At 61.5% G+C, this 56,630-nt stretch carries 53 protein-coding genes (2 of these 53 cut by a window edge); 29 read left to right on the top strand and 24 right to left on the bottom strand.

Annotated elements, in window-relative coordinates; genetic code table 11:
- The 5 genes from ACSQ3I_RS19080 to ACSQ3I_RS19060 form a co-directional block, all read right to left on the bottom strand.
- Positions 1–93, bottom strand: the start of a protein-coding gene (locus ACSQ3I_RS19080; protein WP_436001567.1) for a glycine C-acetyltransferase. Its footprint begins 1,095 nt before the window's first position; the window shows 93 of its 1,188 coding nt (coding positions 1–93); the start codon lies at positions 91–93; its stop codon lies off the left edge, out of view.
- Positions 94–204: 111 nt separating this feature from the next.
- A complete protein-coding gene (locus ACSQ3I_RS19075; protein ID WP_436001566.1) occupies positions 205–2,136 on the bottom strand; it encodes an O-linked N-acetylglucosamine transferase family protein in 1,932 nt (643 codons plus the stop codon).
- Between the two features lie 118 nt (positions 2,137–2,254).
- The gene (recQ, locus tag ACSQ3I_RS19070) at positions 2,255–4,117 is read right to left on the bottom strand and encodes a DNA helicase RecQ (protein ID WP_436001565.1); all 1,863 of its coding nucleotides are present in this window, start codon (positions 4,115–4,117) and stop codon (positions 2,255–2,257) included.
- Positions 4,118–4,198: 81 nt separating this feature from the next.
- Positions 4,199–6,184 carry a DNA primase gene (gene dnaG, locus ACSQ3I_RS19065; RefSeq protein WP_436001564.1) on the bottom strand — a complete coding sequence of 662 codons (1,986 nt, stop codon included), beginning with the start codon at positions 6,182–6,184 and terminating at the stop codon, positions 4,199–4,201.
- 424 nt (positions 6,185–6,608) lie between these two features.
- Positions 6,609–7,058 (bottom strand): GatB/YqeY domain-containing protein, encoded by a 450-nt coding sequence (locus tag ACSQ3I_RS19060; RefSeq protein WP_436001563.1) that lies wholly within the window; start codon positions 7,056–7,058, stop codon positions 6,609–6,611.
- A gap of 318 nt (positions 7,059–7,376) precedes the next feature.
- Here ACSQ3I_RS19060 and carA point away from each other — a divergent pair, with 318 nt between their 5' ends.
- The gene (gene carA / locus ACSQ3I_RS19055; protein WP_436001562.1) at positions 7,377–8,582 is read left to right on the top strand and encodes a glutamine-hydrolyzing carbamoyl-phosphate synthase small subunit; all 1,206 of its coding nucleotides are present in this window, start codon (positions 7,377–7,379) and stop codon (positions 8,580–8,582) included.
- Positions 8,583–8,620: 38 nt separating this feature from the next.
- Here carA and ACSQ3I_RS19050 read toward each other — a convergent pair whose 3' ends face one another.
- The 3 genes from ACSQ3I_RS19050 to ACSQ3I_RS19040 form a co-directional block, all read right to left on the bottom strand.
- The gene (locus tag ACSQ3I_RS19050) at positions 8,621–10,024 is read right to left on the bottom strand and encodes an MATE family efflux transporter (protein ID WP_436001561.1); all 1,404 of its coding nucleotides are present in this window, start codon (positions 10,022–10,024) and stop codon (positions 8,621–8,623) included.
- Between the two features lie 140 nt (positions 10,025–10,164).
- A complete protein-coding gene (locus tag ACSQ3I_RS19045; protein WP_436001560.1) occupies positions 10,165–11,409 on the bottom strand; it encodes a TCR/Tet family MFS transporter in 1,245 nt (414 codons plus the stop codon).
- 274 nt (positions 11,410–11,683) lie between these two features.
- Positions 11,684–12,553 (bottom strand): LysR substrate-binding domain-containing protein, encoded by an 870-nt coding sequence (locus tag ACSQ3I_RS19040; protein WP_436001559.1) that lies wholly within the window; start codon positions 12,551–12,553, stop codon positions 11,684–11,686.
- Between the two features lie 155 nt (positions 12,554–12,708).
- Between ACSQ3I_RS19040 and ACSQ3I_RS19035 the strand changes: the two genes are divergently transcribed.
- Together ACSQ3I_RS19035 and ACSQ3I_RS19030 are read left to right on the top strand one after the other, a co-directional pair.
- Positions 12,709–13,671, top strand: a complete 963-nt coding sequence (locus ACSQ3I_RS19035) for a YeiH family protein (protein ID WP_436001558.1) — start codon at positions 12,709–12,711, stop codon at positions 13,669–13,671.
- 26 nt (positions 13,672–13,697) lie between these two features.
- The gene (locus tag ACSQ3I_RS19030) at positions 13,698–14,300 is read left to right on the top strand and encodes a thioredoxin domain-containing protein (RefSeq protein WP_436001557.1); all 603 of its coding nucleotides are present in this window, start codon (positions 13,698–13,700) and stop codon (positions 14,298–14,300) included.
- Between the two features lie 172 nt (positions 14,301–14,472).
- On the opposite strand, the gene ypfJ is transcribed toward ACSQ3I_RS19030, so the two are convergent.
- The gene (ypfJ, locus tag ACSQ3I_RS19025) at positions 14,473–15,375 is read right to left on the bottom strand and encodes a KPN_02809 family neutral zinc metallopeptidase (protein ID WP_436001556.1); all 903 of its coding nucleotides are present in this window, start codon (positions 15,373–15,375) and stop codon (positions 14,473–14,475) included.
- 99 nt (positions 15,376–15,474) lie between these two features.
- Complete coding sequence (locus tag ACSQ3I_RS19020; protein WP_436001555.1) at positions 15,475–16,578, bottom strand: phosphatase PAP2 family protein; 1,104 nt, start codon at positions 16,576–16,578, stop codon at positions 15,475–15,477.
- A 263-nt stretch (positions 16,579–16,841) separates the two neighbouring features.
- Between ACSQ3I_RS19020 and carB the strand changes: the two genes are divergently transcribed.
- Positions 16,842–20,327 (top strand): carbamoyl-phosphate synthase large subunit, encoded by a 3,486-nt coding sequence (gene carB / locus ACSQ3I_RS19015; protein WP_436001554.1) that lies wholly within the window; start codon positions 16,842–16,844, stop codon positions 20,325–20,327.
- Positions 20,328–20,556: 229 nt separating this feature from the next.
- Here carB and ACSQ3I_RS19010 read toward each other — a convergent pair whose 3' ends face one another.
- Both ACSQ3I_RS19010 and ACSQ3I_RS19005 read right to left on the bottom strand, forming a co-directional pair.
- Complete coding sequence (locus ACSQ3I_RS19010; RefSeq protein WP_436001582.1) at positions 20,557–22,035, bottom strand: UdgX family uracil-DNA binding protein; 1,479 nt, start codon at positions 22,033–22,035, stop codon at positions 20,557–20,559.
- Entirely contained in the window at positions 22,035–23,267 is a 1,233-nt protein-coding gene (locus tag ACSQ3I_RS19005) for a putative DNA modification/repair radical SAM protein (protein ID WP_436001581.1), read from the bottom strand. Before ACSQ3I_RS19005 ends, ACSQ3I_RS19010 begins: the two co-directional genes overlap by 1 nt.
- A 283-nt stretch (positions 23,268–23,550) precedes the next feature.
- Here ACSQ3I_RS19005 and ACSQ3I_RS19000 point away from each other — a divergent pair, with 283 nt between their 5' ends.
- The 3 genes from ACSQ3I_RS19000 to ACSQ3I_RS18990 all read left to right on the top strand — a co-directional run bounded on the left by ACSQ3I_RS19000 (position 23,551) and on the right by ACSQ3I_RS18990 (position 26,868).
- Positions 23,551–25,086: a caspase family protein gene (locus ACSQ3I_RS19000; protein WP_436001553.1), complete on the top strand. Its 1,536-nt coding sequence runs from the start codon at positions 23,551–23,553 to the stop codon at positions 25,084–25,086.
- A 206-nt stretch (positions 25,087–25,292) separates the two neighbouring features.
- Positions 25,293–25,769, top strand: coding sequence for a transcription elongation factor GreA (gene greA / locus ACSQ3I_RS18995; RefSeq protein WP_277916932.1), 477 nt, complete (start codon positions 25,293–25,295; stop codon positions 25,767–25,769).
- A gap of 37 nt (positions 25,770–25,806) precedes the next feature.
- Positions 25,807–26,868, top strand: a complete 1,062-nt coding sequence (locus ACSQ3I_RS18990; protein WP_436001552.1) for a glycosyltransferase family 4 protein — start codon at positions 25,807–25,809, stop codon at positions 26,866–26,868.
- A gap of 219 nt (positions 26,869–27,087) precedes the next feature.
- On the opposite strand, the gene ACSQ3I_RS18985 is transcribed toward ACSQ3I_RS18990, so the two are convergent.
- Positions 27,088–27,555, bottom strand: coding sequence for an Lrp/AsnC family transcriptional regulator (locus ACSQ3I_RS18985; RefSeq protein WP_436001551.1), 468 nt, complete (start codon positions 27,553–27,555; stop codon positions 27,088–27,090).
- 235 nt (positions 27,556–27,790) lie between these two features.
- Between ACSQ3I_RS18985 and trxB the strand changes: the two genes are divergently transcribed.
- From trxB to ACSQ3I_RS18960, 5 genes are all read left to right on the top strand, one after another.
- Positions 27,791–28,765, top strand: a complete 975-nt coding sequence (trxB, locus tag ACSQ3I_RS18980; protein WP_436001550.1) for a thioredoxin-disulfide reductase — start codon at positions 27,791–27,793, stop codon at positions 28,763–28,765.
- A gap of 23 nt (positions 28,766–28,788) precedes the next feature.
- Entirely contained in the window at positions 28,789–29,685 is an 897-nt protein-coding gene (locus ACSQ3I_RS18975; protein WP_436001549.1) for a LysR family transcriptional regulator VtlR, read from the top strand.
- A gap of 857 nt (positions 29,686–30,542) precedes the next feature.
- The gene (locus ACSQ3I_RS18970) at positions 30,543–30,836 is read left to right on the top strand and encodes an ArsR/SmtB family transcription factor (RefSeq protein WP_436001548.1); all 294 of its coding nucleotides are present in this window, start codon (positions 30,543–30,545) and stop codon (positions 30,834–30,836) included.
- A gap of 54 nt (positions 30,837–30,890) precedes the next feature.
- On the top strand, positions 30,891–32,003 hold the full coding sequence (locus ACSQ3I_RS18965) for an alkene reductase (protein WP_436001547.1): 1,113 nt from the start codon (positions 30,891–30,893) through the stop codon (positions 32,001–32,003).
- A 73-nt stretch (positions 32,004–32,076) separates the two neighbouring features.
- Positions 32,077–32,892, top strand: a complete 816-nt coding sequence (locus tag ACSQ3I_RS18960) for an aminoglycoside phosphotransferase family protein (protein WP_436001546.1) — start codon at positions 32,077–32,079, stop codon at positions 32,890–32,892.
- On the opposite strand, the gene ACSQ3I_RS18955 is transcribed toward ACSQ3I_RS18960, so the two are convergent.
- Positions 32,889–33,908 (bottom strand): NAD-dependent epimerase/dehydratase family protein, encoded by a 1,020-nt coding sequence (locus ACSQ3I_RS18955; RefSeq protein ID WP_436001545.1) that lies wholly within the window; start codon positions 33,906–33,908, stop codon positions 32,889–32,891. The genes ACSQ3I_RS18960 and ACSQ3I_RS18955 overlap by 4 nt on opposite strands.
- An 89-nt stretch (positions 33,909–33,997) precedes the next feature.
- Between ACSQ3I_RS18955 and ACSQ3I_RS18950 the strand changes: the two genes are divergently transcribed.
- Positions 33,998–34,912, top strand: a complete 915-nt coding sequence (locus tag ACSQ3I_RS18950) for a LysR family transcriptional regulator (RefSeq protein WP_436001544.1) — start codon at positions 33,998–34,000, stop codon at positions 34,910–34,912.
- Between the two features lie 12 nt (positions 34,913–34,924).
- Here the strand turns inward: ACSQ3I_RS18950 and ACSQ3I_RS18945 are convergent, their stop codons facing one another.
- Positions 34,925–35,185 carry a DUF2188 domain-containing protein gene (locus ACSQ3I_RS18945; RefSeq protein WP_436001543.1) on the bottom strand — a complete coding sequence of 87 codons (261 nt, stop codon included), beginning with the start codon at positions 35,183–35,185 and terminating at the stop codon, positions 34,925–34,927.
- Positions 35,186–35,401: 216 nt separating this feature from the next.
- Between ACSQ3I_RS18945 and ACSQ3I_RS18940 the strand changes: the two genes are divergently transcribed.
- Together ACSQ3I_RS18940 and ACSQ3I_RS18935 are read left to right on the top strand one after the other, a co-directional pair.
- The gene (locus ACSQ3I_RS18940) at positions 35,402–36,496 is read left to right on the top strand and encodes a calcium:proton antiporter (RefSeq protein ID WP_436001542.1); all 1,095 of its coding nucleotides are present in this window, start codon (positions 35,402–35,404) and stop codon (positions 36,494–36,496) included.
- 177 nt (positions 36,497–36,673) lie between these two features.
- On the top strand, positions 36,674–37,870 hold the full coding sequence (locus tag ACSQ3I_RS18935) for an OpgC family protein (RefSeq protein ID WP_436001541.1): 1,197 nt from the start codon (positions 36,674–36,676) through the stop codon (positions 37,868–37,870).
- A 62-nt stretch (positions 37,871–37,932) separates the two neighbouring features.
- On the opposite strand, the gene ACSQ3I_RS18930 is transcribed toward ACSQ3I_RS18935, so the two are convergent.
- On the bottom strand, positions 37,933–39,135 hold the full coding sequence (locus ACSQ3I_RS18930) for a pyridoxal phosphate-dependent aminotransferase (protein ID WP_436001540.1): 1,203 nt from the start codon (positions 39,133–39,135) through the stop codon (positions 37,933–37,935).
- Here ACSQ3I_RS18930 and ACSQ3I_RS18925 point away from each other — a divergent pair.
- From ACSQ3I_RS18925 to ACSQ3I_RS18895, 7 genes are all read left to right on the top strand, one after another.
- Positions 39,134–39,289: a hypothetical protein gene (locus ACSQ3I_RS18925; RefSeq protein ID WP_436001539.1), complete on the top strand. Its 156-nt coding sequence runs from the start codon at positions 39,134–39,136 to the stop codon at positions 39,287–39,289. The genes ACSQ3I_RS18930 and ACSQ3I_RS18925 overlap by 2 nt on opposite strands.
- Before the next feature lie 302 nt (positions 39,290–39,591).
- Positions 39,592–41,931 carry a marine proteobacterial sortase target protein gene (locus ACSQ3I_RS18920; protein ID WP_436001538.1) on the top strand — a complete coding sequence of 780 codons (2,340 nt, stop codon included), beginning with the start codon at positions 39,592–39,594 and terminating at the stop codon, positions 41,929–41,931.
- Complete coding sequence (locus ACSQ3I_RS18915) at positions 41,889–42,569, top strand: class GN sortase (protein WP_436001580.1); 681 nt, start codon at positions 41,889–41,891, stop codon at positions 42,567–42,569. The genes ACSQ3I_RS18920 and ACSQ3I_RS18915 overlap by 43 nt, the downstream gene beginning before the upstream one ends.
- A gap of 137 nt (positions 42,570–42,706) precedes the next feature.
- The gene (locus ACSQ3I_RS18910) at positions 42,707–43,312 is read left to right on the top strand and encodes a hypothetical protein (protein ID WP_436001537.1); all 606 of its coding nucleotides are present in this window, start codon (positions 42,707–42,709) and stop codon (positions 43,310–43,312) included.
- Between the two features lie 215 nt (positions 43,313–43,527).
- Positions 43,528–43,932 carry a hypothetical protein gene (locus ACSQ3I_RS18905; RefSeq protein WP_436001536.1) on the top strand — a complete coding sequence of 135 codons (405 nt, stop codon included), beginning with the start codon at positions 43,528–43,530 and terminating at the stop codon, positions 43,930–43,932.
- Between the two features lie 198 nt (positions 43,933–44,130).
- On the top strand, positions 44,131–44,346 hold the full coding sequence (locus ACSQ3I_RS18900; protein WP_003494703.1) for a cold-shock protein: 216 nt from the start codon (positions 44,131–44,133) through the stop codon (positions 44,344–44,346).
- A gap of 146 nt (positions 44,347–44,492) precedes the next feature.
- Positions 44,493–44,918 carry a BA14K family protein gene (locus ACSQ3I_RS18895; RefSeq protein ID WP_436001535.1) on the top strand — a complete coding sequence of 142 codons (426 nt, stop codon included), beginning with the start codon at positions 44,493–44,495 and terminating at the stop codon, positions 44,916–44,918.
- Between the two features lie 68 nt (positions 44,919–44,986).
- Here ACSQ3I_RS18895 and ACSQ3I_RS18890 read toward each other — a convergent pair whose 3' ends face one another.
- The 3 genes from ACSQ3I_RS18890 to ACSQ3I_RS18880 form a co-directional block, all read right to left on the bottom strand.
- Positions 44,987–45,628 (bottom strand): MBL fold metallo-hydrolase, encoded by a 642-nt coding sequence (locus ACSQ3I_RS18890; protein ID WP_436001579.1) that lies wholly within the window; start codon positions 45,626–45,628, stop codon positions 44,987–44,989.
- Between the two features lie 69 nt (positions 45,629–45,697).
- Complete coding sequence (locus ACSQ3I_RS18885) at positions 45,698–45,874, bottom strand: hypothetical protein (RefSeq protein WP_436001534.1); 177 nt, start codon at positions 45,872–45,874, stop codon at positions 45,698–45,700.
- 177 nt (positions 45,875–46,051) lie between these two features.
- A complete protein-coding gene (locus tag ACSQ3I_RS18880; protein WP_436001533.1) occupies positions 46,052–46,945 on the bottom strand; it encodes a branched-chain amino acid aminotransferase in 894 nt (297 codons plus the stop codon).
- A 270-nt stretch (positions 46,946–47,215) separates the two neighbouring features.
- Here ACSQ3I_RS18880 and ACSQ3I_RS18875 point away from each other — a divergent pair, with 270 nt between their 5' ends.
- From ACSQ3I_RS18875 to ACSQ3I_RS18865, 3 genes are read left to right on the top strand one after another with little or no spacing between them, the layout of a single operon-like run.
- Positions 47,216–47,713, top strand: a complete 498-nt coding sequence (locus ACSQ3I_RS18875) for a MarR family winged helix-turn-helix transcriptional regulator (protein WP_436001532.1) — start codon at positions 47,216–47,218, stop codon at positions 47,711–47,713.
- Between the two features lies 1 nt (position 47,714).
- Positions 47,715–48,416 (top strand): response regulator, encoded by a 702-nt coding sequence (locus ACSQ3I_RS18870; RefSeq protein ID WP_436001531.1) that lies wholly within the window; start codon positions 47,715–47,717, stop codon positions 48,414–48,416.
- 33 nt (positions 48,417–48,449) lie between these two features.
- Complete coding sequence (locus tag ACSQ3I_RS18865) at positions 48,450–49,829, top strand: ATP-binding protein (RefSeq protein ID WP_436001530.1); 1,380 nt, start codon at positions 48,450–48,452, stop codon at positions 49,827–49,829.
- A gap of 11 nt (positions 49,830–49,840) precedes the next feature.
- On the opposite strand, the gene otsB is transcribed toward ACSQ3I_RS18865, so the two are convergent.
- Entirely contained in the window at positions 49,841–50,638 is a 798-nt protein-coding gene (gene otsB, locus ACSQ3I_RS18860) for a trehalose-phosphatase (protein WP_436001529.1), read from the bottom strand.
- 161 nt (positions 50,639–50,799) lie between these two features.
- On the opposite strand from otsB, the gene ACSQ3I_RS18855 reads away from it, so the two are divergent.
- Positions 50,800–51,909, top strand: coding sequence for an ROK family protein (locus tag ACSQ3I_RS18855; RefSeq protein WP_436001527.1), 1,110 nt, complete (start codon positions 50,800–50,802; stop codon positions 51,907–51,909).
- An 80-nt stretch (positions 51,910–51,989) separates the two neighbouring features.
- Positions 51,990–52,571 carry a DUF1349 domain-containing protein gene (locus tag ACSQ3I_RS18850; RefSeq protein WP_436001525.1) on the top strand — a complete coding sequence of 194 codons (582 nt, stop codon included), beginning with the start codon at positions 51,990–51,992 and terminating at the stop codon, positions 52,569–52,571.
- A gap of 309 nt (positions 52,572–52,880) precedes the next feature.
- Here ACSQ3I_RS18850 and ACSQ3I_RS18845 read toward each other — a convergent pair whose 3' ends face one another.
- The 4 genes from ACSQ3I_RS18845 to ACSQ3I_RS18830 form a co-directional block, all read right to left on the bottom strand.
- A complete protein-coding gene (locus tag ACSQ3I_RS18845; protein WP_436001523.1) occupies positions 52,881–53,222 on the bottom strand; it encodes a tRNA-binding protein in 342 nt (113 codons plus the stop codon).
- A 10-nt stretch (positions 53,223–53,232) separates the two neighbouring features.
- A complete protein-coding gene (gene proC / locus ACSQ3I_RS18840) occupies positions 53,233–54,054 on the bottom strand; it encodes a pyrroline-5-carboxylate reductase (RefSeq protein WP_436001521.1) in 822 nt (273 codons plus the stop codon).
- Positions 54,055–54,056: 2 nt separating this feature from the next.
- Positions 54,057–54,557 carry a YbjN domain-containing protein gene (locus ACSQ3I_RS18835; RefSeq protein WP_436001519.1) on the bottom strand — a complete coding sequence of 167 codons (501 nt, stop codon included), beginning with the start codon at positions 54,555–54,557 and terminating at the stop codon, positions 54,057–54,059.
- Between the two features lie 409 nt (positions 54,558–54,966).
- Complete coding sequence (locus ACSQ3I_RS18830; protein ID WP_436001517.1) at positions 54,967–55,227, bottom strand: accessory factor UbiK family protein; 261 nt, start codon at positions 55,225–55,227, stop codon at positions 54,967–54,969.
- A gap of 200 nt (positions 55,228–55,427) precedes the next feature.
- Here ACSQ3I_RS18830 and lgt point away from each other — a divergent pair, with 200 nt between their 5' ends.
- On the top strand, positions 55,428–56,258 hold the full coding sequence (gene lgt / locus ACSQ3I_RS18825) for a prolipoprotein diacylglyceryl transferase (protein WP_436001515.1): 831 nt from the start codon (positions 55,428–55,430) through the stop codon (positions 56,256–56,258).
- A 13-nt stretch (positions 56,259–56,271) separates the two neighbouring features.
- On the top strand, positions 56,272–56,630 hold the 5' portion of the coding sequence (locus ACSQ3I_RS18820) for a class I SAM-dependent methyltransferase (protein WP_436001513.1). 742 nt of this gene lie beyond the right edge of the window; 359 of the gene's 1,101 nt are visible here — the first part of the coding sequence; its start codon is at positions 56,272–56,274; its stop codon lies off the right edge, out of view.

Raw genomic sequence — 56,630 nt, 5'->3', positions numbered from 1 at the left:
TTTCGAGGTGATGACGCGCTCCGACTTGTAGAGGCCGGTGTCCTTGAGGATGGCCAGCTCGGAGCGCAAATGGTCGAGGAAGGTCGTGGTCATGGAGATGTCGCTTTCGGCACGCAATGAAACACGCCGAAAGTCTACACCATCACACCGCCGGATGTCTTCATGCCCCAGCGGCAGAGCATGCCGCATCCGGGCCGAAGCGGATCAGCCCCTGGCGAGGAACGGCGCCGAACGGCCGGGCATGGCCGGCACGTCGAAATGATCCGGCGCCTGTCCGGCACGCGCCCGATCCGCCATCATGCCATAAGCGCTTTCCAGGTGACGGCAGAACCGTTCGGAATCGAAAAGCGGTGCAACGAAGCGGTTGGCGATCAGCTTCTCCCGCAAACCGGCGACCCGCTCCCGGTTCCGCCAGAGATCGACCGCCAGGGCGACGTACTGATCATCGGAATCGGCGACAAGCTCCGGCAATCCGATCGCCCGCAGCAGGCTTTCGGAAACCCGCGAGGCAAAATTGCTGCCCTTCACCGTCAGGACGGGAAGCCCCGCCCACAGCTTGTCGGAGGTCGTGGTGTGGCCGTTGCAAGGGAAGGTATCCAAGCCCACGTCCGCAGCCTGGAGTCTTGCGATGTGTTCCTCGTAACGCGCAGCGGTTGCGGTGACGAGGCGATCCTGACTGATACCGGCAGCATCGAAATACCGGCGTATGTTCATTTCGGTCGCAGCGGAATGGCACATGAACCACAAGACGGAACCGGGCGTCTCGTTGAGAACGCGCGCCCACAGAGCCGCAGTCCTGCGGCTGATCTTTCCCGGAGAGTTGAACGACGCAAAGACGAATGCATCTTCCGGCAAGTCGAGATCGGCCCGTTTTGCCGCCGGCGGCAAAGCACGCGTCAGCGGATCGTTTGGCTGATAACTCTCGGGGAGCCGGCAAAACTTCTCGTGGTAAAACGGCTTGGAACTGTCCGGCAGCACCGTGGCATCGCCGATGACGTAATCGAGATCGACATGCGCCACGCTGCCGGGAAAACCGAGCCACGTCACCTGGACGGGTGCAAGCCCCTTGTTGAGAAGCGTGATGCGGGAATTCGCGGTATGGCCTTTCAGATCGACCATGATATCGATGCCGCGGTTGCGAACAGCCTTGACGCATTCGGTGTCGTTCAACCGGTTCAAGTCGACGATTTCCCCCCAGGTCGCCCGGGCAGCCTGGATCTCCGGGGTCGAGATCAAACGCGGAGGCGTGTGACAAAACAGGGTGATCTCGAAGTTTTCCTTGTCGTGCTGACGCAGGACATCCGAAAAAAGCCTCATGGTCGCGTGTGTCGGGAACAAATCCCCCGACAGATAGCCGATGCGGATTTTCTTTTTCCACTTGTGAGGCCGTGACCGTCTTGCGGCGGTCGATTTGTTCGCCCCCAAAACGATGGTGTCCGAATTGCGCGCAAGAAGGTTGGATGCCTCGTCGCCGCACCAGCGAAGATTGTCGTGCGGCGTCTCATGAGCCAGCAAGTCGGCAGACATCCACTCCTTGAGGGGCAGGCGCTGCTCTTCCTCTTCAAAGACCTCGTAGTCGCAGAATTCGCTCGCAAGCGTCAGAACCGAGTTCCTGATGGCCGGATCATGCAGCCGATGCCTTCGCACCTTGCGCAACAGCGCAAGCGACCGCGGATCGTGGCGATCGACGTCGATCAGGTCCAAAGCCAGGTCGAGGTGCTTGATATCGTCGCTTTCCGCAAGCTTGTATTTCAGCTGGTCGACAAGCGCGTCTCTGGACGGACGAAGGAGCGTGACGATGATGAAGACCAGATCGTAAGCATCGCCCTTCAGCCGAAGACCCTTCATCGCATTCAGCAATGCCTTGTCGGAATCCTTGGCCTCAAAATAGGCAAGTGCGGCGTCCCGGTGATTTCGAAACGCCATGGCCTCGTCCAGACCGGCAGCGATTTCAAAGAATTCGGCAGCATCCCGCTTCAGACCGATCTGCAGCAATGTCCGTCCGAGCAAAGCCGCCGCAGGCTCATCGACATTTTCGCCAGCCAGGAGCCGTTGAAGATGGTTCAACGAACCATTGTAGTCGCCACCTTCAAACGCAAGGCGCGCAGCCTCGAAATGTGCAGATCGAGAAGTCATGGGACACCTTATGAGCAGCCATACATTAGATGGCCCATTTACGCGCTGAAATTGGTGTGAGCCTGACCTTTGCCGTCACCGCACGAAAGTCGTTTGAACCGACAGGAACGGCTTCCGATCAGCCGCGATGCTGCCGCAGAACGGAAAGGAAGGCATCGCCGAAGCGCTGCAATTTCGTCTGCCCGACGCCCTGGATGGCCAACATCTGCTGATGCGTTTCCGGCCGTTCGGTGGCAAAGGCGATCAGCGTCGTATCCGGGAAGACGACATAGGGCGGCACGCCGAGCTCGCGGGCGATCGAGGCGCGCTCGCTGCGCAGCGCCTCGAAAACGATTCCATCGGCACCGGAGAGCACCGAGCGGCGTTCCGAGCGCTCCACCTTCTTGCCACGCCGCTCCGAGGCCGGCCGGTCCTTGCGGAACAGCACCTGCCGCTCATGCTTGAACACCGCCCGCGCCTCCGGCTCCAGCTTCAGCGCACCGAAAGCGGAATGGTCAGTGCGAATCAGGCCCATAGCCAGAAGTTGCCGGAACACCGATTGCCAGGTGCGCGCCGGCAGGTCCTTGCCCGCCCCGAACACCGGCATCTCGACATGGCCGAATCGCTCGGTCTTCTCGTTGACGCTGCCCATCAGCACATCGATGACATGTGCCGCACCAAACCGTTCGCCGGTGCGGTAGATGGCGGCCAGCGCCTTGATCGCCTCTTCCGTGCCGTCCCAGGTCTCGACCGGCTTGAGGCAGGTGTCGCAATTGCCGCAACGGCCGGCATGCGCCTCGCCGAAATGCGCCAGGATCGCCTGTCGCCGGCAGGAAGCGGTCTCGCAGATCGCCAAGAGCGCGTTGAGCTTGCCGCGCTCGATGCGCTTGATGTCGTCGGCCGCCCCACCCTCGTCGATCATCCGCCGCCGCTGGATGACGTCGGCCATGCCGTAGGCCATCCAGACCTCGGACGGCAGACCGTCGCGTCCGGCGCGTCCCGTCTCCTGGTAATAGGCCTCGACCGATCCCGGCAGGTCGAGATGGGCGACATAACGCACGTTCGGTTTGTCGATGCCCATGCCGAAAGCGACCGTCGCCACCAGGCACAGTTCTTCCTCCTTGAGAAAGGCATCCTGGTTGGCGTCACGGACCGCACGGTCCATGCCGGCGTGATAGGCGAGCGCCCGTACGCCCTGCCCGTTCAGCCATTCGGCGGTCTCCTCGACCTTGGCGCGCGACAGGCAATAGACGATGCCGCTGTTGCCCTTGTGGCCCGAAAGGAACCGCAACAATTGCTGCCGTGGCTGGTCGCGTTCGACGATCTCGTAAGAAATATTCGGCCGGTCGAAGCTGGTGGTGAAGACCTCCGCCCCATCGAGCCCCAGCCGCTCGATGATGTCGTCGCGGGTATGCGGATCGGCGGTCGCCGTCAGCGCGATGCGCGGCACGCCGGGAAATTCTTCCGCCAGCCGGCCGAGATCACGATATTCCGGGCGGAAATCATGGCCCCACTGCGATACGCAGTGCGCTTCGTCGATAGCGAAAAGCGCGATGTCCGCCTTGCCGATCAGTTCGCGGAAACCATCGGTGACGATCCGCTCCGGCGTCACGTAAAGCAGGTCGAGGGTGCCCGAAGAGATGGCGTCGCGAACGGCGAAAAACTCGTCACGCGACAACGAGGAGTTCAGTGCGGCGGCCCGAACACCCAGCTGTTTCAAGGCCTCCACCTGGTCGCGCATCAAGGCAATCAACGGCGAGACGACGATGCCGACACCTTTGCGGCACAGCGCCGGCACCTGGAAACACAGGGATTTGCCGGCCCCTGTCGGAAACAGCGCCACGGCATCGCCGCCGGCGACGACATGCTCGACCACCTGCTGCTGCTTGCCGCGAAAGGCGGAATAGCCGTAGACCTGCTTCAGCACGTCGAGCGGCTTGTTCGACGCATCGAACAGCGCGTCCGAAAACCGTGGTTCGGTCTTGCTGGCCAGCCTCGTCATTGCGCCCCTTCCGTCATTGCGTAAACCGCGTCATCGTTACCTTGTGGACAACGAAAATCAAGTCCAAAACGTGAACAAATATCAACCTGCACTTGAACCAGCGCTGCCCTTGACCCGGCCGGAGAGCACACCAAAACCATCGATGATGGCATCCTGGTTTTCCATGCGCAGGATCTCCTGCTGGATTTCCTGCAATGCCCGCATCAGCGCATCGATGCCCTCGGCATCCTCGGCTTCGGCCGCAGCGGCGATCTCGCGTTCCAGCTCGATCTTCTGCCAGCGCAGCGCCTTGGCGCGCTTGTGCAACGCCAGCGCCTGGCGGAACATGTCGCCGGCATCCTCGTGCGCCGCCTGTTCCGTGGCCGTCCAGAGCCGGGCGTTGCGGATCTGCTGGTCGAGCAATTTCAGGAGGTTGGCAAAACCCTGCTCCTCCAGCTTTTCGATCAGCAGCTCGCGGGAAAGCCGGGTCCCGGCCGCAGCCGTTGCACCCAGAACCGCCGACCACAGGCTCTGCAGATCGCGGTTATCGTAGTCGATGACGGCGATCTCGTCGTATTCCTGCTGCAGCAGTTCCGGATGATTGACGATGGTCAGCGCCAGCGCGCTTTCACGCAAGGTCGGCTGGTCGTGGTGACCTTTCACCAGACCGGACCGGATCAGCCGGTCGGAAATCGAACCGGCACCGGCGGCACGCGGCCCCTGCGGCGCAAACCGGTCATTGCCACCGCCACGACGGTCGCGGCCGAAATCGCGCCGACCGCCACCCTGCTTGGCCTGCGGCTGGAAGAAGCCGTTCAGCCGCTCGCGGATATCCTGGCCGTAGTGACGGCGCACGCTCTCATCGGCGATGACGGCAACGATCTGCCGTAGACGGGCTTCCAGTTCAGCGCGTTTTTCCGGCGTGTCGAAACCGCCGCCACCGGCCTCGCGGCTCCAGAGCATCTCCGCGAGCGGCTTGGCCTGCGCCATGACCCGGTCAAACGGCGCCCTGCCCTCATGCTTGACGAGGTCGTCGGGGTCCTTGCCATCGGGAAGCAGAGCGAAACGCACCGAGCGGCCGGGCTTGAGCTGCGGCAGCGCCAGATCGACGGCGCGGTTGGCGGCGCGGATGCCGGCGCCGTCGCCGTCGAAGCAGAGCACTGGCTCCGGCGTCATTTTCCAGAGCAGGTCGAGCTGATTTTCGGTGAGCGCCGTGCCAAGCGGTGCCACGGCATTTTCGACGCCCGCTTGGTGCAGCGCGATCACGTCCATATAACCTTCGACGGCGATGATCGTCTCGGCGCCGTCAGCCCCTTGCGCCGCACGACGGGCGCGGGTGAAATTGTAGAGCACGCTGCCCTTGTGGAAGAGTTCGGTCTCGTTGGAATTCAGGTATTTCGCCGGCGCATCCGGTGACATGGCGCGGCCACCGAAGGCGATCACCTTTTCGCGCGACGAGAGAATCGGGAACATGATGCGGTCGCGGAACCGGTCGTAGGAGACCGGAACGTTTTCGTGGACGACGAGGCCGCATGCCTCCATTTGCTCCTTGAGCACACCCTTGGCCGCCAGGTGCTCCTTGAGCGCATTGCGGCTGTCCGGCGCAAATCCCAGCCGGAAGGTCTCGATGGTGCGCCCCGTCAGGCCGCGGTCGCGCAGATAGGCCCTCGCCCGCGCGCCGTTGGCGGTCTGCAGCTGGTCCTGGAAGAACTGCGTCGCCATCTCCATGACGTCGAGCAGCGTGGCGCGTTCCTTCTCGCGTTTTTCCGCCTGCACATCGGGCTGCGGCATCGGAATGCCGGCCATGTCGGCGATCTGCTGTACGGCTTCCGGAAAATTCAGGCCTTCGAGATCGGTGAGGAAACGGAAATGGTCGCCGGAAACGCCGCAACCGAAACAATGGTAGCGCCCTTTGCGGTCCTCGCAGTGGAAACTCGGCGATTTTTCGCCATGGAACGGGCAGCAGGCCCAATAGTCGCCCCGCGAGACGTTGGTCTTCTTGCGATCCCATGTCACGCGCCGGCCGATAACGGCTGAAATCGGCACGCGGTCGCGGATCTCGTCGAGAAAGGAGGGTGAAAAGCGCATTGTCCCGTTATAGGGCCTTCCGCCCGACGCTGCCATAGGCTGGGCGGACGAACGCCCGTAATTCACAGCACCCGTGCCGTCGCGGTGAAAAGCTTGCGTCAAAATCGCGCATGCCGAAGAGCCGTTTGCAGGGGAAAATTACAGATTTGTAATTTGTCACGTCAGGCCTGCAGCACTAAGGTTCCCATATCGATCGAGAGCAAACGGCCACGTATTGACCCCGCCTTTGCGTAGTCGCCCCTGATCTCGATACAGTTCCGGATGAGGACCCCCCACCCCCGCAATCCTCTCCGGCGCCTTTGCAGCTCTTGGTACAGCCTCCGCTGAACGTAACACAAAGAGCCGGGCAAAGCGCAGAAAGGCAGGAGCTCCAGCTCCTGCCTTTTCTGTTTTCAGCGTGGTCTGTTTTCAGCCGGGGTGCCGCTTACTTCAACAGGTCCTTGACGATGCCCGAAGCCTTGGCAAAATCCATCTGGCCGGCATAACGCTCCTTGAGGGCGGAGATCGTCTTGCCCATGTCGCGCAGGCCCTGCGCGCCCGTGTCGGAAATTGCCTGCGAGCAGGCATGCCGAACTTCGTCGTCGGAAAGCTGGGTCGGCATGAAGGCCTTGATCACCTCGATTTCGGCACGCTCCTGGGCAGCCAGTTCGGCGCGGGCGTTGTCGTCGTAGATCTTGGCCGATTCCTCGCGCTGCTTGATCATCTTGGCGAGGATCTGCATGATCTCGTCATCGGACACGGCGTCCTTGCCGGCGGTCCGGTGGGCGATATCGCGGTCCTTGATGGCAGCCTGGATCAGCCGCACGGTCGAGAGCCGGATGGTGTCCTTCGCCTTCAGGGCGTCTTTCAAAGCGTTGGCGAGTTGGTCGCGCATGTTCTTGTCTCCTGCGGAAAGCGTTGCCGGGCGATGATCGACGGCTTTTTGACGCATTTCGGAAAGGTGTCATAACCAAAGGCGGGACGGGCTTCAACGCCGATGCGGCGTCAACCGCCGCCCGGCCTTTAAATCCGCATAATTCACAGCCAAGCGATTGACCCATGGGTTCGCTTTGGCTATTGGTCGGCACCTGCACGAAAATCGACATCAGGGCCGTCAAACGCGATCTTTTCGCGCGCCCTTGTCTGCGACATATGTGGCCCGAAGGCGCCGGTCTTTCAAGATCCGACCTTCGCGTGGCCGGAAAGGACGAAGATGACCGCTACCGCTCCCTGGACAACAAGCAAGCCGACCGCCATGCTGGTGCTCGCCGACGGAACCGTAATCGAAGGGACCGGCATCGGCGCCACCGGCAAGGTCCAGGCGGAAGTCTGCTTCAACACGGCCCTGACCGGCTATGAAGAAATCCTCACCGATCCCTCCTATCTCGGTCAGATCGTCACCTTCACCTTCCCGCATATCGGCAATGTCGGCGCCAATGACGAAGACATCGAAGACCTGACGCCCGCCGCCCGCCACGGCGCCGTCGGCGTCATCTTCAAGGCCGATATCACCGATCCCTCGAACTACCGCGCTGCAAAGCACCTCGATGCCTGGCTCAAGGCCCGCGGCATCATCGGCCTCTGCGGCATCGACACCCGGGCGCTGACCGTCTGGATCCGCGAAAACGGCATGCCCAACGCCGTCATCGCCCACGATTCCTCGGGCGTCTTCGACATCGAGGCGCTGAAGGCGGAAGCCAAGGCCTGGAGCGGGCTGGAAGGCCTCGACCTCGCCAAGGTGGCGAGCTCGGGCCAGTCGTCGCAGTGGACGGAAAAGCCGTGGGTGTGGAACGAAGGCCATGGCACGCTCGACGCGGCGGACGCCAAGTACCACATCGTCGCCGTCGATTTCGGTGTGAAGCGCAACATTCTGCGGCTGTTCACCGGCCTCGACTGCAAGGTCACCATCGTTCCGGCAACCACCGGCACCGACGAAATCCTGGCGTTGAAGCCGGATGGCGTCTTCCTGTCGAACGGCCCGGGCGATCCGGCCGCGACCGGCGAATATGCCGTGCCGGTCATCCAGGACCTGATCAAGACCGAGATCCCGCTGTTCGGCATCTGCCTCGGCCACCAGATGCTCGGCCTCGCCGTCGGCGCAAAAACCTCGAAGATGCACCAGGGCCACCATGGCGCCAACCATCCGGTCAAGGATCACACCACGGGCAAGGTCGAGATCGTCTCGATGAACCACGGCTTTGCCGTTGATTCCGACTCGCTGCCGGATGGTGTCGAGGAAACCCATATCTCGCTGTTCGACGGCTCGAACTGCGGCCTGCGCCTGGTCGGCAAGCCGGTCTTCTCGGTGCAGCATCACCCGGAAGCCTCGCCCGGCCCGCAGGACAGCCACTATCTCTTCCGCCGCTTCGTCAACCTGGTGCGCGAGAAGAAGGGGGAGCCGGCACTCGCCGAGCGCTGATCGCCTTTAGTACCGATGATTTTAGGATGGCCCGCTTTTCAGCGGGCCATTTGCTTTTGGCGTTGCACCAGCAGATAGAACCGGCCGCACAAAAGCACCGAGGCGGCGCAGAGGCCGATCAGGAAACCGATCCAGATGCCGATGCCGCCCATGCCGAACGGAAAGGCCAGGGCCCAGGCAAGCAGGAAGCCGATCGGCCAATAGGAGATCAGCGCCAGGATCATCGGCACGCGGGCATCCTTGAGACCGCGCAACAGGCCGCTGGCAATCGCCTGCAGCCCGTCCATCAGCTGGAAGATGCCGGCGACGACGATGAACGGGCCGGCAAAACCCAAGACGGCGGCAGCATCGGCCGAATCGACGTCGATGAACCAGCTGCCGAAATAGGTCGGCCAGAAAAACAGCAGCAGGCCGCAAACGACGGCAACCAGCGTTGCAATCGCCATCACCGCAATCGAAGCCCGGATCAGCCCATCAAGATCGCCGCGTCCGTGGGCGATACCAACCCGTACCGTCGCCGCCTGCGACAGGCCGAGCGGCACCATGAAACTGATCGAGGCCAGCTGCAGGGCAATGCCGTGCGCGGCGAGTTCCAGTGTGCCGATCTGCCCCATGAGCAGCGAGGCGACGGTGAACAGGCTGACTTCGGCCAGAACGGTAATACCGATCGGCAGGCCGAGATGCACCACCTCGAAAAACGCCTTCCAGTCCGGCCGCCAGAAACGCACGAAGAGTTCGTATTTGCGCGTCTGCTCGATGCTCTCGATATAGGCTATGAGAAACAGCAGGCCGGCAAACTGCACGGCGACAGAGACGATAGCCGCGCCGGTCATGCCCAGCGCCGGCAGGCCGAAATGGCCGAGCACCAGCGCATAGGCAAAGATGGCATTGAGCACCAGCATGCCAATAGTGACGGAAAGGATGACGCTCGCCTTGCCGATGGCGCTGACCAGCGCCCGGAAGACATTGTAGAGCAGCGCAGGCAGGATACCGAACTCGGCGATCAGCACATAGTTGCCGGCCATGGCCGCGACATCCGGCTTCTGCCCGAAAGCAAGCAGGATCGCCTCGGCATTCCAGAAAAGCGGCTGCACCAGCACCCAATAGAGGATCGCCACCCACAGGCCCATGCGCAACGAGCGGCGCACCGAGGTCGCATCGCCGCGGCCATAGGCCTGCGCCACCATCGGCATGACAGCGATGGAAAAACCCGAGCCGAAGATCAGCACCGTGAACAGGAACTGGCCGGCCAGCACCATGGCCGCCAGCGTCTGCGCGCCGAGCTGTCCGAGGATCACCACGTCGGTGGTGTGGATACCGAGCTGGGCCAGCTGGGCACCGATCAGCGGCACGCCGAGCGTCAGCGTGGCGCGGATATGGCCGCGCCAGCTGTTATCGCCGCTGTCGGCAACGGTTGCCGGAATTTCAATCGTCGTCGACATCAGATGTATACCATTCTTGTTCTTGAGTGTCGGCAAGCCGCAATGCGCCATGGTCGGCCTTAGATGACGCGGGCGCGATGCGCCAGTCACATTCGGAGAATTGCCTTTTATTTCATCAATTCATCACAAAATATGATGAATCAATGAGCAACGACCGGATTGCCTGCCGCGCCCACGCCACGCACGCGCCCCACGAACGCGATCAGGGCCACGAACAGGAAGAAGGCGGCGACTGCATAAGGCATGCCCGCAAAGACGACAGGGGAAGAAGGCGCGGTGAAGGAACCAAAAAGCTGGGTGAAGATCACCGGACCGATGACCGTGGTGATGCTGTTGACGCTGGTCATGGCGCCTTGCAGTTCGCCTTGTGCCGAAGCCGGCACCTTGGCCGACGCGATGCTGCGCAAGGCCGGGTCGGCCACGGCTTCCACAGTCGTCAGCACGATCACCACATAAACCATCCACCCCTGCCAGGCGAGCGCGTAACCCGCCAGCGCCAGACAGCTGAACGACAAGCCGATGACCGTCACCCGCCAGTCGCCAAAACGCGTCACCAGCCGCGGCAACGCGAAAATCATCACCAGCGCCCCGAAAACCCCGAAGACGCCGAGCGACAGGCCGATCTGCCCTTCGCTCCAGCCGTAACGATAGGCGGAAACGAACGGCCAGACGGAGGGGTAGACCGCATGTGCCAGCCAGTAGAGAAAGGCGACGAAACCGACCCAGCCGATGCCGGGATAATTGCGCATCTGCTGCAGCGCGCCGAGCGGATTGGCCCGCAGCAGCTCGAACGGCCGCCGGTTTGCAGGCGAAAGCGTTTCCGGCAGCAGGAAATAGGCGACGGCAAAATTGGCAAAGGCGATCAGGGCGGCACCATAAAACGGCACCCGTGGCCCGAGTTCGCCGAGGATGCCGCCCAGCACCGGGCCGAGCACGAAACCCGAACCGAAAGCAATGCCGATCAGCCCGAAATTCTTGGAGCGATTCTCGTCGGTGCTGACATCGGCAATGAAGGCGGAACAGGTGGCGAAACTGGCGCCGCTGATGCCGGCCAGCACCCGCCCGACGAAGAGCATCCAGTAGCTGACGGCCAGCGCGCAGATGAGATTGTCGATGGCGAAGGTCAGCACCGAAGCAAGCAGGATCGGCCGCCGGCCGAAGCGATCGCTGAGATTGCCGATCAGCGGCGCAAACAAGAATTGCATGCCGGCATAGACGAGCAGCAACCAGCCACCATCGACCGCCGCCTCGCTCACCGTGCCGCCGGTCAGTTCCTCCAGATAGGCGGGCAGCACGGGGATGATGATGGCGATGCCGATGACATCGAGAAAGAGGATGACGAAGACCAGGAACAGTCCGCGACGGGCCAAGGCTGGATCGATCATGGTTTCTCCTCCCAGTTCACCACACGCAAAAATCAGCAGGCGAAGCTGAATACAGCAGAAACCATACGGAAACAATACGTGAACATCTCAATGTTTTTGATCCATGAATGATGAAACTTTGATGGATTGCGGAACATTCGGAGATCAGCGGTATGTTGTGGTTGTCCGCCGCTGCTCCGTCCTCAGGAAATCGACGAAAGCGCGCAACAGCGGCGGCACATGGCGATGCCGGCGTGTTACAGGTGAGCGGGAAGGCGATTACCGTCCCGCCCTATCACCGATGAACGTGGCAATAGGCTTCGAACTCGCGCGCGGGAGCGGTTCTGTGCCGCTCCTTGTGACGAAGCAAGGTAAAGCGGCGTGGCGAGAAATTGAAATCGAGGACCCGCAACTGACCGTTCTCCACGAACGGCGACACGATCGTCTCCGAAAGGGCAGTGACGCAACCACCCTGGCGTACGGCGGATAAAAGCGCTTCGTTCGACGGCAACACCATGCGCACGTCGAGGGTTTGCGGATCGAGCCCAAGTTCGCTAAGCGCGCCTTCCAAGACCGATCGGGTTCCAGACCCTCGCTCCCTCATGATCCATTTCAGCTTTCCGATTTCGTGGTCATGCTGGACAGGCTCGTCTGCCGACACGACCACCACAAGCTTGTCGCTCGCGATCGTGGATGCAGCCAGGCGCGGCTCATCCAGGTCACCCTCGATAAAGCCAAGCTCTGCTTCTCCATCGATGACCGCAGCGGCCACGGTCGCGGTGTTGCCGATGGTGAGATTGACCCGGATGCCGGGATAATCCTTGGAAAAGCCCAGCAGCCTCGCCGGAAGCCAGTAGTTCGCAATCGTCTGACTGGCATGAACGTCAAGGGTGCCGGTACGGAGGTTCCCCAGTTCGGCAAGCACCGCCTCGGTGACCTTCACGCGGGCCAATGTCTCCTTCGCTTCCTTGAGGAGCACCCTGCCCTCCCTGGTCAGCTGGATACCGCGTCCAACCCGATCAAAAAGCTTCACGGCGTAAAAATTCTCAAGCGCCTTGATCGATGCGCTCACCGCGGAAGGCGTCAGCCGAAGAGCGGTTGCAGCCTGTGTGAGGTGTTCGCGTTCGGCGGTCGCGACGAAAATTACCAGCTGTTCGAACGTCATGCCCAATCATTCATAAAACCAGAATGAAATGTCAAATATTATTCGATATATCAGAATGCTCCGGGAGAGTATTTTTTGAAATCATTTCTCACGGAGTAAAGATTTTGCATACGCGTCAAATCTTGAAAATTTTTCCCGGGTTCGCATTATCCCTCATGATCACGGCAACCGCTCAGATTCTCGTTTACGCCGAGACATCGGTCTTCGGCTACGAACTGATGGACGGACTTGTCTTCGCGATCGTTCTCGGAACCCTGTTCCATACGCTCGCCGGCCTGGCGCCGATTTTCAAGGCAGGGGTGGATTTCTCCGCCAAGATCATTCTGGAGGTCGCAATCGTGCTTCTGGGCGCCTCCGTCAGCATCGCGACGATCGCTGGCGCCGGAAGCCTGATGGTCGGCATCGTCATCTGCACGGTTATTCTATCGCTGCTTTCAAGCTACGGACTCTGTCGGCTGCTTGGCCTCCCGGACCGGCTGGCAACGCTCGTGGCCTGCGGTAACTCGATCTGCGGCAACTCGGCAATCGTCGCAGCAGCCCCGGTCATCGGCGCAAAGCAGGACGATGTGGCCGCATCCATTGCGTTCACGGCTGCGCTGGGAATCGTTGTCGTCCTGTTGCTGCCACCCCTGTTCCCTCTCTTGCATTTGAGTGAATGGCAATATGGCGTGGTCGCAGGGATGACGGTTTACGCGGTGCCGCAAGTGTTGGCCGTGACCGCGCCGGTGGGGACCGCCAGCGTTCAGATCGGCACGCTGGTGAAGTTGATGCGGGTTCTGATGCTCGGCCCTGTCGTTCTGCTGCTCCGCCTGAAGAACGGAAGTGGATCAGAAGAAGGAAACCGGGTGTCTCTCACACACCTTGTTCCATGGTTCATCGTCGGCTTCTTCCTGATGATGTGCCTTCGCAGCCTCGCCGTCATACCGGACAATCTCGTTGATGCAGCCAAGAGCGGCTCGACAATCTTGACAACGGTCTCGATGGCCGCCCTCGGCCTCTCGGTCAACATGCGCACGGTATTCGCGTCCGGAGGGCGGGTGCTCTTGGCCGGGGTCCTTTCCCTGGCTGCACTGGGGACGCTGAGTTTCTTCGGCCTCATGGTCCTTCAATTCCACTAACGTATCACAGCCAATCTGGAGCTTTCATGCGCATCCTGACCGTCCTGCTTTCGTCTATTCTCCTGTCTGTCGCCGCCGTATCGGCACATGCCGACAGCATCATGGCCCCCGAGGGTTATGAGGATCGCTTTCTCGGGAGTGCTGCCGCTCCGAAAACCCTTGTGGTGTACTCATCCCCGACATGCCCGCATTGTGTGGACTTCGAGAAAAAGGTTCTTCCCGACCTCGAGAAAAGGTACATCCAAAATGGCAAGTTGAAGGTCACCATCCGCCCTTTCGTCCGCAATGCCATCGACGCCGTCATATTCATGCTTGCGGAAAGCGCTGGAGACGCGGACCGAGACAGGGTGATCGCCGCGTTTACGTCGAGGCTCGATGATATTTTCAGCACGGAAGAGAAGGAAAGACTTCTGCGCGAGATCGCTTCTGCGAACGGGATCGACAACGACACATTCAATGCTGCCGTCAAGAATGAAGCCATCTACGACAAGCTGAACCGGGTTACATCGCAGGCCGTGGAAAGCTTCGGCGTGACAGGAACGCCCAGCTTTTTTCTAGACGGCCTACCACTTGAATATGACGGCACATTGAGTTCGTTTGCTGCCGTGGAACAGCAACCCATGCGTTGACGACACATGGGCTCCAATGCCTGCTTCGGGTCGATCACGGTCCCGCCAAGCGCAAGGAATGAAACAGTTGAGCCGTGCCCCGCCCTACCGATCCATCACATCGAGCAGCAGGCGGGGGCGGCACACCGGTTCAACGGGCTTGCCAAATCGGCAACAATCAGACGATGCCGCCTCAGACATCCCCGGCAAATGTGTTGCAGGTCTTCATGTCGCCGCTCTGGAAGCCGCGCTTGAACCATTTGACCCGCTGGGCGGAGGTGCCGTGGTTAAAACTGTCCGGCACGACGTAACCCTGGCTGCGCTTCTGCAGCGTATCGTCGCCGATCTGCTGGGCGGCATTGAGTGCCTCTTCCAGGTCGCCCGCTTCGAGAATGCCCTTCTGCTGGGTGAATTTGCCCCAGACGCCGGCAAAACAATCGGCCTGCAACTCGACACGCACCGACATCTTGTTGGCCTCGACTTCGGACATCGTCTGGCGCATCTGGTTGAACTTCGGCAGCACGCCGATCAGGTTCTGCACGTGATGGCCGACTTCGTGGGCGATCACGTAAGCCTCGGCAAAATCGCCTGACGCGCCGAACTGGCGGTCGAGCTGCTGGAAGAATTCGGTGTCGAGATAGACCTTGCGATCTCCGGGGCAATAGAAAGGCCCCGTCGCAGAGGACGCAAAACCGCAGGCGGAATTGGTCTGGCCGCTGAAGAGAACCAGCTTCGGCTGCTCGTAGGTTTCGCCGCTCGCCTTGAAGATGCCGGTCCAGGTGTCTTCCGTCTCGGCGAGCACGGTGCGGACAAAGGCGGTCATCTCGTCGTTCTGCGGCGTCGAGCGCTGCTGGGTGTTTTCCGTCTGGAAGTTACTGCCGCTGCCGTCGTCGAGCAGCGTCATCGGATTGATGCCGAGGAACCAGCAAACGACCAGGATGGCAACGATCGATCCGATGCCGAGTCCGCCGCCCGAACGGCCGCCGACGGGAATGCGCATGCCGCCGCGTCCGAACGGGTTGCCACCCGGCGAGTCAGGAGCCGACGTGCGCCGGTCCTCGATATTGTCCGATTGACGGCGACCCTTCCATTCCATGCTCTGTCTCCCGGCTCATGGCACTTCGAAATATGCCCCTTCAGCTATATATCCCCTGCAACCAGGAAATCCAGCGAAGCCTTGACGACAACGAGCCTGCTATGAGCGAAGCTCTGAGGAAACCAGCATGGCGCTGCGGCTGCTCGCCTGCCTGCCGCGCAACGCCTGCAGGGCGAAAAAGGCGGCCAGCACGACGACGATGGAAACATAACCGTCGATCGCATAGTGCCATCCGAGATAGACGGAACTGAGCTGCACGAAGAAGACATAGGCGAAAGCCGCCATGCCGAGCCGGCGGGAATATTGCGCAACGAACAGCGCATTCATCATGATCAGCCCGACATGCACGCTCGGGAAGGCGGAAATACCGCCGCCAAAACCGGTCAGGCCGCGTTCGTAGAGCGCCCAAAGATAATTCTGATAGCTGACGGCGGAATTCGGCCATTCGCTGCCGGCCAGAAACGCCATCTGCTCGGCGAAGCGTCCGTGATCGCCGGTTACCGCGCCATAAAAGGCCGGCCCCGCCGACAGGAACAGGCCGGCGAGAAGATTGCCGCAGACAACCCAGACGAACATGAACATCATCAGGTAACGTCTCCTGACGGCGTCGGCGCGGGGCGAGGTGACGACGAAATACAGGCTGCCGAAGCAGATGATGAACCACAGGACGTTGTAGTTGAACTCGACGATGGCCCGCACAGGGGCGAAAGCGGCGATAGCATAAAGCAGGCGCCAGGGATCCTGGCCAAAGTGCAGCCAGGCATCGATGTCGGCATGCAACGTATCGTAAGGAAAACCGCCGTTCAGGGCCGGCAGCGTGTTCTTCACCGAGGTGAACGTGCCCTGGAAGAGCATCAGCCCCACCATCATGACGCTGCCGCCGGCCAGCGCCGCCAGCCGCTTGACGGAATAGGTGCGGCTGAATGCCAGTTTACGACGACGGTCGAATCGCAGGAGCACGGCGGAAAAATCGAAGGCGATGGCGCCGAGCGGCATGAGGAACAGGAACATCCGCGCCCAATCCAGCACGTAGATCCCGTAGGACATCATCTTCTCGTTGCCGGTCGCCTGCAGCAGCAGAATGCCGACAGCCATATAGAGGATAATGACGAGATAGGCCCAGCGGTCGGAAAACACGCGCCCGCGTGTCGCAGCCCAGAGGGCCGAGAGGAATTCGCTTCGCTTCTTCGCCGTTCCGGGCATGCCGTGTCCGCCTTCGCGTTTCAGGGACGCACTGCCATGCATGGACGCCAGACAACACCAAGAAGATTAAAAATCCGCTATGCCGGAAAACCGGCGGAAAACCGCCGTTCATTTCTGTCGATTCCCGCATTTATGGGGTTCCGTTCGCGCAGACATTTGCCTATAAGCCGCTTCTAGCCTTTAGAGATGTTAAACGCGCGACCCGGCCGGTGATCCCAACACCGGGACCGGCTTTTCGCGCACGCGAATGAATGGATGACACGATGCCGAAGCGCCAAGATATCAAATCGATCCTTATCATCGGCGCCGGGCCGATCGTTATCGGCCAGGCATGCGAATTCGACTATTCCGGCACCCAGGCGTGCAAGGCGCTGAAGGAGGAAGGCTACCGCGTCATCCTCGTCAACTCCAACCCGGCAACGATCATGACCGACCCTGGTCTCGCCGACGCCACCTATGTCGAGCCGATCACCCCCGAAGTCGTCGCCAAGATCATCGCCAAGGAGCGCCCCGACGCGCTGCTGCCGACCATGGGCGGCCAGACGGCCCTCAACACCGCGCTGTCCCTGAAGCGCATGGGCGTGCTGGAGCGGTATAATGTCGAGATGATCGGCGCCAAGCCGGCCGCCATCGACATGGCGGAAGATCGCGCCCTGTTCCGCGAGGCCATGGCCCGCATCGGCCTCGAAACGCCGCGCTCGATGCTAGCGAACGCCACCGACATCAAGGACGCCGACCGCAAGACCCACGAAGCCGAACGTGCCAAGCTGAAGGCCCAGCTTTCCGGCGACGAACTGGACAAGGCGCTGGACGCGCTCGAAAACCAGTGGAACCTCGGCGAAACCGACCGCAAGCAGCGCTACATGAGCCATGCCATGGCAGTCGGCGCGCAGGCGCTCGACACCATCGGCCTGCCGGCGATCATCCGTCCGTCCTTCACGCTCGGCGGCACCGGTGGCGGCATCGCCTACAACCGCTCGGAATTCTTCGAGATCGTCAACAGCGGCCTCGACGCCTCGCCGACGACGGAAGTGCTGATCGAGGAATCGGTGCTCGGCTGGAAGGAATATGAAATGGAAGTCGTCCGCGACAAGGCGGACAACTGCATCATCATCTGCTCGATCGAGAACATCGATCCGATGGGCGTCCATACCGGCGATTCCATCACCGTCGCGCCGGCCCTGACGCTGACGGACAAGGAATACCAGATCATGCGCAACGCCTCGATTGCGGTGCTGCGCGAGATCGGCGTCGAGACCGGCGGTTCGAACGTACAGTTCGCCGTCAACCCGGCGAACGGCCGCCTCGTCGTCATCGAGATGAACCCGCGCGTCTCGCGCTCCTCGGCGCTGGCCTCGAAGGCCACCGGCTTCCCGATTGCCAAGGTCGCCGCCAAGCTCGCCATCGGCTACACGCTCGACGAGCTGGAAAACGACATCACCGGCGGCGCCACGCCCGCCTCCTTCGAGCCGTCCATCGACTATGTCGTCACCAAGATCCCGCGCTTCGCCTTCGAAAAGTTCCCGGGCGCCTCGCCGGTGCTGACCACGGCGATGAAGTCGGTCGGCGAAGTCATGGCCATCGGCCGCACCTTCGCGGAATCGCTGCAAAAGGCGCTGCGCGGCCTCGAAACCGGCCTCACCGGCCTCGACGAAATCGAGATCCCCGGCCTCGAAGCCGGCAGCGACAACCGCAACGCCATCCGCGCCGCCATCGGCACGCCGACGCCGGACCGCCTGCGCATGGTCGCCCAGGCGCTGCGTTTGGGCATGAGCGAAGCCGAAGTGCACGAAGGCTGCAAGATCGACCCGTGGTTCATCGCCCAGTTCAAGGCGATCGTCGATATGGAAGCGCGCATCCGCGAGCACGGCCTGCCGCAGGATGCCGATAACCTGCGCATGCTGAAGGCCATGGGCTTCTCCGACGCCCGCCTCGCCAGCCTGACGGCCAAGCGCCCGAAGGAAGTGGCTGAGCTGCGCAATCGCCTGAACGTCCGCCCGGTCTTCAAGCGCATCGACACCTGTGCCGCCGAATTCGCCTCGCCGACCGCCTACATGTATTCGACCTACGAGACGCCCTTCGTCGGCGCTGCCCGTTCGGAAGCTGAGGTTTCCGAACGCAAGAAGGTCGTCATCCTCGGCGGCGGCCCGAACCGTATCGGCCAGGGCATCGAGTTCGATTATTGCTGCTGCCATGCCGCCTTCGCATTGAAGGATGCCGGCTACGAAGCGATCATGATCAACTGCAACCCGGAAACCGTCTCGACCGACTACGACACGTCCGACCGCCTGTATTTCGAGCCGCTGACGGCCGAAGACGTGATCGAGATCCTGCGCGCCGAGCAGGAGAAGGGCGAACTGGTCGGCGTCATCGTCCAGTTCGGCGGCCAGACGCCGCTGAAGCTCGCCGAAGCGCTGGAAAAGAACGGTATCCCGATCCTCGGCACCGCGCCTGACATGATCGACCTGGCCGAAGACCGCGACCGCTTCCAGAAACTGCTGATGAAGCTCGATCTCGCCCAGCCGAACAACGGCATCGCCTATTCGGTCGAGCAGGCGCGCCTCGTCGCCGGCGAGATCGGCTTCCCGCTGGTGGTGCGCCCGTCCTACGTGCTCGGCGGCCGTGCCATGCAGATCATCCATTCGGAAAGCCAGCTGCAGAGCTACCTGCTCGACACCGTTCCGGGCCTGGTGCCGGAAGACATCAAGCAGCGCTACCCGAACGACAAGACCGGCCAGATCAACACGCTGCTCGGCAAGAACCCGCTGCTGTTCGACAGCTACCTGACCAACGCCATCGAGGTGGACGTCGATGCGCTGTGCGACGGCAAGGATGTGTTCGTCTCCGGCATCATGGAGCATATCGAAGAGGCCGGCATCCATTCCGGCGACTCGGCCTGCTCGCTGCCGGTGCGTTCGCTCTCCACCGAGATCGTCGACGAGCTGGAGCGCCAGACGACGGCACTCGCCAAGGCGCTCAATGTCGGCGGCCTGATGAACGTCCAGTACGCCATCAAGGACGGTGTTATCTACGTGCTGGAAGTCAACCCGCGTGCTTCGCGCACCGTGCCTTTCGTCGCCAAGACCATCGGTGCGCCGATCGCCAAGATCGCTGCCCGCGTCATGGCCGGCGAAAAGCTCGACCAGGCGATTGCCGCCTACGGCGAGAAGCCCAATCCGCGCGCCCTGAAGCACATTGCCGTCAAGGAAGCCGTCTTCCCCTTCGCCCGCTTCCCGGGCGTCGATATCCTGCTCGGACCGGAAATGCGTTCGACCGGCGAAGTCATCGGCCTCGATACCGATTTTGCGCTGGCCTTCGCCAAGTCACAGCTCGGCGCCGGCGTCGAGCTGCCGCGTGAAGGCACGGTGTTCGTCTCTGTACGCGATGAAGACAAGGAACGGGTGCTGCCGGCGATCCGGCTTTTGACCGAAATCGGCTTCAAGGTTCTGGCAACGGGCGGCACGGCCCGCTTCCTTGCCGAACAGGGCATTGCCGCCACCAAGGTCAACAAGGTTCTGGAGGGCCGTCCGCACATCGAGGACGCCATCCGCAACCGCCAGGTCCAGCTGGTCATCAACACCACCGACGGCACCAAGGCGATCTCGGACTCCAAGTCGCTGCGCCGCGCCACGCTGATGCAGAAGGTGCCCTATTACACGACGATGGCCGGCGCCGAGGCTGCCGCCCAGGCGATCAAGGCCTTGAAGGCCGGCAACCTGGAAGTCCGCCCGCTGCAGAGCTACTTCTGAGACAAGGGCAAACCTCGGTCCCGCCCCTGCGGACATCCCATCATGCCAGCGGCGCCCTCGGGCGCCGCTTCTCTTTTGAGCTCATGCTTCGTCCAGCAGACTGGCGACGAAAAGTGCGCCCAAGGTGGCGACCAGCATGAAATCGAACAGTCCGAAATACTGAATGATGCTCATGACCTACTCCTCCTTTCGGTGAAACCGGAAAAGAGGCCAAGGGTTCCGAAGAAATTTAGCCGGCGACCGATTTTTTCTCCTCCGAAGCCAGCCGGGCCATGAGATGTCGGACGGCGATCAGGTCCGCCACGAAACGCCGATTCTCCTCATGGCTCCTTTGCGCATCGGGAATGCGCAAGAGGTAGGACGGATGGACGGTGACGAACAAGGTCCTGCCACCCTCCAGCAGCATTGCCTTCCCTCTGATATCGCCGAGCTTTTCCTTGCCGTCGGTCAACGCCGCGTAAGCCGTGGCACCCAGTGCGACCACCAGCTTCGGCTTGATCAGATCGATCTCGCGGGCCAGCCACCAGCGGCATTTTTCCACCTCGCCCATATTCGGCTTCTGGTGGATGCGCCGCTTGCCGCGCGGCTCGTACTTGAAATGCTTGACGGCATTGGTGACGTAGAGCCGGCGCCGGTCGATACCCGCCTCGGTTACGGCCGCATCGAACACCTTGCCCGCCGGACCGACGAAGGGGCGTCCTGCAAGGTCTTCCTGATCACCCGGCTGCTCGCCGACAAACATCACCTCGGCATCGTCCGGCCCTTCGCCGAAAACCGTCTGCGTCGCCTTGCAATGGAGGAGACACCGGGTACAGCTTGCCGCCTCCGTGCGCAGCGCCTCGAGCGTGCCGGCGGGCGGCAGCGGTTCGGCGGGAACGGCTCGCGCTGCCGCCTGCAGGCGGTCGTGAAAGGCAAGCGGCTCGCTTGCCTGCCGCTTCGCCATGGCAATCACCCGCGCCTCCGCATCGGCGATCAGTCCGGGGATGAGGTCTGCCTCCGGCAGGTTCTTCCAGTATTTCTTCGGCATCTCGGCCTGCATCGCCTTCACCTTCAACCGTGCCGGATTGAAGATGTTGGCATAATAGATCCGCCAGAGTTCGTCGGCATCGTCGCTGATATCGGGCTTTTCCGCCGGTTCGTCGGAGAGCGTCAGATGAGTTCCGTCCCACGCGGCTGTGCCCCGCGGCGTGGCAATGACCCAGTCCATGTCGTTGAAACGGCGCTGGAAGAACGGTGCCGTGCGGGCGACGATATGATGATCCGGCTCGAACCATGCGACAAAGCTGCGTCGCGCCGTCACAGCCGATGCGATTTCGCGAAATCGCACGAAGGCCGTCATCTTGTGGCTATCGCGGCGCACCGATTTTTCCAGCAGCCGTGCCCAGGCCACCTCTTCGTCCGCCCGCACCTGCAGCAACGCCCGTTCCCGCGCCAGCCGCCAGAGAAGACGATAGAGAAGGTCGAAACGGGCCGGATCGGAATGACAGACGACTGCCGTCGCCAGGTCGATGAAGGCCGCCGGCACATGGATCGCAGCTCCTTCCGCCGGCGGCGGCAGCGGCGTTTCTTCCGATCCGAACAGCCCGGCATCCATCGACGCTTCCTGCCAGTCGATGGCCTGCGGCTCGATGCCGGCGAACAGGAACGCCCGCGCCCGGTTTCGCCACTCCGCGAAATCTCCCCTGCCCCTCACGATGGCGTGATGGATCATAACAACGACAATTGCTGCGGTTTCGGCTCGAACAGGCTTCGCAGGTCGGCGCGCTCGGCAAGTCGGCGCGGCGACCAGCCCTCGGCGGTGACGAACGGCTGCACCTTGCGGATCGAAACACCAAGATGTTTCAGATCCTCCAGCCGCAACCGGCGGTGAAGCCGGCTCGAAAGGATCGATTTTACCGCCTTCGTCCCCAAGCCCGGCACCCGCAGCAGCATCTCGCGATCCGCTCTGTTGATGTCGAGGGGAAAGTGCTGGCGGTTCGCAAGCGCCCAGGCAAGCTTCGGATCGAGATCGAGATCCAGCATGCCGCCCGGCCGACCTTCAACGATCTCCGGCACGCTGAAACCGTAGAACCGATACAGCCAGTCCGCCTGGTACAGCCGATGTTCGCGCATCAGCGGCGGCTTGATCAGCGGCAGGTTCTTCGACGAATCGGGGATCGGGCTGAAGGCGGAATAATAGACCCGTTTCAGATCGTAGCTGCCGTAGAGCCTGGCGCTGGTGCCGAGAATGGCGGCATCGTCCGCGCCGTCGGCGCCGACGATCATCTGCGTGCTTTGTCCGGCCGGAACGAAACGCTTACGTTTCTTCGTCTGCAGCGTCGGCTCGCCGGCGGCCTCGATCTTCAGACGCAGTTCGCCCATCGAACGGCGGATGTTGGCGGGCCGCTTTTCCGGCGCGAACCGGGTGATGCCGGTATCCGTCGGCAGCTCGATATTGATCGAGAGCCGGTCGGCATACAGCCCGGCTTCCTCGATCAGTTGCGCCGAGGCTTCCGGGATCGTCTTCAAATGAATGTAGCCACGAAAATTATGAACCGTCCGCAGTTCCCGCGCCACGCGCACCATCTGCTCCATCGTGTGGTCGGAAGAACGGATGATGCCGGACGAGAGAAACAGCCCCTCGATATAGTTGCGGCGGTAGAATTCCAGCGTCAGCCAAATAACCTCCTCCACCGAAAACCTTGCTCGCTCGACATTGCTGGACGAACGATTGATGCAGTAGGCGCAGTCATAGATGCAGAAATTGGTCAGCAGGATCTTGAGCAGCGAAATGCATCGTCCATCCGGAGCATAGGCATGGCAAATGCCCGCCCCTTCTGTCGATCCGAGCCCGCCGGACTGCGACGAGTCTCGCTTGGTCGTCCCGCTGGAAGCGCATGACGCATCGTATTTTGCGGCATCGGACAGCACCGCCAGACGTTCTTTCAGCGACTTCTTCATTAAAATGTTCACTATATGTTCCTTTCGTTTCCGTCAAGATCCCTTGGGCGTCAACCGAGAGGAATGAACCTGCATCGAACGAATATCTGCGCCTGCTCGCCCGTGTTTGACATCAAGCCGTTGCCGATTATCGAACTTCCTGTACGATCGATCGGCCAGAGCACGAACCACGAAGCCGGTTATCGATATGCATAGATTGCCTTCGTCTCATCTAGTCAGATTGGCCGCTCTGGTGTTTGCTTGGCTGCTTCTGTCACTTGGCGTCGCGCAGGCGCAAAAACGGGTGGCATTGGTCATTGGCAATTCGAACTACAATCAGGTCGCCCGTCTTCCCAATCCCGCCAATGATTCCCGCGCCATGGCCGATGCGCTTGTCCGGCTCGATTTTGTCGTGACGCTGCAGCAGGATCTTGGCAAGGCGGCAATGGAACAGACCCTTGCCGACTTCAGTGATGCGGCCCGCGAGGCCGATCTGGCGGTGGTCTATTATGCCGGTCACGGCATGGAAATGAACGGCAAGAATTACCTGATACCGACCGATGCCAAGTTGAAATCCGACAACCGCGTCCAGTTCGAAACCGTTTCCCTCGACCATGTCATGCTGGCAATCGAAGGCGCCAAGGCGTTGAAGCTGGTGCTTCTGGACGCCTGCCGCGACAATCCCTTCGCCAACAGCATGAAACCGACGAACGCCACCCGCTCCATCAGCCGGGGCCTGGCGAAGGTCGAGACCAATCCGGGCATGCTTGTGAGTTATGCCGCTGCCGCAGGCACGACCGCGCTCGATGGCGACGGCAAGCACAGCCCCTATACGGAAGCGTTGTTGGCCCATATTGAACAACCCGGCCTCGAGCTTAGCCTTTTGTTCCGCAAGGTGGCCGACGCGGTACAGGCCAAGACGGACGGAAAGCAAACGCCATTTGAATACGGACGGCTACCCGGCGTAAGTATTTATTTGAAGGAGCCGGTCTTGGTCGAAGAGAAACCGGTCGTCGCGCCGGTAACCGTCGTCAATGATCCCTGCCGGGACGCGGCTGCACATTGGGCCGCGATCGAAAACCAGAACAATCCAGCGCTTTTTGAAGACCATCTGCGTCAGTTTGGCTCCTGTGCCTTCGCGACAGTGGCGCAGGCCCGTCTTGACACACTCCGCCAACCGAAAGCCGAACCTGTCATCGAGACAAAGGTAGAAAGCTCGGTCGAAACACAGCCGGTAGAAATTGCCGCACTGGATCCGAAGGTCGAAGAGCCTGCCATCCTGGCACCCGACAACAACACCGCAAACGCAGCCGTTCCTGACGAGCAGCCAACGCAGGACAACCCGGCCGAGGACATGGTCGCCCTCACCCGCGGCCTGCAGGAGGAATTGCGCCGCGTCGGCTGCGCCTTCGGCAAGGCGGATGGCATCTGGGGTCCGCAATCGCAAAAGGCGCTGGAGCGCTTTGGCCGGGAAACAAAAAAATCGATCGATACAGAGACGCCCTCCCAGGCATCGCTTGACCTGCTCAAATCGACCACCGGCAAGGTTTGTGCGCCGGTCTGCAGCGTCCGGGAAGAGCTTCGCAATGGTGTCTGCGTTGCCAAAACCTGTGCTGCCGGCCAAATCCTGTCCAAGAAGGGGCAATGTATAGAGACGAAGGCAAAGCCGACGCAGACAACCAAGCGTCGTGTGGTGCGCGAGGATGCGGAAGTGTCCCAGGCGCGCCGGCGTCCTGTCGTCGTGGAAGAAAAGGTTCGTCCTGTTCGTCGTCACCGCGCTACCCCGAGCTTCAACGGCTCGCGTGACGACTGCATGACCGCCTTCATGTGCGACAATTGACCCTTCCGACAAGGGTCCGGAAACCGGCCTTCCGGCAGGTGTGGCGACGCACGTCCGGATGGGGCCGGCGAATTTTCTGGAAATCATGACAAGCGATCTGCTATAAGGGCGGCAATACGGATGATTGCACGGTTCCGAAGTCCCCTTCGGAACCTGTTTCTTTTTGTGTCGTCGGTTAGGCGACATGAGGTTCGAAGGACAGCGAAATGGTTGATAAGGTACCGATGACGCAAGGTGGGTTCGTCAAGCTGCAGGAAGAGCTGCGCTGGCGTCAGCAGGAAGAGCGCCCGCGAATCATCGAGGCAATCGCAGAAGCCCGCGCCCATGGCGACCTCTCCGAAAATGCCGAGTACCATGCTGCCAAGGAAGCCCAGAGCCACAACGAAGGCCGCGTCGGCGAACTGGAAGACCTGATCGCCCGCGCCGAAGTCATCGACCTCAGCAAGATGTCCGGCTCGACCATCAAGTTCGGCGCCACCGTCAAGCTGGTCGACGAAGACACGGAAGAGAAGAAGACCTATCAGATCGTCGGCGACCAGGAAGCCGACGTGAAGGCCGGCCGTATTTCCATTTCCTCGCCGATCGCCCGCGCGCTGATCGGCAAGGAAGTCGGCGATTCGATCGAAGTGAACGCCCCCGGCGGCTCCAAGGCCTACGAGATCCTCGCCATCTCCTGGGGCTGATCGCCCCGGCTTGCCCTGAACGCGACAGGAGCGGCGCGTGACCGATATCCGGAACATCGAGGTCATCGCGCCGAATTTCAAGCGGCGCCTGTCCGGCGTGACGTCGACGATCATCCAGCTGGTGCCGGTGCAGACCAAACTCGGCCAGAAGATCGCGACGCTGGGGCCGGGCCTGCCGGCCGCGCTGCCGCGTATCGGTTTTGCCGATCTTTTCCGGCTCTGGACACGGCCGCCCGGCCGCGCCCGCCGCGTCTGGCATGCCCGGCGCAACATCGAAATGCTGCCGGCCCTGTTCTTGCGCGACGTGCTGCGCATGCCGCTGAAGATCGTCTTCACCTCCGCCTCGCAGCGCCGCCACACCGGCTGGACGAAGTTCCTGATCGGCCGCATGGACGCCGTCATCGCCACCAGCGCCAAGACAGCCGCCTATCTGACGGTGGACAACACCACCATCCTGCACGGCATCGACACCAACCGCTTTTCGCCGCCCGCCGACAAGACGGCTGCCAAGGCCTCACTCGGCCTCGACGCGACGAAAAAGATTGCCGGCTGCTTTGGCCGGGTGCGGCGACAGAAGGGCACCGACCTCTTCGTCGATACGATGATTGCGCTCCTGCCCGAACGTCCCGACTGGATCGCCGTGATCGCCGGCCGCGCCACCGCCCAGCATGTCGCCTTCGAGACCGAATTGAAGGACCGCGTGACCAAGGCCGGCCTTGCCGAACGTATCCTTTTCGTCGGCGAGCACACCAACATCAACGACTGGTACCGCGCCCTCGACCTGTTCATCGCGCCGCAGCGCTGGGAAGGGTTCGGCCTGACGCCGCTGGAAGCCATGGCCTCCGCCGTGCCGGTCGTCGCCACCGATGTCGGCGCCTTCGGAGAACTGGTGGTGCGGGGCGACCGGGAAACCGGCACGATCATCGCCGCTGACGATCTTTCAGCGATGCGTGATGCAACAGCTGTCTTCATGGACGATGACCGTCGCCGCCTTGAGGCCGGAAAACACGGCCGTGATCACGTCTGCCGCAATTTCAGCATCGAGGGCGAAGCGACCGCCATCGGGCAAGTCTACGAACGGCTGCTTTCGGCGCGTTGACCGCTTCGGCTGGCGCAATTGCAGCCAATTGGGCCATCGGCGTAGATTACCCACATCCCTGCCACACCCGCGACGTCATCCTCGGGCCTGTCCCGAGGATCCAAGCACGTCAGGGAAATCCACTATCGTCGATGGCTTGGTACGCGGCGGCAGATTCTCGGGACAGGCCCGAGGATGACGAAAGAAGGCTCCTTGCAGCCCGTCACCTGCCCGACTCGCTCAGATCTCCACCAGCCCGATCTTCTTGACCTGACGGATCGTCAGCATGGTGCGCACCGTATCGACATGCTCGTTGGCCGTCAGCACCTCGATGACGAAGTCTTGGAACTGCGTCAGGTTTTCGGCAACACAATGCAGCAGGAAATCGCTGTCGCCGGAGACCATCCACGCCTGCCGCACCAGTGGCCAGCCGGTTGTCGCGGCAGCAAAGGCCTTCAGGTTGGCTTCCGACTGGTGCCGGAGGCCGACCATGCAGAAGGCCACCAGATCGAAGCCGAGCTTCGGCGCGTTGAGCATGGCGTGGTAGCCTTCGATGACACCCGCCTCCTCCAGTTTTCGCACCCGGCGCAGGCAGGGAGGGGCCGAGATGCCGACGCGGTCGGCAAGCTCGACATTGGTCATCCGACCGTCCCGCTGCAATTCCCGCAATATCTTGATATCGATGGCGTCGAGTTCTGCGCGCAGCACGGAAAAACCTTTCTCAGCATTCGCTGCCCTTCTACCGCAAGACACGAAATACGCAAGAATGTGTCTTTCGGGAGACTGAATATTACTGCCATGCCAATTGCCTTGTTGTTAACGCAGGGCTGCCCTTGAATATTTGCATGGAGCAATCATAAATGGGTCCCCATATAGGGGCGTCCCAACGCCCCAACGGGCGCGCGCCTCCCCCTGCGCCCGACGTCTTTTGAAAGGAATGCGCATGCAAGCCCGTCATACCAAGGTGCTGATCATCGGCTCCGGTCCCGCCGGTTATACGGCGGCGATCTATGCCGCGCGCGCAATGCTCAAGCCCGTCCTGATCGCCGGCATGGAACAGGGCGGCCAGCTGATGATCACCACCGACGTCGAAAATTATCCCGGTTATGCCGAACCCGTGCAAGGCCCGTGGATGATGGAACAGATGCTGAAACAGGCCGTGCATGTCGGCGCCGAGATCGTCAACGACCTCGTCACCAATGTTGACCTGTCGCGTCGCCCCTTCACGCTGCAGACCGATTCCGGCACGGTATGGACGGCCGAGACGCTGATCATCGCCACCGGCGCCAAGGCCAAGTGGCTGGGCATCGAAAGCGAGCAGCATTTCCAGGGTTTTGGTGTGTCCGCCTGCGCCACCTGCGACGGCTTCTTCTATCGCAACCGCGATGTGATCGTCGTCGGCGGCGGCAACTCTGCCGTCGAGGAAGCGCTCTACCTCTCCAACATCGCCCGCTCGGTGACGGTGGTGCATCGCCGTGACAGCTTCCGCGCCGAAAAGATCCTGCAGGAGCGGCTGTTCGCCAAGGAAAATGTCAAGATCCTCTGGAACACGGAAGTTGCCGAAATCACCGGCACGCCGGCCAAGCCGCCGATGCCGCCCTCCGTCAGCGGCGCCAGGCTGCGTGATGTGCGCACCGGTACGGTGACCGATACGCCGATCGACGGCGTCTTCGTCGCCATCGGCCATGCGCCGGCAACCGAACTGTTCAAGGACCAGCTGCGGCTGAAATCGAACGGCTATCTCTGGACGGCGCCGGACTCCACCGCCACCGATATCGCCGGCGTGTTCGCCGCCGGCGACGTGACGGACGACACATTCCGCCAGGCGATCACCGCCGCCGGCATGGGCTGCATGGCAGCGCTCGAGGCCGAACGTTATCTCGCCGGGGTCGGCACAGTCGCAATCGCAGCGGAGTAATAAGAAGCATGAGGGGAACAGGCATGCCGCTGGACTGGGACAAGCTGCGCATTTTCCATGCCGCAGCGGAAGCCGGCTCGTTCACCCATGCGGCCGACAAGCTGCATCTGTCGCAATCGGCCATCAGCCGCCAGGTCAGCGCGCTGGAGCAGGATGTCGGCGTCAAGCTGTTCCACCGCCATGCGCGCGGCCTGATCCTCACCGAACAGGGCGAACTCCTCTATCGGACCGCCCACGAGGTGCTGCTGAAGCTCGAAACGGTGAAGATGCAGCTCACCGAAACCACCGAAAAGCCGAGCGGTCGTCTGCGCGTCACGACGACCGTCGGCCTCGGCCAGGGCTGGCTCACCGACAAGATCCAGGAATTCCTGCAGCTCTATCCTGACGTGCAGATCCAGCTCATCCTCGACAACGAGGAGCTGGACGTCAACATGCGGCATGCCGACTGCGCCATCCGCCTGCGCCAGCCGCAGCAATCGGACCTGATCCAGCGCAAGCTGTTCACCGTGCACATGCACGTCTATGCCGCCCCCTCCTATCTGAACCGCTACGGCGAGCCGCAGACGGTGGAGGATCTCGACAACCACCGGATCATCTCTTTCGGAGAACCGGCGCCGAACTACCTGATGGACGTCAACTGGCTGGAAATCGCCGGCCGCTCCTCCGACAACAAGCGTGGTCCGCACCTGCAGATCAACAGCCAGACGTCGATCAAGCGCGCCTGCCTACTGGGAATCGGTCTCGCCTGCCTGCCGGATTACATCGTCGGCCGCGACCCGGGCCTGATCCAGCTCGCCATCAATGCCGACGTTCCGTCCTTCGACACCTATTTCTGCTATCCGGACGAAATGAAAAATGCCGCGAAGCTGAAAGCTTTCCGTGATTTCATCGTTGCCAAAGCACGCAACTGGAGCTTCTGATTGCGCTGCTTTTTTGTGCAGCGCATTGTTTAATTTTCTATAGATTTCATAGAGTTAACACGGCAAACATGGTTACGACGGGGCAGTTTTGCAACCTGCACCCTCTATCGATTCACACAATACCGCCAAAGAATTGCACGCTATGCATGTCAGCCATGCATAAATAAGCATTGTCCCATGCATAAAAAAACACCATATCGCACTCAGCTGATGCACATGGTGGCTTTTTCCTCCCAGTGCCACCGCAGCAGCTGTTCCCCTCTGGAGGTTTTATGACCTTCACACTTTGCAGGGCCCTGGTTTACTCCGGTGGCCCTCTTTTTTTGTCTTTTTACCAGCTGGTCAAAAATGCATAGCTGCAGTGCAATATTGCCCTATTGTGCCCTGCACAAAAAACCACCATATTGCACACAGCTGATGTACATGGCGGCTTTTTCCTCCCAGTGCCGCCGCAGCAGCTGTTCCCCTCTGGAGGTTTTATAACCTTCACACTTAAAAGGGCCCTGGATCTTTCCGGTGGCCCTCTTTTTTTGTTTATTGTTTTTTTACCATTTGATCAAAAATGCATAGCTGCAGTGCGTTTTCGCCCATTGTGCTTTGCACAAAAAACCACCATATTGCACACAGCTGATGCACATGGCGGCTTTTTCCTCCCAGTGCCGCCGCAGCAGCTGTTCCCCTCTGGAGGTTTATTGACCTTCACACTTATAAAGGGCCCTGGATCTTTCCGGTGGCCCTCTTTTTTTTCCGATATTATCCAAGCCAAAGCCAATTGCAAGATCACGGGAACGTGATTTGATACATCGAGAAAACTCGATACATATATCGACAAATCTCGATTTATCGATGTGAACCCCATGAACCCCGATGAGATCCTCAAGGCTATCGCCCACCCTGCCCGGTTGCAGATCCTGGTGTGGATGAAGGAACCGGAGCTTCATTTCTCCGAGCAGCTTCATCCGCTCGATCTTGGCGTCTGCGCCAGCCAGTTCGAACGATGCGGCCTGTCGCAGTCCACCGTCTCCACCCATCTTGCCACGCTGCAGCGTGCCGGCCTCGTCACCACGCAGCGTGTCGGTCAATGGATTTTCTATCGCCGCAACGAAGAAACCATCGCCGCCTTCCTCCACCATCTCAAGACCACCCTCTGATCCCACGCAAAGCCGTCTTGCTCCTCCCAAGCAGACCCAATGAAAGGTGCAACAATGCCTAGTCTTTTCGATCCCATCACGATCGGCGACATTTCGCTCGCCAATCGTATCGTCATGGCGCCGCTGACCCGCAACCGGTCGCCGAACGCCGTTCCTCGCCAACTCAATGCCGAATATTACCGTCAACGCGCTTCTGCCGGCCTGCTGATCACCGAGGGCACGCCGATCACCCAGCAGGGCCAGGGTTATGCCGACGTTCCCGGCCTCTATACGCCGGAAGCCCTGGAAGGCTGGAAAAAGGTCACCGATGCGGTTCATGCCGCCGGCGGCAAGATTGTCACGCAGATCTGGCATGTCGGCCGTGTCTCGCACGTCTCGTTGCAGCCGGGTGGCGCAGCGCCCGTCGCACCCTCGGCGATCACCGCCAAGACCAAGACCTACCTGATCGACGCCGACGGCAATGGCAGCTTTGCTGAAACCTCCACGCCGCGCGCGTTGGAAACGAGCGAGATCGCCGGCATTGTCGACGACTATCGCAAGGGCGCCCGCGCCGCCATCGACGCCGGCTTCGACGGCATCGAACTGCACGGCGCCAACGGGTACCTGATCGACCAGTTCCTTCGCTCCGGCACCAACCAGCGCACCGACGACTATGGCGGCTCGATTGAAAACCGCGCCCGCTTCCTGCTGGATGTCGTCGATGCCGTGTCCAAGGAAATCGGCGCCGGCCGGGTGGGCCTGCGCATTTCGCCGGTGACGCCGGCCAACGACGCCTTCGATCCGGAGCCGCAGGCCCTGTTCACCTACGCCGTCGAAAAACTTGCAGCGTATGGCCTCGCCTTCATCCACGTCATCGAAGGCGCCACCGGCGGTCCGCGTGATCACCAGCAGGGCGACACACCGTTCGACTACGTCGCGCTGCGAGCCGCCTACCAGAAGGCGGGCGGCAAGGCCGGCTGGATGGTCAACAACGGTTACGACCGCGATCTGGCCATCGATGCCATCGAGAGCGGCAAGGCCGACCTCGTCGCCTTCGGCCGGCTGTTCATCGCCAACCCGGACCTGCCGCGCCGGCTGAAGGAAAACACCGATCTCAACGCCCCGGATCGTGCAACCTTCTACGGCGGCGGAGAAAAGGGCTACACCGACTACGCAGCCCTGGCTTGATATTGCCAGGCCCTGTTCCCACGTTGAAGCTCCCGCCCATCCGGCGGGAGCTTTTTTTGTCAGGGAGCACCGCTTGAAGCCGGCAGATAACGACCTCTTCCTCCCCTATCTCGAAAAATGGTCGCTGGTACCGGATGGCGCTCGCATCGTCACGCCTTCCAGCCAACTGCTGCCGGTGACGTGGCACAACCGGCCGGCCATGCTGAAGATCGCCCACGATGCGGAAGAGCGCTTCGGTGGCCTGGTTATGAAATGGTGGCAGGGAGACGGTGCGGCAAAGGTCTACGAAGCCGACGAAGATGCCCTACTCATCGAGCGTGCCACCGGCAACCGCTCGGTGATGCGCATGGCACTCGGAGGCGAGGATGACGAGGCGACCCGCATCATGTGCCGCACCGTTGCCCGCCTGCATGCGCCACGCGCCGCGCCGATGCCTGACCTGCGGCCGCTTGAACACTGGTTCCAGGAACTCGATGCCGCAGCAAGCCGGCATGGCGGCATTCTGCTGCGTTCGGCCGAAACAGCGCGCTTGCTTCTCGCCGATCCGCGCGAAATCGGTCCGCTGCACGGCGATATCCACCACGACAACATCCTCGATTTCGAGGCGCGCGGCTGGCTGGCGATCGATCCCAAGCGGGTTTATGGCGAACGCTGCTTCGATTACGCCAACATGCTCTGCAATCCCGACCTGCCGACCGTCGCATCGCCGGGCCGGCTGCAGCGGCAACTGGCCGTCATCTGCGCCGAGACCGGCCGTGACGCAAAGCGTCTGCTGCAATGGACGCTTGCCTTTGCCGGCCTCTCGGCAGCCTGGTTCCTGAGCGACGGCATCGACCCCGGCAGCGACCGGCAGGTCGCCGAAATCGCTGCCGCCGAACTGGACGGTTAAACGAATGCCTGCAGGCCCCGGTCGGCGGCGCGCCCCGAAGCGATAGTCTGCGGCAAGCAGCCGAGGCTGCCCAGCGTCGCGGCGATAGCCTCGTCGATGGCGGTGCGCGGTTCTTCACCGATCGCCGCGACCAGTCGCGCATTGTCCATGCGCAGCGGCTGCTCCCACAGGTAACGCATCTCGCGCAGTTCCCGCATGAACGGCACGAAAGGTGCCGCGAACGGTAGCAGCCACCACGGGAAATGCCGGATTTTTGGCTGGCGGCCGGCGACCCGGCCGATGGCGGCGATCAACTCGGTACCATCGCGGTCCCAAAACCCCTGCATGTGATAGACGGCAAAGGCTGGCAGCGACGCGGCCCGTTCCACCAGACGGACCATGGTCTCGGCGGCATCGGGCAAATAGGCCCATTGATGGCCGACGCCAGCCCGGCCGGGATAGATGACCGATGTCACCGGCTTGCCGGGCTTGACCAGCCCTTGCGAAAACCAGTTGTTCGCAGCCCCCGGACCGAAGAAATCGCCGGCGCGCAGGATGATCACCGAAACCCCATTCGCTGACGCCGCCTTCAGGCGCCGTTCCATCTGCACGCGGATGGCACCCTTCCTCGTCTGCGGGTTTTGGGGACTGTCTTCGCGCAGATCCGGAAAGGCATCCGGCCCGAAATTGTAGATCGTGCCCGGCAGCAGGATGCGCGCACCGCTGTCGTATGCCGCCGCAATCGTGTTCTCCAGCATCGGCATGACCTGGGTTTCCCAATCCCGGTAACCCGGCGGATTGACGGCATGCACGATCAGGTCGGCACCGGCCGCTGCTGCTTTCACCGCCTCCGCGTCCAGCGCATCGCCCTGGATCCAGTTCGCCTGCGGAAGTTTTCGCCGTGCCGCGGCTGCATTGCGGCTCAACGCCTTGATCGTCCAGCCACGTTGCAGCAAGGCGCGGGCAACGGCGCCGCCAATGCCGCCCGTGGCGCCCAGGATAAGTGCCGTGCGGGATGTCGGGTTTTCGCTTGTCATGTTCATCTCCTTTTCGGTTGAAAGGAGTATCAGCCCATTTCAAAATAAACGAAATTGCCTTAATTCATGGACATGATATACAAAAATGTATGAATATGTCCGAACCGAGCTGGGATTTCTACCGCACCTTCCTCACCGTGCTGCAGACGGGATCGCTGTCAGCTGCGGCGCGGGAACTCGGCCTGACTCAGCCGACGGTCGGCCGGCATATCGATGCCCTTGAAGACCATTTTCGCGCGCCCCTGTTTGTTCGCTCGCAGCAGGGGCTGATGCCGACGGAATTTGCGGCCGACCTGCGTCCTTACGCGGAAACCCTGTTTTCCACGACATCGGCGTTATTACGCGCCGCATCCGGAGAACGCGGCCGGGTCGCCGGCACGGTGCGCATCAGCGCCAGCGACGTCATCGGCATTGAGGTGCTGCCGCCGATCCTGGCGCGGCTGCAGGACGACCATCCCGACCTGGTCATCGAATTATCGCTGTCGGACCGGGTGGAGGACCTGCTGCGCCGCGAGGCGGACGTCGCAGTGCGGATGACCGCACCGGCGCAGGAGGCCTTGCTGGTGCGCCATATCGGCAGCATCGATCTCGGCCTTTACGCCCATGAAACCTATCTCCGCCGCCATGGAAGGCCCGAAACCCTCGAGGCGCTGAAACAGCACCGGCTGATCGGCTTCGATCGGGAAAAGGCCTATATCCGTGCCATGCTTCGCCATCTGCCCATGCTTGCCGAGAACCGGTTTGCGATGCGCGCCGACAGCAACCTCGCCCAGATCGCCGCCATCCGCGCCGGCGGCGGCATCGGCGTCTGCCAGGTTCTGCTCGCAAGGCGGGATGCCGGCATGGTGCGCCTGTTCGAAAACGACATCGCGCTCGGGCTGGAAACCTACGTGACGATGCACGAGAATCTGAGGAACGCCGCACGCTACCGCGTGACCTTCGACGCGCTTGCAAAAGGACTCAGGGATTACATCGGCCGCGGACCAGCCGACCCCGAGGCATAGGCATCGCGCGGATTATTGCGGCGCGCCGACCCACTGGCTGTCGACGATCTCCGGCTCCGGCCGGTCGCTGCCATCGTCATATTCGCGGCGCCAGACGCCGTCCTTGTCCTGATAGCTGATCACCGATGCCTCGCCGGCCACCTGCTGTTCGGCGGCCACGATACGCACCGCCTCCAGTGCTTCGGCATGGGTCGGGAAGGCTTCGGAATAGACATCTCCCAGCCGGTAGGCCCAGCCGCCGTCATGCCGCACGACTTCATAGACAATCTTCATCCATCATCTCCTCGATCCGGAGCCATGGCGCGCACGGCCACCGCCCGTCCGCCATATCCTCCCAAAGATCGCGGGCATCCGGGTCTACCTGTTGTCGCGATGCGGCCACTATCTCATCAAAACAGCAAGACTGCAAACATCGGCCGAGACCACCGCTTGCTGCTTGCCGCCAATGCCTTAGATTGCTGCTGTCAGGAAGAAATCATCGGGGGCGGGATGTTCGATCAGTTGAAACAGGAACGCCTGCTGCTCGTTCCGATCGTCGCAGGCGCGATCGTCTTTGCGACCGAACACCAGTTGCTGGAGGCCGGAAAGCTTGTCTCGCTGATGGCCGCAGCAGCGCTTGTCGCCGCCATCGTCGTCGCCTCGATGCGAGTCGCCCATCATGCCGAAGTGCTTGCCGTCAAGGTCGGCGATCCCTACGGCACGATGATCCTGACGCTGTCGGCAGTGCTGGTGGAGGTGATCATCCTCGCCATCATGATGAGCAACGAAGGCTCGTCGCCGACCCTGGTGCGCGACACGATCTATTCCGCCGTGATGCTGGACATCAACGGCATCCTCGGCCTTGCCGCCCTGCTCGGCGGCATCCGCCACGGCGAGCAGCCTTACAACGACGACAGCGGCAAGACCTACGGCGTGATGATACTCACCGCCATGGGTATTTCCATGGTGGTGCCGGAGTTCGTTCCGCACGACAAATGGCCCTACTATTCCGTCTTCACCATCGGCGCGATGATCGCGCTCTACGCCCTGTTCCTGCGCATGCAGGTCGGCCAGCACAGCTATTTCTTCAGCTATACCTATCCCCGCACGGAGAAGCCGCTGGCGACGGACCACGCCGAGGAGGAAAACGGCTCGACCACGCTCGCCATCGCCGTCATCCTCGCCGGCGTCGTCATCATCGGTTTCCTGGCGGAAATGATGTCCGTGCTGCTGAACCACGGCATCGAGGGCACCGGCGCGCCCATCGCCATGATGGCCGTCATCGTCGCGGCGATTTCCGCCGCGCCCGAGATCATGACCGCGCTCAGGGCAGCCTTGCGCAACCGCATGCAGGCGGTGGTCAACATCGCCATGGGCGCCTCGCTCTCCACCGTCATCCTCACCGTACCGGTCATGGAAGCCATCGCGCTGTGGACCGGCCAGCCCTTCGTCATGGCGATGACGCCGGTGCAGACGGTGATGATCGCCATCACCCTGATCGCCGCCGCGATCAACCTCAACGACGGCGAAACCAACGCCATCGAGGGTATGACCCACTTCATCCTTTTCGCCACCTTCATCATGCTGACGGCGATCGGGTTGTGAGAAGCGAACTCAATCGCCTCAATCCAACCCTCACGCTCCTATACACCCCCTTCATCCGGCATTCATCCCGGAACTTTTACCCTCCCAGCTCATTTCGCTCGTGCGGTGCAAACATGAGTCGCCGCTTCTCGATGTCTCCGCCTTTTCGCAAGGTGGCAGGAACAAGGGATCAAGTCCTTGAAAAGATTTGATGTTATCGACGGCATGAGGGGGTACTTCCTCGTCTTCATGCTCATCAATCACCTCATCTTCGTCGGTGGTTACTGGCTGGTGGAGGTCAATCACCGGCAATTCGCCTTCGTCGAGGATGCGCAAGGGTTCGTCTTCCTCTCCGGCCTGCTGATCGGCATGGTCTATGCCCGCAAGATGGTGAAGCAGGGATATGCCGCCGGCCGCGACCTGATCTGGGCCCGTGCCTTCGAGCTTTATCGTTATGCCATGGGAACGGTGATCGTCATCCTGGCGGCGCAGATGATCCTGCCGAACGCCTACCGCATCTGGAACAACTGGCTGGCCTATTCGCATTTCGACGATCCGCTGCGGCTGTCGCTGATCGCGTCGTTCTTCTTCCAGCCGACCTTCATGGATATCCTGCCGCAATACATCGTCTACATGATCTTTGCGCCGGCTGCCGTCTGGTTCTGCCTCAAGGGCCGCTGGGGCAGCGTCGCAGTGGTCTCGCTGATTGTCTGGATCGCGGGACAGCTCGGGCTTCAGCGCCTTGTCACCGAACCGATTAACGCCTGGATGCTGAAGACTGATGGCGAGGCGATTCGCTCGAGCTTCAATCTGCTCGGCTGGCAGATCGTCTTCTTCGCCGGCCTGATCATCGGCGTACTGACCTCGACCGGCAAGGTGGACTGGACGAAGATCTTCCGGCCGGAGGACAGCTTCATCCCGCGCATGGCGCTGGCGCTGTGCCTGTTCTTCCTGCCGCTGCGCATCATGACGGCACACGACATGATGCCGCAATACATGCTCGACAAGTTCGCGACCATGGAGATCCGCGCCGATTTCGGACCGGTCTACCTTCTGAACTTTGCCGCCGTGGCACTCGGCCTCGCCTGGCTGCTGATCGCCGGACCAAAACATAGCAGTGCCGTCATCAGAGGTATTGCCAATCTCGTCACCCGGCTGTTCTCGATCCGGTACCTGCAGCTTCTCGGCCGGCATTCGCTGCATATCTACGTCTGGCACGTGCTGATCGTCTACATGGTCTATTATGTCGACGGGCGTACGACGGAACTGTCGCAACTCACCAAGACGATCATTGCCTTCGCCTGCCTCGGCCTGCTTTGCCTGCCGGCGGTCTGGCGCGAACGCGATCGGATTTTCAACCGGGACGTCCTGGCTGCGGAAAAACTCAAATCCTGAAAACGATGAAGGCGGCGCCGTTTGCGGCGCCGCCTTCATGAATGGCAGTCTGAAAGCGCTGCTTACTTGCAGGCGCCGCAGAAGCGCTGGATGCGCTTGCAGGCTTCTTCCAGCAGGGCTTCCGACGTTGCGTAGGAAATGCGGAAGTTCGGGCCGAGGCCGAAAGCCGAGCCATGAACGACGGCGACACCTTCCGATTCCAGCAGTTCGGAGACGAAATCTTCGTCGGTCTCGATGACCTTGCCCGACGGCGCCGTCTTGCCGATCAGGCCGGCGCAGGACGGATAGACGTAGAAAGCGCCTTCCGGCGACGGGCAAGTAATGCCCTTGGCCTGGTTCAGCATCGACACGACGAGGTCGCGGCGGCCTTCGAAGATCTTCTTGTTCGCGGGAATGAAGTCCTGCGGACCGTTGAGCGCCTCGACGGCCGCCCACTGGGCGATCGAGGTGGCACCGGAGGTCTGCTGGCCCTGGATCATGTCCATCGCCTTGATCAGCGGCAGCGGGCCGGCAGCATAACCGATACGCCAGCCGGTCATGGCATAGGCCTTCGAGACGCCGTTCATCGTCAGCGTGCGGTCATAGAGCGCCGGCTCGACTTCGACCGGGGTGACGAATTTGAAGTCACCATAGGTCAGGTGCTCGTACATGTCGTCCGTCAGGATCCAGACATGCGGATGCTTGAGCAGCACATCGGTCAGGGCCTTGAGTTCGGCATGGCTATAGGCGGCGCCCGACGGGTTGGACGGCGAGTTGAACACGAACCACTTGGTCTTCGGCGTGATCGCCTTGTCGAGATCGGCGGCCTGGAGCTTGAAATTGTTTTCCTGCGTCGCCGAAACGATCACCGGCGTACCGCCGCACAAGGACACCATTTCCGGGTAGGACACCCAGTAAGGTGCCGGGATAACGACTTCATCGCCCGGGTTCAGCGTCGCCATGAAGGCGTTGAAAAGAATCTGCTTTCCGCCCGTACCGACGATCGTCTGCTCCGGCGTGTAGTCCAGGCCGTTCTCGCGCTTGAACTTCGCGGCAATCGCCTTGCGCAGTTCGGGAATGCCGGCGACCGGCGTGTACTTTGTCTCGCCGCGATTGATCGCGTCGATGGCGGCCTGCTTGATATTGTCGGGCGTATCGAAATCCGGCTCGCCGGCGCCGAGACCGATCACGTCGCGGCCCTTGGCTTTCAGCTCGCGCGCTTTCTGCGAAACGGCGATGGTGGCAGAGGGCTTTACACGGGAAAGGGCGTCGGCAAGGAAGGCCATGATGATCGATCCTGATCTGTTGAAAACAGCCGGCGCCCGGGCATTTCCGGGCCAAAGGCCGGCGACATGCTCTATGTCGAATGTCGCCCGGGGTTTCAAGCAGAAACGCGTTACCGATGCATGTTTTCTCGTGATGGAAACCATCACTTTGTGAAATGAACCGCATCCGCAGACAGCTCGCCTGCCTCGCCCAGCTGGCAAAAGGCGCACAAACACAACCAAAAGACACACCTCGCCCTTCATCATCCGATGACGAAGCAAGCTGAAATCCCTAGAGAATATAGACAATGACGATCTGGTGTAGCGTTTTATTCGCAGAATTCTCATCCGCCGCTGCAATCTTCGATTGCCATCAATTCGTCATGAGAAATGCGCCGCCCCGCCGCAATTCCGTCCATAGCCCGCCGGCTTTCAGGCCTCATCTGATGCGGTGAAGACTGAACTTGGGGGTTTGAGATGTTCACGGACAATGAGAGTGCGGCGCGGCGTCTCCGCGCACAGCGCGGCAGCAGCGCCCTATGGATCGCGATGACCGCGCTTCTCGCCACATTCGCGGCGACGGGAAGCCTGTTGAGCACGACACAGGTCGCTCGAGCGGAAACCGTTGTGCCGGCAACGGCGGAACTTTCGGGACTGGTGCGGCCCAACGACATGAATTCGGGCGCCCTGCTCTTCCCGTCGAAGGAACTCGGATACTTCGTCGAGGCGCCGCGACTGAAGACCGACGTGCAGATCGACGTTTCCGGCCCGATCGCCCGCGTCAAGGTCACCCAGCGCTTTCAGAATCCGAGCAAGGGCTGGGTGGAAGGCACCTACGTCTTCCCGCTCACCGACGATTCCGCCGTCGACGAGTTGCGCATGCAGATCGGCGACCGCTTCATCGAAGGGCAGATCAAGCCGCGCGAGGAAGCCCGGCAGATCTACGAGGACGCCAAGGCGGACGGCAAGAAGGCGGCCCTGCTGGAACAGCAGCGGCCGAACATTTTTACCAACCAGGTCGCCAATATCGGCCCCGGTGAAACGATTGTGATCCAGATCGAATACCAGCAGGCGGTCCGCCAGTCGGGCGGCGAGTTCTCGCTGCGTTTCCCGATGGTGGTGGCGCCGCGCTACAATCCCGCACCCATCGTCCAGTCGGTCGAATTCAACGGTGGAACCGGCTTTGCGGTCACGCAAGATCCCGTCGAAAACCGCGACAAGATCGAACCGCCGGTGCTCGATCCGGAAAAGAATGCCAAGATCAACCCGGTATCGCTGACCGTCAACCTGAAGGCCGGCTTCCCGCTCGGTGAGGTCAAGTCGCCCTTCCACGAGATCACCCTGACCGAACCGGACACGCAGTCGCGGCTGATCGCCTTGAAAGCGTCGGCCGTGCCGGCAGACCGCGATTTCGAGCTGACCTGGAAAGCCGCCGCCGGCAAGACGCCGACCGCCGGCCTCTTTCGCGAGACGGTCGCCGGGCGCGACTATCTGATGGCCTTCGTCACGCCGCCCGCCACGCAGCAGGACAACGCCACGCCCGCCAAGCGCGAGGTGGTCTTCGTCATCGACAATTCCGGCTCGATGTCCGGTCCGTCGATCGAGCAGGCGCGCGATAGCCTGGCGCTGGCGATCTCCAACCTGAAGGCCGGTGACCGGTTCAACGTCATCCGTTTCGATGACACGATGACCGATTATTTCCAGGGCCTCGTCCCCGCCTCTGCCGACAACCGCGAACGGGCCATCGCCTATGTCCGCGGCCTCACGGCCGATGGCGGCACCGAGATGCTGCCGGCGCTGCAGGCGGCCCTGCGAAACCAGGGGCCAGTGGCGCAAGGCGCATTGCGCCAGGTGGTGTTCCTGACCGACGGCGCCATCGGCAACGAGGGCCAGCTCTTCAGCGAGATCGACGGCAACCGCGGCGATGCCCGCGTCTTCACCGTCGGCATCGGCTCGGCCCCGAACACGCATTTCATGAGCAAGGCCGCCGAATTCGGCCGCGGCACTTTCACCCATATCGGCTCGGAGGACCAGGTCGCCGCCCGAATGGGCGAACTCTTCGGCAAGCTGGAACATCCGGCCATGACCGATATCGCCGCCACCTTCGACCAGGCCAAGGCGGAAAACATCACGCCGAACCCGATGCCCGACCTCTATGCCGGTGAGCCGGTGGTGCTGACCGCCGAACTGCCGGCGGGCGGCACATCCGGCAAACTCCTGATCACCGGCCGCACCGGCGACCAGCCGTGGCGCGTCGAGATGAGCATCGACCAGGCGGCTGCCGGCAAGGGCATCGCCAAGCTGTGGGCGCGGCGCAAGATCGACGACCTGGAAGCCAGCGGCTACCGCATCAACGATCCGCAGGCCATCGACCGGCAGATCGAGACGGTGGCGATGACCCACCACCTCGTCTCGCGCGTCACCAGCCTCGTCGCCGTCGACGTCACGGCCACGCGCCCGAAAAACGAGCCGCTGACGGATACGGACATGCCGGTGAACTTGCCGGAAGGCTGGGACTTCGAGAAGGTCTACGGCGAACAGAAGCCGCTCCTGCCCTCGCCGACCGGTGACAAGGATGCCTCCCTGCCTGCCGGTACCCTGCAGCAGGTGGCAATGGAGACGGCCGAGATGATGGCCGCCGCCCCGACGGCAAAAACCGCAAGCCTGCTCGCCAAGCGTAGCGCCGGCGTCAACCTGCCGCAGACGGCAACACCCGCAGACCGCCATATCCTGATCGGCCTGCTGCTTCTGCTGACGGCGCTGGCCGCAGCGTTCTGGCTCCGCCTGCGCCGCGTCCGCCTCTTCGCGCGGAGCTGATGATGGCCCTGCCGCAAACAGCACGGCGCCCCATGTTTTTGGGGCGCCTCGACCGGTTCGAAACGCTGGTTGCCGCGACCGCCGCGGCCATCGGCATGTGCGGCCTGCTTTTTATCGGGCACGGTTTTTACATCAAGGCCAAGGCGCAGCTGGCGCAGGTACTGCTGGCCCGCAGTTTTGCCGCGGAATTGGCCGGGGAAGGTCCGAGCCGGCCATGGCCCTGGGCGGACTTCACCACGGCGGCGAGGATCAGCGCCCCGCGCATCGGCCAGTCGGCCATCGTGCTCGCCGGCGCCAATGGCGAAACCCTGGCTTTCGGCCCTGCCTGGCTTGCCACCACGCCCAAACCCGGGGATGAAGGCACCGCCGTCATTGCAGCGCATCGCGATACGCATTTCAGCTGGCTGAAGGATGTCAGGCCCGGCGACCGTATCGAGGTCGAACGGGCCGACGGCAGGACGATGAGCTTTATCGCCGGCCAGGGCCGCGTCAGCCGCTGGGACGAAAACGGCATCGACATCGCCGCACAAGGCCGCCATCTTGTTCTGGCGACCTGCTGGCCCTTCGATGCGACGGAACGTGGCCCCCTGCGCTACATTCTGGATGCGCAGCTGGTCGAGCCCTCACCGGCAAGTTGAATTTCGAGAAAATGAAGTATTCATTCGACGCTATTTTATACAATTTTGAGGCATGTAATAACACGCGGCCACATTGTCAATTTTTGACGAGACCGATATCATTAATAAATCACTAACATTAAGATATTGGAAAACAAATGTATTTCGCCCCGATGTACAAATACGGAAACGCCAACGACAAAATTGGAATTACTGGAATCATCGGCTGCATGGGCCTGATCTATGTTGGCCACAACGGAATGTATGCAATTCATATTCCTGATATCGGTCGCGCCAAGGATGAACTCGCCAGCGATCTTTTCATCGCCCACATCAAGAACAACGAGGTCTCCGTCGGCGGCAAGCACGGACACCTGCTGACCTTTGCGAATGGAACGAACCGCACATGGACCGGCGCGACCTATATGAGCGCCGAGGAGATTTCCAAGCGGGTAAAAAAAGGGCTGAAATCGCCTTCGACGACGCTCTACCGCATCATGAAAGGCCTCGGCCCGAACTCTGGCGGGTCGATGGCCAAATCCGTCGTCATACTTCTGAATCGTGTGCATTCGTCAAAATCGAACCCTTCCGGAAGCGATCTTTTTTACAAGGCAAATGACGACATCACCTGGGTTTCCTATCCGAAAAAGGCATCCGGGACATATGCAGGTGTACCGATCGGCACAGATTCCCAAGTACCGAGCGAGTTGATCGCCGGCTGGACCCGAATGACCGACCAGAATTGCAAGCTCGTCCAGATCTAGGTTCCGACATCGATGCATGAGCCGGTTGCCGCCTGTGACAACCGGCGTTCCTTGCCGACCCCGTGCAAAACCGGGCGCGGCAGGCGCGGACCCGCCGGCACATCCAGAACCGCAGCCAGGCGCCTGCACCATCCTTCCCCGCTCGAGCAATTTCTGCAATTTAGAGATTGCGAAAACGGGCCAAGATCGGCTAAGCCATACGTTGGGTTAATAAAATGCCAACAGGTCTTGCTGAGCAGGCACGCATCAATCCCTCCGATAGCCTGAAAACGCCGGCAAACGGCGAAGCATCTATGCCAGACATGCTACAAGCACAGCTTTTCGATCGTGCCGGTGAAAAGACCGAACTTTTTTTAAACTTTTGTGCCGATACTATAAAATGCAGTCCGCGCCTCAAAATGACCCACGAGTGCCGTAATATTGTGCAAAAAACATCGTTTGCGATGGATTTTGCAAGCCGGAGCCATCCTCACGGCTCCCCGGAGACAGATTCACGAAGTCCAGACCGGTTTCGCGCGGCATGGCCGTACGCGGCTTTAGAAAAGTTTTGCTTGCCAATTTTAAATAAACACAGCACTCTCATTGTGTTCGGGCATTTTGCGAACACGGGAAGACCTTAAAAATGAATGCGCGCCGGAGACGCAAGAAGTTCCGGGCGATTGGAAGAAAGACCATCCGTTATGGAGTGTCGTTTCGCTGATTGCGGTAACACGGGACCCTTTCCTCAAAATTCGAGAACTGCCTGCCCCCCGCCCGCCAGGGCAAGATAGTGTAATGCTGCCCGGTCTGACACGGGCGGAGAGAAAAGGACCTGACGCATGGCCGAGACTGGCACTGTAAAATTCTTCAACACCGACAAAGGCTTCGGCTTCATCAAGCCGGACAATGGCGGCGCGGATATCTTCGTACACATTTCTGCCGTGCAGGCTTCCGGCCTCTCGGGACTTTCGGAAAACCAGAAGGTAAGCTTCGACACGGAACCGGATCGTCGCGGCAAGGGCCCGAAGGCCGTCAATCTGCAGATCGCCGGCTAAGCCTTTTCGGCTTTGTGCTTCGAGTTGGAGCCCGGCAGTCATGCCGGGTTTTGTCGTTCAGACACCATTCAGCATAAGGTCGATAGTGTGCCTTCATCAGATGAAACGAACATTGACGTTCGGGTTCTGGGTCGAGGACACCACCGATGAACACGATTTTGAAAACTCTTGTTCTGTGCGTCGCCGTCGCAGCGACGACATTGACTGCCATTGCGCCTGCATCCGCAGGCGACCGCCACTGGCGCCGCCATCATAACGACCGGGACGCGGTTGCGCTCGGCGTCGCTGGCCTGGCTGCCGGCGCACTCATCGGTTCCGCCCTTGCGAACCAGCCGCGTTATGTCGAGGAAGAGCCGGTTTACGTCGATCCCGACTATGTCGAGCCGGTGCCGGTCTATCGCTCGCGCCGCGTCTATGTCGAAGATCCGGGTTATGTCGAGCCGTCGCGCGAGCTTCGCCCGTGGTCGGGCGCATGGCGCCGTTATTGCTCGCAGCGTTACCGCAGCTTCGATCCGTCGACCGGCACCTATGTCGGTTACGACGGCCAGGAACACTTCTGCACCGCCGGTTGACGGCGGGACAATCCGATCCTTGAAAATGCGCCGGTCTTGCCCGGCGCATTTTTCGTTTGGGACGCCTGTCAGATGCCCTTGAGGAACGGGTTGGTCCGCCGCTCCTCGCCGATCTGTCCGCCCGGGCCATGACCGCAGATGAAACCGACGGTATCGCCGAGCGGCAGGACCTTGTCGCGGATCGAATCGAGAAGCTGTTGGTGATCGCCGCCGGGAAGATCGGTGCGGCCGATGGAGCCGCGGAACAGCACGTCGCCGAGATGGGCGAAACCCTGCTCGCGGTGGAAATAGATGACATGGCCCGGCGCATGACCCGGGCAATGGTAGACCTCGAAACTGTGATCGCCGAAAGAAACGCGGTCGCCATCCTTCAACCACTGGTCGGGCACGAGGTTGCGCACAACCATCGGCACATTGAACATCTTCGATTGTTTCTCGAGGCCCTGCAGCAGCGGCAGGTCGTCCTCATGCGGCCCGATGACCTGGATGCCGAGGGCTTCGCGCAGTTCGTCGGCTCCACCTGCGTGATCGATGTGACCGTGAGTCAGCCAGATCGCCTTGATGTCGAAGCCGTTGTCGCGGATGACCTGCAGGATGGTGTCGACGTCGCCGCCCGGATCTACCACCACCCCTTCCTTGGTCTCCATGTCGTAGAGAATGGTGCAGTTCTGCTGGAAAGGGGTCACCGGAATGATACCGGCCTGGAGCATGCCCATGAGCGCCTCGCTTCGACGTGTTCGATGCATGGCGGTATAGACAGAAAAGGCAGTGGGATCAGCTTAATTCTTGCTGAGCGCGGCAACCTGCATGTCGGCAACGGCGGGAGGAGCCAGATTGACCGAAGTAACGAGGATTGCGGCCGCCAGAAGCTTGGCAGTGACGACGGCAATCACAACGGGGCGCAGCTGCTTGCGGACCTGCGATTCGGCGTGGATGGCGGGCGAAATTGTGGTCATCGGTCTCTCCGGTCTCGTTCGTGGCGTCCGGCACGATCTCGACAATCGCCCTCGCCTTGCTTGAGCCGGACAATGCCGGATCGGCTGCCGCTCCGCTGTTTCGCGGGATACAGCCCTCTCAACGCAAAAAGGGCGGCCGTTGCCGACCGCCCCCTTAATCGAATGTGCCCGAACCGCTTATTCCGCGGCGGCTGCTTCCGCCGGATACACTTCGCGCATGTAATCGTTCATCAGCGTTTCGCTGATCGTCGCCGGCGTGAACTTGTAGGGGCCGATTTCCGAAACCGGCGTCACTTCCGCCGCAGAGCCGGTCAGGAAGCATTCGCTGAAGGTGGAGAGTTCTTCCGGCCAGATCGCCCGCTCGACGATTTCATAACCGCGGCGCTTGGCAAGCTCGATGACCGTCTGGCGGGTAATACCGTTCAGGAAGCAATCCGGCAGCGGCGTGTGGATGACGCCGTCCTTGACGAAGAAAATGTTAGCGCCGGTCGCCTCGGCCACCTGGCCGCGATAATCCAGCATCATCGCATCGGCGTAACCCTTGGCTTCCGCAGCATGCTTGGAAATCGTGCAGATCATGTAGAGGCCGGCAGCCTTGGAAGCGGACGGCGCCGTCTTCGGATCGGGACGGCGATATTCGGCGATGTCGAGGCGGATGCCCTTGAGCTTTTCGGCCGGATTGAAGTAGCTGCCCCACTGCCAGATGGCGATGGCGACGTTGATGCGGTTGTTCTGGGCCGAAACGCCCATCATCTCGCTGCCGCGCCAGGCGATCGGCCGGACATAGGCATCGGCAAAACCCTGGCGCTTCAGGAGCTCGATGGTCGCCGCATCCAGTTCCTCGACGCTGTAGGGGATCTTGAAGCCGAGGATTTCGGCGGAGCGGTGCAGGCGCTGATTGTGTTCGGTCAGCTTGAAGACCCGGCCGCCATAAGCGCGCTCGCCCTCGAAGACGCCGCTGGCATAATGCAGGCCGTGCGTCAGCACGTGGATCTTCGCTTCCTTCCACGGCACGAACTCGCCGTTGAACCAGATGTATCCGTCGAGTTGGTCAAAAGGAACTGCTGCCATCTTCTCTTCCTCCGGCGCCCGTACGCCATGCTTTTAAAAGTTGATTATCCCCACCCTTACAGTCTATCGAAAGCGCAAAGGGGTTGAAACTTATCCTTGATTTTTGTTGGAGTTTCAGGGGTCAGCGCTTAGGTTGAACAATCTAGCAGACGACCGAAGGATCTCCGTTCGGGGGCGGAAATTACCAGCGACGAAAATTTATGTCAACAAGGCTGACATATCTTGGCGATTCTTTCGTCGCAGACGGGTTACAGGAAAGGAAGTGCCGAGGTGTCACGACAGTCGCATGCAAAGGCTGCCAAACCGGAACCGCTGGAGACGGCGCTCGGCAATACGGAGACAATCGATTTCGAGATCATCGAGCTGTTGTTCTTCTCCTACCGCGACTTCGTGTCCGATCCGGATGCCATCCTTGCCAGCAGCGGTTTTGGGCGGGCGCATCACCGCGTCGTGCATTTCGTCAACCGCGAGCCGGGCATGACGGTGGCCGACCTTCTGGATACGCTCAACATCACCAAGCAGAGCCTGGCACGCGTACTGAAGCAATTGATCGATTCCGGCTATATTCGCCAGGTGGCCGGCCCGGAAGACAGGCGGCAGCGTAAGCTTTACCCGACACAGGCCGGGCGCGACCTGGCGCTGGCGCTGGCCGAGCCGCAATCCCGCCGTATCGCGCGGGCATTCGAGAAGGTGCCGCCGGAAATGCGCCCCGGCGTAAAACTGTTCCTCGATGGCATGCGCGACCGCAAGACATCGGAAGCTGGATGAGATGACGACAAAGACGCCCCTTTCCGACGATGCCGCCCACCTTCTGGTCGTGGACGACGACACGCGCATCCGCGCCCTGCTCAACCGCTACCTGGTGGAACAGGGCTTCCGCATCACCGTCGCCGCCGATGCGGCGGAGGCGCGGCGCAAGCTCAACGGCCTGGATTTCGATCTCATCATTCTCGACGTGATGATGCCGGGCGAATCCGGCCTGTCCTTGACCCAGAGCCTCACCGCCATCAAGAAGGTGCCGATCATCCTGCTGACGGCGCTCGCCGAATCCTCCGCGCGCATCGCCGGTCTTGAGGCCGGCGCCGACGACTACCTGCCGAAGCCTTTCGATCCGCGCGAACTGGTGCTGCGCATCAACAACATCCTGCGCCGCAACGTGCCGAGCGGCGCGCCGAAGATCGAGCAGGTGATGTTCGGCCCCTATACCTTCTCCATCTCGCGCAAGGAGCTGAAGAAGGCATCGGAAATCATCCGGCTGACCGATCGCGAGCAGGAGATCATGTTGCTCTTTGCGCTGCGCGCCGGCGACACCATTCCGCGCCACGAACTCGTCGGCAGCGATGCCGAGGTGGGCGAGCGCACCATCGACGTCCAGATCAATCGCCTGCGGCGCAAGATCGAGGACGACCCGGCCAATCCGGTCTGGCTGCAGACCGTCCGCGGCATCGGCTACCGGCTGAGCATCGATTAGCCCGATAGCCGATCAACTTGAGGGGCACGCCCGATGGCAAGCTTCGACACTCTAAGGCGCGATCAGGAACGCGGCACGTCCACGGGATTACGCTCTATGGGGCGCTGGCTGCGTCGGCAGCTGCCAACCGGCCTTTACGCCCGGTCACTGCTGATCATCCTCATTCCGATCATCCTGCTGCAGACAGTCATCGCCTTCGTGTTCATGGAACGCCACTGGCAGATGGTGACGCAACGGCTTTCGACCGCCGTCACCCGCGACGTCGCCGCCATCATCGACCTGATCGAGCTGCACCCGCAGAACCAGGATGTTTCCGACATCATCCGCATCGCCCGCGAACGGCTGAACCTGACGGTATCCATCGAGGAAGGCGGGCAACTGCCGCCGCCGCGGCCAAAACCGTTCTTCTCGATCCTCGACGAAATTCTCTCCGACGAAATCAACAAGCAGATCCACCTGCCCTATTGGATCGACACGCTCGGCGATTCCCGTCTCGTCGAAATCCGCATCCAGCTCGACAACAAGGTGCTGCGCGTCTTTGCCCGCCGAAGCCAGACCTATGCCTCGAACACGCACATCTTCCTGCTCTGGATGGTCGGCGCGTCGCTGGTCCTGATCGTTATTTCGATCCTGTTCCTGCGCGGCCAGATCCGGCCCATCCTGGCGCTGGCGAAAGCGGCGGAAAGTTTCGGCAAGGGGCAGAAGTCGCCCGACTTCTCACCGCGCGGCGCCGACGAAATCCGCCGTGCCGGCCTCGCCTTCATCCTGATGCGCGAGCGCATCGAGCGGCAGATCGAGCAGCGCACCGCCATGCTGACGGGGGTCAGCCACGACCTGCGCACCATCCTCACCCGCTTCAAGCTGCAACTGGCGCTCGCCGGCGACAATCCGGACCTGCAGGGCATGGGCGAGGATGTCGAGGATATGCAGACGATGCTGGAAGGCTACATGGCCTTCGCCAAGGGCGAGACGGAAGAGACCGTCGGCCAGCTGAAGCTGAGCGCCCTCTTCGACAAGCTGCAGGTGGACGCCGAGCTGCACGGCAAGACGATGACCTACCGCATCGAAGGCGACGACGAGGTTTCCGTGCGGCCGAATGCCTTCACCCGCCTGCTGACCAATCTCGCGACCAACAGCCGGCGGTACGCCAACACGCTCGACATCGAAGCCCGCCACGGCGTGAAATGGCTGACCATCACCTTCGACGACGACGGGCCGGGCATTCCGGAAAACGCCCGCGACGACGTGTTCAAACCGTTCTTCCGTCTGGATGAAGCACGCAACCTCGACGCGTCGGGCACTGGCCTCGGCCTTGCCATCGCCCGTGACATCGCCCGCAGCCACGGCGGCAACGTCACGCTGGGTGATAGCCCGAAGGGCGGCCTGCGGGCCGTGGTGCGCATTCCGGCGTGATTGCAGGCCGGTCAGGCAGCAATCATTGCCAAAGCAGATCGGATGTAGGTGGGGGAAACGGCGCGGCTCTGCGCGCATGTGGTCGCCGCGGCAAAACCGACGCGGATGGAATGGCCGCCACGCGCATTGGCGACGGCAAACATCGATTCGTCCGTCAGGTCGTCGCCGATGGCGAGCGGCAGGCGGTCGGTAAACGGCGGCTCCTGCATGAAACGTTCCACCGCGTCGCCCTTGCTGGCGCGGGCGGGGCGGATTTCGAAGACCATCTTGCCAAGCTGCAGCGCCCATCCCGGCCCCGCCTCCTGCACATAATGGCGCATGCGCCGCTCCAGCAGCGCCTCGTATTGCGGCGCCAGTCGATAGTGCGCGGCCACCGCCGCGCCCTTGTCCTCGATCAGCACGCCCGGCAGGTTTTCGGCCTCGCGAACGAGCGCCGCCTTGACCGCCTCGAATTCCGGCGTCGGCGTCGCAAAAATCATCCGGCCGTCGGCGGCCCGCATTTCCGCGCCATGCAGGCCGGCCAGGGGAAAATGGTGCGGCCGGAACAGGGCGTCGGCATAAGGCAATGCCCGCCCGGTCACCAAAGCCATGGCCCCACCCATCCTGTCGGAAATCTGGTGGAGATGATCGGGCAGCGTTTCCGGCACGACGATCTCGTCCGGCGTCAGCGCCAGGTCGAGAAGCGTGCCGTCAATATCGAGAAACAGCGCCCACTGGTCGGGACGCGCGCCGATCCGCTCGAAAACCGCGTCGGTGATGCGGTCGGTGTCGGTGGGGATTGTAGGTTCGGTCAACTGTTCTTCGCTCATGCAAAACGAGGTAGGTCAGCCCGGCGCGAAGGCAAGTTTTTCGAGACGATAACGCCCCGCGACCGAAAAGCCGATGATGGTAACTCATATTCTCCCTGCGCCGGAACCTCCCTCCCTTCTCCGCGTTTTCGCCGACATGCATGACGGCAGAAGGAACCTCGATGGCCAAAACCAAAGCACGAAAGACGCAGGATATCGCCGCCCCGATCATCCATGGCGCCGAAGACCTGCCTTCGGTGATCGTCGATAACTACAACATCGAGCTGCGCGACAAGGACGGCTTCATCGGCGACCGGGCGCGAAAATCCGCCTTCCTGGAAAAGCTCGACGAATGGCGCAAACGCGTCAGCAAGGGCGGCGACGATCCGCTCGGCGACAAGCCGACGAAAGAACTGTCGAAGAAGAAGATCGATGCACTGCTGCACGGCGAAGACAAGGAAGCCGCGGCACTCATCATCGGCGCAATCGATGATTTTGCCGGAGAGTTGACCCATGTCCTCTCCCGCTACCTGAAGCAGGAAAACTGGAAACAGACGGAGCGGGTTGTCGTCGGCGGCGGTTTTCGGGAAAGCGCAGTGGGCGAACTGGCCATCGCCCGGGCCATGGTTCTCCTCAAGGCGGAGGGTTGCAAGATCGAGGTCGTGCCGATCCAGCATCACCCCGACGATGCCGGCCTGATCGGCGCTGCCCACCTGATGCCAGCCTGGATGCTGAAAGGCCATGAAGCGATCCTCGCCGTCGATATCGGCGGCACCAACATCCGCGCCGGAGTCGTCGAGCTGCGCATGAAGGAGGCGCCGGATCTTTCCAAGGCACGCGTCTGGAAATCGACCCTCTGGCGGCATGCCGACGATGCGCCCCGGCGCGGCGCCACCATCGAGCAGCTCGTCGACATGCTCAAGGATCTGATCGGAAAGGCCGAAAAGGCCAATCTCATCCCGGCGCCGCTGATCGGCATCGCCTGCCCCGGCATCATCGAGGCGGACGGATCGATCGACCGGGGCGGCCAGAACCTTCCCGGCGGCAACTGGGAAAGCGAGCGGTTTAACCTGCCGGAAGAGCTGACAAAGGCGATACCGGAGATCTGCGACCACCCGACCTTCGTCATCGTCCACAACGACGCGGTCGTCCAGGGTCTGTCGCAGATCCCGTTCATGCAGGATGTGAGCGGCTGGGGCGTGTTGACCATCGGCACCGGGCTCGGCAACGCCCATTTCACCAACCGCAATGCGCCGGAAAAGCCGAAATCGAAAAGCGAAGCAAAATCCTGACACCACGACAGGCGCCTGTTTACGCCTGCCCGGAAAAGGGTAAAAAGACGAAAGCGAAACCGTTTTCCGGGAGGGCGTCGATGTCGGTGGATTTCAAGACGATGAACTGGCTCAACCCACCGCCTTCCAGCGAAGAGCGCGACGGCCGGCTGGTCGTCCGCTCGGGTCATCACACCGATTTCTGGCAGAACACCTATTACGGCTTCGAGCACGACAACGGCCATTTCCTGCATGGCTGGCGCAAATCGGATTTCACCATGGAAGCGACGTTTTCCGGGCGCTACGAACATCTTTACGATCAGGCCGGCCTGATGGTGCGCCACGATGCCAAACACTGGATGAAATGCGGCATCGAATATACCGATGGTCACAGGCATTTCAGCACGGTCGTCACCAACCAGCATTCCGACTGGTCCGCCTTCCGTCTCGACGGTGATTTCGATGCCATCTCGGTGCGTGTCACCCGCATGTTCGATGCGCTGTTCATCCAGTACCGCACCGATCGCATGGACGACTGGCGCATGGCCCGCCTCGCCTACTTTCCGCCGAATTTTCCGGAACTGGCCGTCGGGTTGGTGTTCTGTTCACCGCAGCGGGAAGGGTTCGAGGCGGAGTTCCACGACCTGTCGATCGGCGATCCGGTGACGCGGGATATTCACTGATAGCGGTGCGAGTGTGGCTTGCCCCTCACCCTAACCCTCTCCCCGCAGGCGGGGAGAGGGGACTTGCCCCGCTCGACGTTGAGTGTGGCGGAGACAGTGCGGCATAACACCTTCTCTCCCGCGGGGAGAAGGTGGCCCGAAGGGTCGGATGAGGGGGCGCCTGCCGCTTGCGGGGAGATGGGAACGTGCCTCGCGCAGCGTTGAGCGTGGCAAAAACGGCGCGGCATACCCCTTCTCCCCGTCAAAACGGGGAGAAGGTCCCGGCAGGGGGATGAGGGGCAAAACCGCTTACGCCACCCCGCAAATGGCTTAAAGCAGCTTCTTGCCGTTCGGCACCATCTTGTCGACCGCGGCGAGAACGATGGCTCCCGCCTCGTCCTCGAAACCGAGGGTCAGCACCTCGGAACGCATCGGCCCGATCTGGCGCGGCGGGAAATTGACGACGCCGAGGACCTGGCGTCCGACAAGCTCTTCCGGCTTGTAGTGCACGGTGATCTGCGCCGAGGATTTCTTGACGCCGATCTCCGGCCCAAAATCGATCAGCATCTTGATCGCCGGCTTGCGCGCTTCCGGAAAGGGTTCGGCCTCTACGATGGTGCCGACACGAATATCGACGCGCTCGAAGTCGCCATAGGTAATTTCTTCGGCCATGAAAGGGTCCTCAGCCAGCCAGTTCCTGCGCCCGTTTGCGGGCAGCCTCGACCGCCTTGTCGAACAGCGGCTGCATGCCGTCTTCCGCCATCAGCACGGAGAGTGCTGCAGCCGTGGTGCCGCCGGGCGAGGTGACGTTCTGGCGCAGCCGCGAGGCATCGTCGGTGGACTGGTGTAGCAGTTCGCCCGCTCCCGACACGGTTTCGCGGGCAAGCCGCATGGCGAGGTCCGCCGGCAGGCCGGCCTTGCGACCCGCTTCCGCCATGCACTCGACGAGATAGAAGACATAGGCCGGGCCACTGCCCGAGACGGCGGTCACCGCATCGATGTCATGTTCGGCCTCGACCCATTCGACGGGACCGCTGACCCGCAGCAACGCCTGCACGTGGGCACGTTGCTGATCGGTGGTGCGGGCATTGGCATAAGCCCCCGTGACACCGCGGCCGACCATGGCCGGCGTGTTCGGCATGGCGCGAACGGTTGCAGCCTCGCCGAGATGCTTTTCAAGAGAAGCGACGGTCTTGCCGGCGGCCACCGAAACGACGACCGTCTCGGCTCCAACCAGAGGCCGGAACGGCGGCAGCACCGCATCCATGACCTGCGGCTTGACCGCGATGAAGAGAACACCGGCCTGCAGGCCTGCGGGCGGCGTCGCCTCGTGTCGGGCGCCGGCATCGCGGATCAGCGAGAGCATGGCTTCGGAGGGGTTGGGATCGACGACGATGACGGAAGATGCCGGCACGCCGTTCTTCAGCCAGCCGGTGAGCATCGCTCCGCCCATGTTGCCGGCGCCGATGAGAACGATCGGCCCGGCGGAAAACGACGGCGCCATGATCACGCTTCCCCGACGGTTTCGAACAGCACGGCCGCCATGGCGCTCTGCGCGTCCATGCCCGACCAGACGACGAACTGGAATGCCTGGTAATAGGCTTCGCAGGCATCGAGCGCGCTGGAGAGCATCACTTCCACCTGCTGGTTGTTCGGCTCGGCGCCACCGGACAGGAGCAGAGACTGGCGGAAGATCACCACATCCTCATGGCGCCACAGGTCGAAATGCCCCATCAGCACCTGGCCGTTGATGTGCGAGAGAAGCCGGATGACCTCGTTGACGCGCGTCTCCGGCACCTTGATGTCGAAGGCGCAGGCGACATGCAGCGCCTCGAATTCTTCCATCCAGGAAAAGGAGACGTGATAGTCGGCCCAGCGACCCTCGACCGTCATGGCGATTTCGTCCTCACCCGACCGCTCGAACGTCCAGTCGTTGTTGGCAGCGACGAACTCGATCATGTCGACCGGGTTGGACTGTCGTTGAATTTCCATTTCCATCAGGCTCATGCGGCACCTTCTCGACCGGAATGAATGCGACGTTGCGGAGCGGACACCGAAAGACACACGCGATTTACCGGAAACAACACTTCGGACGATCGTCGAACGGAAGGCGGGGAAACGCTTACACCCTGCCCGAGCCTGACCAGCCCCGTTTCGAATCATCATTTAAAATCAGTGTATAATGCCGGAGTCTCAACGCCAGCCCCCGGTGGTAAATTTTGCCTTAATGGGTGTGGATAGGTGCTGCGAATTTGATTCAGCAGCGCGCCATAAACGACTCTGGAAATTGGCTTTTTTGGCTATGTCCACAGGGTGGAAAAATCACCCGTTTTTACTGTTGGAAACGCGGAGACCGGACTGGCCCCCGCGTCGAATATCGCGCCGCAGCATGAAAAATGGAAAGCGTGACTCAGCTTCAGCGGGCTTCGGCAGAGAGACGCGCTTCCAGCGCATCGAGCCGTGCCTTGAGGGCGTCGTTTTCATCGCGCGCCTTCACGGCCATCTCGCGCACGGCTTCGAATTCCTCGCGCTTGACGAGGTCCATGCTGTTCAGCAGGCGCTCGATCTGGGCGTTGAAGGCCGTTTCCACCTCGCGGCGGACGCCCTGCGCGGCACCGGCGGCATCGGTCATCAGCTTGGCAAACTCGTCGAGAATGCGGTTCGGTCCGGTGGACATGAAACTGGCTCCTTCTTGCTGCAGTCAGCACCGGGCTCTCGCTTCGCCGGCGCCTTTTCAGGGAGGTAGGGTCTTCAAAAGCCATATGCAAGGAGAATCGCCGTGCTCCGTTCCGACGATGTCTTAGGATAGAACAAGAATCGGCTTGACCGTACAGGATTAGGACGCCATTTTCCGCTTCCAGCCAAAGGGTTACGAATTTGCAGACAGTCGCGCACCTCCTTTCGATCATGCCCTTTCCGGATATCGATCCCGTGGCGCTCCAGCTCGGCCCGCTCGCCATCCATTGGTATGGCCTGGCCTATGTCGCCGGCATCCTGCTGGGCTGGCTCTACGCTCGCAAACTGGCGGCAAAGGCAGCGCTCTGGCGCAACGACACCCCTGCCCTGACACCGGTCCATCTGGACGACTTCCTCATATGGGCTGCGGCCGGCATCGTGCTCGGCGGCCGGATCGGCTACATCCTGTTCTACGATCTCGCAGCCGTCGTCGCCGAGCCGATCCGGGCAATCCAGATCTGGAACGGCGGCATGTCCTTCCACGGCGGCCTAGTCGGAACCATCCTGGCGATGGTCATCTTTTCCCGCCGCAACGGCATCGCGCTCTGGAGCATGTTCGACGTCATCGCCGCCGCCGCGCCGATCGGCATTTTTTTCGGCCGCATCGCCAACTTCATCAACGGCGAACTCTGGGGCCGGCTGACCGACATGCCCTGGGCCGTGGTGTTTCCGACCGGCGGCCCCTTCGCACGCCACCCGAGCCAACTCTACGAGGCGGCACTGGAGGGCATCCTGCTTTTCCTGTTGCTGGCGGCGCTGATCTTCGGCGCAAAGGCCCTGAAACGCCCGGGAACCGTCAGCGGCTGGTTTATCGGTTTTTATGCCGTGGCCCGCATTTTCAACGAGTTCTTCCGTGAGCCGGACGCCCAGATCGGCTATCTTGCCGGCAACTGGCTGACCATGGGCATGATCCTGTCCCTGCCGATGCTGCTGCTGGGAATCTGGGCCGTGCTGCGTGCCCGAAAGACGTGATGCGGAGATCAGTGTGAGCACCCGTCTCGGAGACAAGATCAAGGCACTCATTCGCGCCAACGGGCCGATCAGCGTGACCGACTATTTCGCGCTGTGCCTGGCGGACCCGGAGCACGGTTACTACAAGACGCGCCATCCCTTCGGCCATGCCGGCGATTTCATCACCGCGCCGGAGGTGAGCCAGCTGTTCGGCGAAATGCTCGGCGTCTTCATGGTCCACACCTGGCAGCGCCACGACACGCCTGCCCATGTCCGCTTCGTCGAAATCGGCCCCGGCCGCGGCACGATGATGGCGGATATGCTGCGCGTGATCTCTCGCATCGCTCCCAGCCTCTACGGCACGATGACCGTGCACATGGTCGAAACCAGCGA

Source organism: Rhizobium sp. LjRoot30 (assembly GCF_964253915.1).
In the GTDB taxonomy this organism is placed as follows: Bacteria; Pseudomonadota; Alphaproteobacteria; order Rhizobiales; family Rhizobiaceae; genus Metarhizobium.
The sequence above is the reverse complement of the archived record's forward strand: the minus strand, read 5'-3'. Positions and strand labels throughout refer to the sequence as shown.

What these genes read in the sequence shown, in the direction of transcription:
- ACSQ3I_RS19075 (WP_436001566.1), bottom strand. Translation starts at nt 2,136, where the DNA reads ATGACTTCTCGATCTGCACATTTCGAGGCTGCGCGCCTTGCGTTTGAA.
- recQ (WP_436001565.1), bottom strand. Translation starts at nt 4,117, where the DNA reads ATGACGAGGCTGGCCAGCAAGACCGAACCACGGTTTTCGGACGCGCTG.
- dnaG (WP_436001564.1), bottom strand. Translation starts at nt 6,184, where the DNA reads ATGCGCTTTTCACCCTCCTTTCTCGACGAGATCCGCGACCGCGTGCCG.
- ACSQ3I_RS19060 (WP_436001563.1), bottom strand. Translation starts at nt 7,058, where the DNA reads ATGCGCGACCAACTCGCCAACGCTTTGAAAGACGCCCTGAAGGCGAAG.
- carA (WP_436001562.1), top strand. Translation starts at nt 7,377, where the DNA reads ATGACCGCTACCGCTCCCTGGACAACAAGCAAGCCGACCGCCATGCTG.
- ACSQ3I_RS19050 (WP_436001561.1), bottom strand. Translation starts at nt 10,024, where the DNA reads ATGTCGACGACGATTGAAATTCCGGCAACCGTTGCCGACAGCGGCGAT.
- ACSQ3I_RS19045 (WP_436001560.1), bottom strand. Translation starts at nt 11,409, where the DNA reads ATGATCGATCCAGCCTTGGCCCGTCGCGGACTGTTCCTGGTCTTCGTC.
- ACSQ3I_RS19040 (WP_436001559.1), bottom strand. Translation starts at nt 12,553, where the DNA reads ATGACGTTCGAACAGCTGGTAATTTTCGTCGCGACCGCCGAACGCGAA.
- ACSQ3I_RS19035 (WP_436001558.1), top strand. Translation starts at nt 12,709, where the DNA reads ATGATCACGGCAACCGCTCAGATTCTCGTTTACGCCGAGACATCGGTC.
- ACSQ3I_RS19030 (WP_436001557.1), top strand. Translation starts at nt 13,698, where the DNA reads ATGCGCATCCTGACCGTCCTGCTTTCGTCTATTCTCCTGTCTGTCGCC.
- ypfJ (WP_436001556.1), bottom strand. Translation starts at nt 15,375, where the DNA reads ATGGAATGGAAGGGTCGCCGTCAATCGGACAATATCGAGGACCGGCGC.
- ACSQ3I_RS19020 (WP_436001555.1), bottom strand. Translation starts at nt 16,578, where the DNA reads ATGCCCGGAACGGCGAAGAAGCGAAGCGAATTCCTCTCGGCCCTCTGG.
- carB (WP_436001554.1), top strand. Translation starts at nt 16,842, where the DNA reads ATGCCGAAGCGCCAAGATATCAAATCGATCCTTATCATCGGCGCCGGG.
- ACSQ3I_RS19005 (WP_436001581.1), bottom strand. Translation starts at nt 23,267, where the DNA reads ATGAAGAAGTCGCTGAAAGAACGTCTGGCGGTGCTGTCCGATGCCGCA.
- greA (WP_277916932.1), top strand. Translation starts at nt 25,293, where the DNA reads ATGGTTGATAAGGTACCGATGACGCAAGGTGGGTTCGTCAAGCTGCAG.
- trxB (WP_436001550.1), top strand. Translation starts at nt 27,791, where the DNA reads ATGCAAGCCCGTCATACCAAGGTGCTGATCATCGGCTCCGGTCCCGCC.
- ACSQ3I_RS18975 (WP_436001549.1), top strand. Translation starts at nt 28,789, where the DNA reads ATGCCGCTGGACTGGGACAAGCTGCGCATTTTCCATGCCGCAGCGGAA.
- ACSQ3I_RS18970 (WP_436001548.1), top strand. Translation starts at nt 30,543, where the DNA reads ATGAACCCCGATGAGATCCTCAAGGCTATCGCCCACCCTGCCCGGTTG.
- ACSQ3I_RS18965 (WP_436001547.1), top strand. Translation starts at nt 30,891, where the DNA reads ATGCCTAGTCTTTTCGATCCCATCACGATCGGCGACATTTCGCTCGCC.
- ACSQ3I_RS18955 (WP_436001545.1), bottom strand. Translation starts at nt 33,908, where the DNA reads ATGACAAGCGAAAACCCGACATCCCGCACGGCACTTATCCTGGGCGCC.
- ACSQ3I_RS18950 (WP_436001544.1), top strand. Translation starts at nt 33,998, where the DNA reads ATGAATATGTCCGAACCGAGCTGGGATTTCTACCGCACCTTCCTCACC.
- ACSQ3I_RS18945 (WP_436001543.1), bottom strand. Translation starts at nt 35,185, where the DNA reads ATGAAGATTGTCTATGAAGTCGTGCGGCATGACGGCGGCTGGGCCTAC.
- ACSQ3I_RS18940 (WP_436001542.1), top strand. Translation starts at nt 35,402, where the DNA reads ATGTTCGATCAGTTGAAACAGGAACGCCTGCTGCTCGTTCCGATCGTC.
- ACSQ3I_RS18925 (WP_436001539.1), top strand. Translation starts at nt 39,134, where the DNA reads ATGATGATCGATCCTGATCTGTTGAAAACAGCCGGCGCCCGGGCATTT.
- ACSQ3I_RS18930 (WP_436001540.1), bottom strand. Translation starts at nt 39,135, where the DNA reads ATGGCCTTCCTTGCCGACGCCCTTTCCCGTGTAAAGCCCTCTGCCACC.
- ACSQ3I_RS18920 (WP_436001538.1), top strand. Translation starts at nt 39,592, where the DNA reads ATGTTCACGGACAATGAGAGTGCGGCGCGGCGTCTCCGCGCACAGCGC.
- ACSQ3I_RS18910 (WP_436001537.1), top strand. Translation starts at nt 42,707, where the DNA reads ATGTATTTCGCCCCGATGTACAAATACGGAAACGCCAACGACAAAATT.
- ACSQ3I_RS18905 (WP_436001536.1), top strand. Translation starts at nt 43,528, where the DNA reads ATGCCAACAGGTCTTGCTGAGCAGGCACGCATCAATCCCTCCGATAGC.
- ACSQ3I_RS18900 (WP_003494703.1), top strand. Translation starts at nt 44,131, where the DNA reads ATGGCCGAGACTGGCACTGTAAAATTCTTCAACACCGACAAAGGCTTC.
- ACSQ3I_RS18895 (WP_436001535.1), top strand. Translation starts at nt 44,493, where the DNA reads ATGAACACGATTTTGAAAACTCTTGTTCTGTGCGTCGCCGTCGCAGCG.
- ACSQ3I_RS18890 (WP_436001579.1), bottom strand. Translation starts at nt 45,628, where the DNA reads ATGCTCCAGGCCGGTATCATTCCGGTGACCCCTTTCCAGCAGAACTGC.
- ACSQ3I_RS18885 (WP_436001534.1), bottom strand. Translation starts at nt 45,874, where the DNA reads ATGACCACAATTTCGCCCGCCATCCACGCCGAATCGCAGGTCCGCAAG.
- ACSQ3I_RS18880 (WP_436001533.1), bottom strand. Translation starts at nt 46,945, where the DNA reads ATGGCAGCAGTTCCTTTTGACCAACTCGACGGATACATCTGGTTCAAC.
- ACSQ3I_RS18870 (WP_436001531.1), top strand. Translation starts at nt 47,715, where the DNA reads ATGACGACAAAGACGCCCCTTTCCGACGATGCCGCCCACCTTCTGGTC.
- ACSQ3I_RS18865 (WP_436001530.1), top strand. Translation starts at nt 48,450, where the DNA reads ATGGCAAGCTTCGACACTCTAAGGCGCGATCAGGAACGCGGCACGTCC.
- otsB (WP_436001529.1), bottom strand. Translation starts at nt 50,638, where the DNA reads ATGAGCGAAGAACAGTTGACCGAACCTACAATCCCCACCGACACCGAC.
- ACSQ3I_RS18855 (WP_436001527.1), top strand. Translation starts at nt 50,800, where the DNA reads ATGGCCAAAACCAAAGCACGAAAGACGCAGGATATCGCCGCCCCGATC.
- ACSQ3I_RS18850 (WP_436001525.1), top strand. Translation starts at nt 51,990, where the DNA reads ATGTCGGTGGATTTCAAGACGATGAACTGGCTCAACCCACCGCCTTCC.
- ACSQ3I_RS18845 (WP_436001523.1), bottom strand. Translation starts at nt 53,222, where the DNA reads ATGGCCGAAGAAATTACCTATGGCGACTTCGAGCGCGTCGATATTCGT.
- proC (WP_436001521.1), bottom strand. Translation starts at nt 54,054, where the DNA reads ATGGCGCCGTCGTTTTCCGCCGGGCCGATCGTTCTCATCGGCGCCGGC.
- ACSQ3I_RS18835 (WP_436001519.1), bottom strand. Translation starts at nt 54,557, where the DNA reads ATGAGCCTGATGGAAATGGAAATTCAACGACAGTCCAACCCGGTCGAC.
- ACSQ3I_RS18830 (WP_436001517.1), bottom strand. Translation starts at nt 55,227, where the DNA reads ATGTCCACCGGACCGAACCGCATTCTCGACGAGTTTGCCAAGCTGATG.